Origin of the sequence: Bradyrhizobium centrolobii (assembly GCF_001641635.1) — a bacterium.
In the GTDB taxonomy this organism is placed as follows: Bacteria; Pseudomonadota; Alphaproteobacteria; order Rhizobiales; family Xanthobacteraceae; genus Bradyrhizobium; species Bradyrhizobium centrolobii.
On the sequence record NZ_LUUB01000030.1, the window covers coordinates 9010 to 62870 of the forward strand.

Annotated in this window: 59 protein-coding genes, 1 tRNA gene and 3 pseudogenes (1 of these 63 running past the window's edge); 39 read left to right on the top strand and 24 right to left on the bottom strand. The window is 64.2% G+C overall.

The features are described 5' to 3' along the window. A partial coding sequence (locus AYJ54_RS46750) for a twin-arginine translocation (Tat) (RefSeq protein WP_245328906.1) occupies window positions 1-240 on the top strand: 240 nt, incomplete at its 5' end. A 135-nt stretch (window positions 241-375) separates the two neighbouring features. Here the strand turns inward: AYJ54_RS46750 and AYJ54_RS05895 are convergent. The 3 genes from AYJ54_RS05895 to AYJ54_RS05905 all read right to left on the bottom strand — a co-directional run bounded on the left by AYJ54_RS05895 (window position 376) and on the right by AYJ54_RS05905 (window position 2731). Beyond that, the gene (locus tag AYJ54_RS05895; RefSeq protein WP_063697556.1) at window positions 376-621 is read right to left on the bottom strand and encodes a GCG_CRPN prefix-to-repeats domain-containing protein; all 246 of its coding nucleotides are present in this window, start codon (window positions 619-621) and stop codon (window positions 376-378) included. Window positions 622-799: 178 nt separating this feature from the next. Beyond that, window positions 800-1807 carry an alpha/beta fold hydrolase gene (locus AYJ54_RS05900; protein ID WP_063697325.1) on the bottom strand — a complete coding sequence of 336 codons (1008 nt, stop codon included), beginning with the start codon at window positions 1805-1807 and terminating at the stop codon, window positions 800-802. A 225-nt stretch (window positions 1808-2032) separates the two neighbouring features. After that, complete coding sequence (locus tag AYJ54_RS05905) at window positions 2033-2731, bottom strand: ArsR family transcriptional regulator (protein WP_063697327.1); 699 nt, start codon at window positions 2729-2731, stop codon at window positions 2033-2035. Window positions 2732-2883: 152 nt separating this feature from the next. Between AYJ54_RS05905 and AYJ54_RS05910 the strand changes: the two genes are divergently transcribed. From AYJ54_RS05910 to AYJ54_RS05920, 3 genes are all read left to right on the top strand, one after another. Further along, complete coding sequence (locus AYJ54_RS05910) at window positions 2884-3192, top strand: NIPSNAP family protein (RefSeq protein WP_063697559.1); 309 nt, start codon at window positions 2884-2886, stop codon at window positions 3190-3192. Between the two features lie 28 nt (window positions 3193-3220). Next, window positions 3221-3571 carry an antibiotic biosynthesis monooxygenase family protein gene (locus tag AYJ54_RS05915; RefSeq protein ID WP_063697328.1) on the top strand — a complete coding sequence of 117 codons (351 nt, stop codon included), beginning with the start codon at window positions 3221-3223 and terminating at the stop codon, window positions 3569-3571. A 74-nt stretch (window positions 3572-3645) separates the two neighbouring features. Continuing rightward, entirely contained in the window at window positions 3646-4455 is an 810-nt protein-coding gene (locus AYJ54_RS05920) for an isocitrate lyase/PEP mutase family protein (RefSeq protein ID WP_063697561.1), read from the top strand. A 165-nt stretch (window positions 4456-4620) separates the two neighbouring features. Here AYJ54_RS05920 and AYJ54_RS05925 read toward each other — a convergent pair whose 3' ends face one another. Continuing rightward, a complete protein-coding gene (locus AYJ54_RS05925) occupies window positions 4621-5010 on the bottom strand; it encodes a hypothetical protein (RefSeq protein WP_063697330.1) in 390 nt (129 codons plus the stop codon). Between the two features lie 185 nt (window positions 5011-5195). On the opposite strand from AYJ54_RS05925, the gene AYJ54_RS05930 reads away from it, so the two are divergent. Then, entirely contained in the window at window positions 5196-5837 is a 642-nt protein-coding gene (locus AYJ54_RS05930) for a trimeric intracellular cation channel family protein (RefSeq protein WP_063697332.1), read from the top strand. Between the two features lie 152 nt (window positions 5838-5989). On the opposite strand, the gene AYJ54_RS05935 is transcribed toward AYJ54_RS05930, so the two are convergent. Next, window positions 5990-7201, bottom strand: a complete 1212-nt coding sequence (locus tag AYJ54_RS05935; protein ID WP_082905504.1) for a cytochrome c — start codon at window positions 7199-7201, stop codon at window positions 5990-5992. Between the two features lie 289 nt (window positions 7202-7490). On the opposite strand from AYJ54_RS05935, the gene AYJ54_RS05940 reads away from it, so the two are divergent. From AYJ54_RS05940 to AYJ54_RS05980, 9 genes are all read left to right on the top strand, one after another. Next, window positions 7491-10982 carry an indolepyruvate ferredoxin oxidoreductase family protein gene (locus tag AYJ54_RS05940; protein WP_063697336.1) on the top strand — a complete coding sequence of 1164 codons (3492 nt, stop codon included), beginning with the start codon at window positions 7491-7493 and terminating at the stop codon, window positions 10980-10982. 348 nt (window positions 10983-11330) lie between these two features. Beyond that, window positions 11331-12488 carry a thiolase domain-containing protein gene (locus AYJ54_RS05945; RefSeq protein WP_063697338.1) on the top strand — a complete coding sequence of 386 codons (1158 nt, stop codon included), beginning with the start codon at window positions 11331-11333 and terminating at the stop codon, window positions 12486-12488. Continuing rightward, window positions 12488-12877: a Zn-ribbon domain-containing OB-fold protein gene (locus AYJ54_RS05950; protein WP_063697340.1), complete on the top strand. Its 390-nt coding sequence runs from the start codon at window positions 12488-12490 to the stop codon at window positions 12875-12877. Before AYJ54_RS05945 ends, AYJ54_RS05950 begins: the two co-directional genes overlap by 1 nt. Before the next feature lie 211 nt (window positions 12878-13088). Then, window positions 13089-13949 (top strand): MaoC/PaaZ C-terminal domain-containing protein, encoded by an 861-nt coding sequence (locus AYJ54_RS05955; RefSeq protein WP_063697341.1) that lies wholly within the window; start codon window positions 13089-13091, stop codon window positions 13947-13949. Window positions 13950-14023: 74 nt separating this feature from the next. Then, window positions 14024-14902 carry an SDR family oxidoreductase gene (locus AYJ54_RS05960; protein WP_063697564.1) on the top strand — a complete coding sequence of 293 codons (879 nt, stop codon included), beginning with the start codon at window positions 14024-14026 and terminating at the stop codon, window positions 14900-14902. Window positions 14903-15034: 132 nt separating this feature from the next. Further along, entirely contained in the window at window positions 15035-15988 is a 954-nt protein-coding gene (locus tag AYJ54_RS05965; protein ID WP_063697343.1) for a dihydrodipicolinate synthase family protein, read from the top strand. A 4-nt stretch (window positions 15989-15992) separates the two neighbouring features. Then, window positions 15993-16787: an NUDIX hydrolase gene (locus tag AYJ54_RS05970; RefSeq protein WP_063697345.1), complete on the top strand. Its 795-nt coding sequence runs from the start codon at window positions 15993-15995 to the stop codon at window positions 16785-16787. Between the two features lie 81 nt (window positions 16788-16868). Next, the gene (locus tag AYJ54_RS05975; protein ID WP_063697347.1) at window positions 16869-17783 is read left to right on the top strand and encodes a DMT family transporter; all 915 of its coding nucleotides are present in this window, start codon (window positions 16869-16871) and stop codon (window positions 17781-17783) included. Window positions 17784-17916: 133 nt separating this feature from the next. Beyond that, window positions 17917-20604: a PAS domain S-box protein gene (locus tag AYJ54_RS05980; RefSeq protein ID WP_063697349.1), complete on the top strand. Its 2688-nt coding sequence runs from the start codon at window positions 17917-17919 to the stop codon at window positions 20602-20604. A 128-nt stretch (window positions 20605-20732) separates the two neighbouring features. Here AYJ54_RS05980 and AYJ54_RS05985 read toward each other — a convergent pair whose 3' ends face one another. After that, window positions 20733-21083, bottom strand: a complete 351-nt coding sequence (locus AYJ54_RS05985; RefSeq protein WP_063697351.1) for a GrlR family regulatory protein — start codon at window positions 21081-21083, stop codon at window positions 20733-20735. Window positions 21084-21342: 259 nt separating this feature from the next. On the opposite strand from AYJ54_RS05985, the gene AYJ54_RS05990 reads away from it, so the two are divergent. After that, the gene (locus AYJ54_RS05990; RefSeq protein WP_063697353.1) at window positions 21343-21840 is read left to right on the top strand and encodes a hypothetical protein; all 498 of its coding nucleotides are present in this window, start codon (window positions 21343-21345) and stop codon (window positions 21838-21840) included. Between the two features lie 51 nt (window positions 21841-21891). Here AYJ54_RS05990 and AYJ54_RS05995 read toward each other — a convergent pair whose 3' ends face one another. After that, the gene (locus AYJ54_RS05995; protein WP_063697566.1) at window positions 21892-22275 is read right to left on the bottom strand and encodes a VOC family protein; all 384 of its coding nucleotides are present in this window, start codon (window positions 22273-22275) and stop codon (window positions 21892-21894) included. Between the two features lie 220 nt (window positions 22276-22495). On the opposite strand from AYJ54_RS05995, the gene AYJ54_RS06000 reads away from it, so the two are divergent. The 6 genes from AYJ54_RS06000 (at window position 22496) to AYJ54_RS06025 (ending at window position 26735) form a co-directional block, all read left to right on the top strand. Further along, complete coding sequence (locus tag AYJ54_RS06000; protein ID WP_063697355.1) at window positions 22496-23086, top strand: hypothetical protein; 591 nt, start codon at window positions 22496-22498, stop codon at window positions 23084-23086. A 163-nt stretch (window positions 23087-23249) separates the two neighbouring features. After that, on the top strand, window positions 23250-23717 hold the full coding sequence (locus tag AYJ54_RS06005) for a hypothetical protein (protein ID WP_063697569.1): 468 nt from the start codon (window positions 23250-23252) through the stop codon (window positions 23715-23717). A gap of 148 nt (window positions 23718-23865) precedes the next feature. Further along, a tRNA-Arg gene (locus AYJ54_RS06010) sits at window positions 23866-23942 on the top strand. Window positions 23943-24128: 186 nt separating this feature from the next. Further along, complete coding sequence (locus tag AYJ54_RS06015) at window positions 24129-24662, top strand: hypothetical protein (RefSeq protein ID WP_063697357.1); 534 nt, start codon at window positions 24129-24131, stop codon at window positions 24660-24662. A gap of 554 nt (window positions 24663-25216) precedes the next feature. After that, the gene (locus AYJ54_RS06020) at window positions 25217-25849 is read left to right on the top strand and encodes a DUF1326 domain-containing protein (RefSeq protein WP_063697359.1); all 633 of its coding nucleotides are present in this window, start codon (window positions 25217-25219) and stop codon (window positions 25847-25849) included. A gap of 61 nt (window positions 25850-25910) precedes the next feature. Continuing rightward, window positions 25911-26735, top strand: coding sequence for a DUF2182 domain-containing protein (locus AYJ54_RS06025; RefSeq protein WP_063697361.1), 825 nt, complete (start codon window positions 25911-25913; stop codon window positions 26733-26735). A 534-nt stretch (window positions 26736-27269) separates the two neighbouring features. On the opposite strand, the gene AYJ54_RS06030 is transcribed toward AYJ54_RS06025, so the two are convergent. Beyond that, window positions 27270-27551 (bottom strand): hypothetical protein, encoded by a 282-nt coding sequence (locus AYJ54_RS06030; RefSeq protein WP_063697363.1) that lies wholly within the window; start codon window positions 27549-27551, stop codon window positions 27270-27272. Between the two features lie 325 nt (window positions 27552-27876). Between AYJ54_RS06030 and AYJ54_RS06035 the strand changes: the two genes are divergently transcribed. Beyond that, on the top strand, window positions 27877-28335 hold the full coding sequence (locus AYJ54_RS06035) for a host attachment protein (protein ID WP_063697365.1): 459 nt from the start codon (window positions 27877-27879) through the stop codon (window positions 28333-28335). 27 nt (window positions 28336-28362) lie between these two features. Here the strand turns inward: AYJ54_RS06035 and AYJ54_RS06040 are convergent, their stop codons facing one another. Then, complete coding sequence (locus tag AYJ54_RS06040; protein ID WP_063697367.1) at window positions 28363-28626, bottom strand: hypothetical protein; 264 nt, start codon at window positions 28624-28626, stop codon at window positions 28363-28365. Window positions 28627-28920: 294 nt separating this feature from the next. On the opposite strand from AYJ54_RS06040, the gene AYJ54_RS06045 reads away from it, so the two are divergent. The 3 genes from AYJ54_RS06045 to AYJ54_RS06055 all read left to right on the top strand — a co-directional run bounded on the left by AYJ54_RS06045 (window position 28921) and on the right by AYJ54_RS06055 (window position 31202). Further along, on the top strand, window positions 28921-29364 hold the full coding sequence (locus tag AYJ54_RS06045) for a hypothetical protein (protein ID WP_063697369.1): 444 nt from the start codon (window positions 28921-28923) through the stop codon (window positions 29362-29364). A 107-nt stretch (window positions 29365-29471) separates the two neighbouring features. Next, the gene (locus tag AYJ54_RS06050) at window positions 29472-30344 is read left to right on the top strand and encodes a DMT family transporter (RefSeq protein ID WP_063697370.1); all 873 of its coding nucleotides are present in this window, start codon (window positions 29472-29474) and stop codon (window positions 30342-30344) included. A 114-nt stretch (window positions 30345-30458) separates the two neighbouring features. Beyond that, window positions 30459-31202: a hypothetical protein gene (locus tag AYJ54_RS06055; protein ID WP_063697372.1), complete on the top strand. Its 744-nt coding sequence runs from the start codon at window positions 30459-30461 to the stop codon at window positions 31200-31202. 54 nt (window positions 31203-31256) lie between these two features. On the opposite strand, the gene AYJ54_RS06060 is transcribed toward AYJ54_RS06055, so the two are convergent. From AYJ54_RS06060 to AYJ54_RS06070, 3 genes and pseudogenes are all read right to left on the bottom strand, one after another. Next, window positions 31257-31526, bottom strand: a complete 270-nt coding sequence (locus AYJ54_RS06060) for a hypothetical protein (protein WP_063697373.1) — start codon at window positions 31524-31526, stop codon at window positions 31257-31259. Window positions 31527-31592: 66 nt separating this feature from the next. Then, window positions 31593-31856 (bottom strand): annotated as a pseudogene (locus tag AYJ54_RS06065) (FAD-binding domain-containing protein); the annotation flags it as partial. A 119-nt stretch (window positions 31857-31975) separates the two neighbouring features. Beyond that, window positions 31976-32635: a peroxiredoxin gene (locus AYJ54_RS06070; protein WP_063697377.1), complete on the bottom strand. Its 660-nt coding sequence runs from the start codon at window positions 32633-32635 to the stop codon at window positions 31976-31978. 379 nt (window positions 32636-33014) lie between these two features. Here AYJ54_RS06070 and AYJ54_RS52020 point away from each other — a divergent pair, with 379 nt between their 5' ends. Continuing rightward, window positions 33015-33587, top strand: a complete 573-nt coding sequence (locus tag AYJ54_RS52020; RefSeq protein WP_063697379.1) for a hypothetical protein — start codon at window positions 33015-33017, stop codon at window positions 33585-33587. A 55-nt stretch (window positions 33588-33642) separates the two neighbouring features. Here the strand turns inward: AYJ54_RS52020 and AYJ54_RS06080 are convergent. From AYJ54_RS06080 to AYJ54_RS06100, 5 genes and pseudogenes are all read right to left on the bottom strand, one after another. Continuing rightward, window positions 33643-35490 (bottom strand): annotated as a pseudogene (locus AYJ54_RS06080) (alkaline phosphatase family protein); the annotation flags it as partial. Between the two features lie 474 nt (window positions 35491-35964). Next, window positions 35965-36282, bottom strand: coding sequence for a response regulator transcription factor (locus AYJ54_RS06085; protein WP_063697381.1), 318 nt, complete (start codon window positions 36280-36282; stop codon window positions 35965-35967). A gap of 50 nt (window positions 36283-36332) precedes the next feature. After that, on the bottom strand, window positions 36333-37556 hold the full coding sequence (locus AYJ54_RS06090; protein WP_063697383.1) for an ABC transporter permease: 1224 nt from the start codon (window positions 37554-37556) through the stop codon (window positions 36333-36335). Further along, on the bottom strand, window positions 37553-38278 hold the full coding sequence (locus tag AYJ54_RS06095; protein ID WP_063697384.1) for an ABC transporter ATP-binding protein: 726 nt from the start codon (window positions 38276-38278) through the stop codon (window positions 37553-37555). Before AYJ54_RS06095 ends, AYJ54_RS06090 begins: the two co-directional genes overlap by 4 nt. Next, window positions 38275-39705, bottom strand: coding sequence for an efflux RND transporter periplasmic adaptor subunit (locus tag AYJ54_RS06100; RefSeq protein WP_063697386.1), 1431 nt, complete (start codon window positions 39703-39705; stop codon window positions 38275-38277). The genes AYJ54_RS06095 and AYJ54_RS06100 overlap by 4 nt, the downstream gene beginning before the upstream one ends. Window positions 39706-40306: 601 nt before the next feature. Here AYJ54_RS06100 and AYJ54_RS06105 point away from each other — a divergent pair. From AYJ54_RS06105 to AYJ54_RS06130, 6 genes are all read left to right on the top strand, one after another. Next, on the top strand, window positions 40307-40966 hold the full coding sequence (locus AYJ54_RS06105; protein ID WP_063697388.1) for a response regulator transcription factor: 660 nt from the start codon (window positions 40307-40309) through the stop codon (window positions 40964-40966). A 167-nt stretch (window positions 40967-41133) separates the two neighbouring features. Further along, window positions 41134-41532 carry a hypothetical protein gene (locus AYJ54_RS06110; RefSeq protein WP_063697390.1) on the top strand — a complete coding sequence of 133 codons (399 nt, stop codon included), beginning with the start codon at window positions 41134-41136 and terminating at the stop codon, window positions 41530-41532. A 121-nt stretch (window positions 41533-41653) separates the two neighbouring features. Next, window positions 41654-42052 (top strand): curlin repeat-containing protein, encoded by a 399-nt coding sequence (locus tag AYJ54_RS06115; protein ID WP_063697392.1) that lies wholly within the window; start codon window positions 41654-41656, stop codon window positions 42050-42052. Between the two features lie 44 nt (window positions 42053-42096). Further along, window positions 42097-42510, top strand: coding sequence for a curlin (locus AYJ54_RS06120; RefSeq protein WP_063697394.1), 414 nt, complete (start codon window positions 42097-42099; stop codon window positions 42508-42510). A gap of 128 nt (window positions 42511-42638) precedes the next feature. Further along, entirely contained in the window at window positions 42639-43052 is a 414-nt protein-coding gene (locus tag AYJ54_RS06125; protein ID WP_245328908.1) for a curlin, read from the top strand. Window positions 43053-43073: 21 nt separating this feature from the next. Further along, window positions 43074-43364, top strand: a complete 291-nt coding sequence (locus AYJ54_RS06130) for a hypothetical protein (RefSeq protein WP_063697397.1) — start codon at window positions 43074-43076, stop codon at window positions 43362-43364. A gap of 53 nt (window positions 43365-43417) precedes the next feature. On the opposite strand, the gene AYJ54_RS06135 is transcribed toward AYJ54_RS06130, so the two are convergent. Continuing rightward, window positions 43418-43705: a hypothetical protein gene (locus AYJ54_RS06135; protein WP_063697575.1), complete on the bottom strand. Its 288-nt coding sequence runs from the start codon at window positions 43703-43705 to the stop codon at window positions 43418-43420. 286 nt (window positions 43706-43991) lie between these two features. Between AYJ54_RS06135 and AYJ54_RS06140 the strand changes: the two genes are divergently transcribed. After that, complete coding sequence (locus tag AYJ54_RS06140; protein WP_063697399.1) at window positions 43992-44429, top strand: hypothetical protein; 438 nt, start codon at window positions 43992-43994, stop codon at window positions 44427-44429. A 12-nt stretch (window positions 44430-44441) separates the two neighbouring features. On the opposite strand, the gene AYJ54_RS06145 is transcribed toward AYJ54_RS06140, so the two are convergent. Together AYJ54_RS06145 and AYJ54_RS52025 are read right to left on the bottom strand one after the other, a co-directional pair. Continuing rightward, the coding region (locus AYJ54_RS06145; protein WP_245328909.1) for a GNAT family N-acetyltransferase at window positions 44442-45131 on the bottom strand (690 nt) is incomplete at its 5' end. A gap of 3 nt (window positions 45132-45134) precedes the next feature. Further along, window positions 45135-45283: pseudogene (locus AYJ54_RS52025) on the bottom strand (GNAT family N-acetyltransferase); the annotation flags it as partial. A 106-nt stretch (window positions 45284-45389) separates the two neighbouring features. On the opposite strand from AYJ54_RS52025, the gene AYJ54_RS06150 reads away from it, so the two are divergent. Together AYJ54_RS06150 and AYJ54_RS06155 are read left to right on the top strand one after the other, a co-directional pair. Continuing rightward, entirely contained in the window at window positions 45390-46094 is a 705-nt protein-coding gene (locus tag AYJ54_RS06150) for an SDR family oxidoreductase (RefSeq protein WP_063697577.1), read from the top strand. 288 nt (window positions 46095-46382) lie between these two features. Then, window positions 46383-47213: an outer membrane protein gene (locus AYJ54_RS06155; protein ID WP_063697401.1), complete on the top strand. Its 831-nt coding sequence runs from the start codon at window positions 46383-46385 to the stop codon at window positions 47211-47213. Window positions 47214-47282: 69 nt separating this feature from the next. Here the strand turns inward: AYJ54_RS06155 and AYJ54_RS06160 are convergent, their stop codons facing one another. Further along, window positions 47283-48338, bottom strand: a complete 1056-nt coding sequence (locus AYJ54_RS06160) for a serine hydrolase (RefSeq protein WP_063697403.1) — start codon at window positions 48336-48338, stop codon at window positions 47283-47285. A 279-nt stretch (window positions 48339-48617) separates the two neighbouring features. Here AYJ54_RS06160 and AYJ54_RS06165 point away from each other — a divergent pair, with 279 nt between their 5' ends. Both AYJ54_RS06165 and AYJ54_RS06170 read left to right on the top strand, forming a co-directional pair. Beyond that, complete coding sequence (locus tag AYJ54_RS06165) at window positions 48618-49001, top strand: ArsR/SmtB family transcription factor (RefSeq protein WP_063697405.1); 384 nt, start codon at window positions 48618-48620, stop codon at window positions 48999-49001. Beyond that, complete coding sequence (locus AYJ54_RS06170; RefSeq protein ID WP_063697407.1) at window positions 49001-49492, top strand: SRPBCC family protein; 492 nt, start codon at window positions 49001-49003, stop codon at window positions 49490-49492. The genes AYJ54_RS06165 and AYJ54_RS06170 overlap by 1 nt, the downstream gene beginning before the upstream one ends. 126 nt (window positions 49493-49618) lie before the next feature. Here AYJ54_RS06170 and AYJ54_RS06175 read toward each other — a convergent pair whose 3' ends face one another. Beyond that, window positions 49619-50593: a Bug family tripartite tricarboxylate transporter substrate binding protein gene (locus tag AYJ54_RS06175; RefSeq protein WP_063697409.1), complete on the bottom strand. Its 975-nt coding sequence runs from the start codon at window positions 50591-50593 to the stop codon at window positions 49619-49621. A gap of 36 nt (window positions 50594-50629) precedes the next feature. After that, entirely contained in the window at window positions 50630-51508 is an 879-nt protein-coding gene (locus tag AYJ54_RS06180) for an IclR family transcriptional regulator (RefSeq protein WP_063697411.1), read from the bottom strand. A 125-nt stretch (window positions 51509-51633) separates the two neighbouring features. Between AYJ54_RS06180 and AYJ54_RS06185 the strand changes: the two genes are divergently transcribed. Both AYJ54_RS06185 and AYJ54_RS06190 read left to right on the top strand, forming a co-directional pair. Continuing rightward, on the top strand, window positions 51634-52509 hold the full coding sequence (locus tag AYJ54_RS06185) for an arylamine N-acetyltransferase family protein (RefSeq protein ID WP_136623475.1): 876 nt from the start codon (window positions 51634-51636) through the stop codon (window positions 52507-52509). Window positions 52510-52637: 128 nt separating this feature from the next. Next, on the top strand, window positions 52638-53480 hold the full coding sequence (locus AYJ54_RS06190) for a hypothetical protein (protein ID WP_063697580.1): 843 nt from the start codon (window positions 52638-52640) through the stop codon (window positions 53478-53480). Window positions 53481-53492: 12 nt separating this feature from the next. On the opposite strand, the gene AYJ54_RS06195 is transcribed toward AYJ54_RS06190, so the two are convergent. Then, on the bottom strand, window positions 53493-53861 hold the 3' portion of the coding sequence (locus tag AYJ54_RS06195; RefSeq protein ID WP_063697415.1) for a response regulator. The gene runs 294 nt beyond the window's last position; only the last 369 of its 663 coding nucleotides appear in the window; its start codon lies off the right edge, out of view; its stop codon occupies window positions 53493-53495.

Here is a 53861-nt window from a genome sequence, read left to right on the forward strand (position 1 = left end):
GCCGCGCCGTTGTCGCCGCAGTCGATCGGTGACGCAGGCCGCATGCCGCAAGGCAATCCGGACGCTCATCCCGCAGTCACCACCAGCGAGGAAGCCGCTCATCTGAGGCCCGAGCAGGTTCGCTGGCACGGCCACTGGCATCACCGCCACTGGGGCTGGCGTCACCGGCATTGGGGCTGGCGTCATCGGCACTGGGGTTGGCGCCGTCGCTGGCATCGCCGCCACTGGAGGCATTGGTAGGTCGGGGCCGGCAACTCGGCCTGCCGATGACAAACGGGGACCGCTTTGCGGTCCCCGTTTTTGTTCAGAGATCACCGGACAAAAAGAAAGTGGCCGCGCCAGCCGATGGCGCGGCCACTTCGCGAGGCGAAAAGATCAGATCGGACGGCAGCGGCCGCCCCACCAGCGGAAGCCATAGGGGCAAACGCGTGCGCGCGGCACCACGACGACCGGCGCCGGGGCGACCACGACCGGGCCCGGGCGCACAACGACCGCAGCGCGGCGGCAACCGCCATAGGGGCCGCGGTACCAGCCGGGACCGCAGCCGCCGGCGGCGCTGGCCACCTCGCTGAAACCGACGACCGTGCTGGCGAGCACGACAGCTGCGAGCAGATATTTCATTTGATCTTCCTTCTCGTCCTTGGGGCAGGCGCTTGCGGCGCACAATGAATCAAAAGACACGATTCGACACATTAAATTTCGGAGATGTGTCGACACGGCGCGATCCAACTTGGCAACCAAGACCTGAATACGACGTGAAGGTGCGCCCCAGTGTCGCTCCAGGCGAGGGCGAATGGCGCTAGCGGCCGAGGAAGCCGAGCACCAGCTCCCGGTACTTGTCGGGCGCTTCCAGGAAGACGAGGTGACCGGTGTCCGGAATCACCTCCGCCCGCGCGTTCGGCATCTTCGCGGCCAGCGCTTTTGCGAGATCGGCGTTGTGTCCCATCTTCGGCCGCAGCGCTTCCGGTGCGTTCGGCCGGCCCGGCGCGTTGTGGTCGTCGGCGCCCATGATGAACAGCGTCGGCTCGGTGATCAGCGGAATCTCGTGCGCCACCGGCTCGCGATAGATCATCTGGCCAGAGCTGACGAAGGCGCGCAGCCAGCGCGGATAATCCGGGCTGCCCTTGATGTTGAAGCGGGCGTCGATGAACGGCGTGATCTGATCCGGCGGAAGCTTGATTGCGTAGTTGGTCTCGAGCTGCTTGCGGTAGCCGTCCGCCGTCAGTCTGTCCTCATTCTCGATGATCTTCTCGGTCGGCACCGGCGGCACGTAGAGGCGGTAATCTTCCAGCCCGATCGGCGCGGTGAGCACCAGATGCGCAACCCGATCCGGATAGGCGCGCGCGATGCGCACCCCTAGCATGCCGCCCATGGAGTGGGCGACGATGTCGGCCTTGTCGATCTTGAGATGATCGAGCAGGGCGATGGTGTTGCGCGCCAGCGTGTCGAAATGCAATTCGCCTTGCGGCTTGGAGGATTTGCCGAAACCGATCTGGTCCGGCACCACGACGCGATAGCCGGCGTCATTCAGCATCTTGATCACCGGCGCCCAGTAGCTCGACGGAAAATTGCGCCCGTGCAGCAGCACGACGGTGCGGCCGTTCGGTTGCGCCGGCGCCACGTCCATATAGGCCATGCGGACGTTCTCGCCGTCATTGACGAGCGGCAGCAGATTGACGGGGTAGGGGTAGGCAAAGCCTTCGAGCGCGATGCCATAGGGCTCGCGGGGGGCGTCGGCGGCGCGGGATGGGAGAGGGGCGGAAGCGAGAAGGGCCGCGGTGACTGTGGCCAAAGCGAAGCGATTCATTGAGGGGCTCTGCGCGTTATGGGACGTCATTCCGGGGCGATGCGACGGGATCGCGCGACGCGCGACGCCGGAGCATCGAACCCGGAATCTCGAGGTTCCGGGTCTGGCCCTTCGGACCGTCCCGGAACGACAGTGCGCATAAAGCGACGGATGGCCGGGTCAAGCCCGGCCATCCCAAGATCGTTCGATCACACGCAAACGTGTGATTACGTTGCGGCCGCGTGACTAGTCGTGCCCGTTACCGAACAGCGCGGCGAACTGCTTCTCGCCGGTGCGGGTGAAGTTCACCACGCGGCTGCCGGGCGTCGCATCGCGCGCGGCCCATTTCAGTTCGGTGAAGCGCTTCATCATGGCCGCGCCCAGGGTGCCGGCGAGATGATGGCGCCGCTCGCTCCAGTCGAGGCAGGCCTTGCAGACGGGGCGGCGCGGATGGGTGAGCATGTCGGGCGAGATCTGCAGATGCTTGGCCAGGAAGCGCTCGCCCTCCGGCGTCAGCTCGATCTCCTGCTTCTTCTGCTTCACCAGGCGCCGCTCGCGCAGGCTGTCGAGCATCTGCACGCCGAGATCGCCGGCAAGATGGTCGTAGCAGATCCGCGCCCGCCGCAGCGCCGGATCCTTCGGCCCGGTGCGCACGCGCATGTGGCCGGCGCGCGCGGCCAGTCCCGCGAGCCCTTCGAGCACGCCGGCGACGTCGGGATCGGTGAGGCGGTAGTAGCGGTGCCGGCCCTGCTTCTCCGGCTCGACCAGTCCGCCGGCCTCGAGCTTGGCAAGATGGGAGCTTGCGGTCTGTGGCGTGATGCCGGCCTCCTGCGCGAGCTCGCTCGCGGTGAGCGCGCGGCCGTTCATCAGCGCGGTGAGCATGTTGGCGCGGGCAGGGTCGCCGACGAGCGAGGCGACCATGGCGATGTCGGGTCCTGATTTCATGCTTCGATGATAGCCGAAGCATTGTAGCCGGGCAAGCGCGTAGGGTGTCACTACATCGTCATTGCGAGCGAAGCGAAGCAATCCAGACTGCTTCAGCGGCGACGGGATCGCCTGCGCTTCTCGCAAGGCTGGCTTTGAAAAAGGAGCCCATCATGTCCGTCACCGTCTTCATCCGCTACCAGCTCGATCCGTTCAAGCGCGCGCAGTTCGAGGAGTATTCCAAACGCTGGCTCACCATCATCCCGAAATGCGGCGGCGACCTGATCGGCTATTTCATGCCGCATGAGGGCACCAACAACATCGCGTTTGCGCTGATCACCTTCGAGAGCCTCGCCGCCTACGAGGCGTATCGCGCGCGGCTGCGCCAGGACGCGGAAGGCATGGCCAATTTCCATTTCGCGGAGGAGAACAAGTTTATTCTTGGCGAGGAGCGGACCTTCCTCCGCAAGGTGGTATTGTAGGGCAAGACGTCATCAGCAGGAGATGCCCATGATCGCCGTGATCTTCGAGGTCTGGCCGAAGCCGGAACACCGCCAGGACTATTTCGATCTCGCGGCTGACCTAAAACCGCTCCTGCAGACCATCGACGGCTTCATCTCGGTCGAACGGTTCGAAAGCCTGACCGAGAAGGGCAAGATCCTGTCGCTGTCGTTCTGGCGCGACGAGGCGGCCGTCGAGGCCTGGCGCAACACGATGGAGCACCGCCGCACTCAAGCCAAAGGCAGGGCAAAGATATTTGCCGATTATCACCTGCGCATCGCCAGCGTCATCCGTGACTATGGCATGACAGATCGCGAGCAGGCGCCGAAGGACAGCCGCGCAGTGCACGACGCGAACTAGCGGTGCCGGGGCGCGCACTGGCGCTGCCCCGGATGCGTGCCTATGTCTGCGCGGCCAACAACGGAGAGAGACACATGCCAGTCACCACTGCGGACAAGCGCGCGACGTTCAGGAAGATGCACGAGGCCGGCTGCTTCATCCTGCCCAATCCGTTCGACGTCGGCAGCGCGAAAGCGTTGCAACATCTCGGCTTCAAGGCGATCGCCTCAAGCAGCGCGGGTTTTGCCTGGACCATCGGCCGCGCCGACAATCGCGTCAGCGTCGACGACGTCTGTCAGCATCTGGCAGCATTGTGCTCGGCCGTCGACATCCCCGTGAACGCGGACTTCGAGGGTGGCTTCGCGATCGAGCCCGAGAAGGTCGCCGAAAATGTCGAGCGCGGGGTGCGGACCGGCGTGGCCGGACTGTCGATCGAGGATTCCACCGGCGACAAGGACAAGCCGATCTACGAGCGCGCGCTCGCGGTCGAGCGCATCAAGGCGGCGCGCAAAGCGATCGGTGACAGCGGCACGCTGCTGGTTGGCCGCTGCGAGGCGTATCTCTGGGGTGTGACCGATCTCAAGCTCGTCATCGACCGGCTCACGGCTTACGCGGAAGCCGGCGCCGATTGCCTCTATGCGCCGGGCCTGAAGACGCGCGAGGATATCGCCGCGGTGGTGAAGGCGGTGCATCCAAAACCGTTCAACCTGCTGATCGGCGGCGCCGGGCTATCCTTGCAGGAAGCCGCCGATCTCGGCGTGCGCCGGATCAGCGTCGGCGGTTCGCTCGCGCGTGCCGCCTGGGGTGGCTTCATGCGCGCGGCGAAGGAAATGGCGGAGAAGGGGACCTTTACGGAGTTCGCGAGCGGATATCCCGGCGGCGAGCTCAACAAGATGTTTGGCTGACGCAAACGAAAAGCGGGCGGGACATTCGTCCCGCCGCTTCATTTTCTCTTGTCGTCATGCCCCGCGCCGGCGGGGCATCCAGTACGCGGCGGCCTCTCCACTCGAACTCTGCCGTTTCTGGAATACTGGATCGCCCGGTCAAGCCGGGCGATGACAGTCGTGTTTTTACTTGGCGCCGTCAGACGGAGCCTGCGTATCCGGGGCCGGCTTGTTCGGCGCCGCACCCGTGGTCATGCCCGGCGAGGTGTTGTTCTTCGGCGTTGCGTCACGCATGCCGGGAGGCGAGGCCGGATTGGCCGGCTGCGTCTGTGCGGTCTGCGGGGCCGGGGTGTTGCTGGCCTGGTTGGTCGTGCTCGTGTTGTTCAGGCCGTAGAACACGGCGCCGAGCACCAGCGCGATCGCCACGGCGAATAACGCAATCTTGCCGCTGGAGGCGGGGCCCTCGCCAAGCTCGGGATCGGCCTGCAGGTCGGCATCCCGGCGCGCCGCGCGAAGATGCTCATCCTCGGCGAGATTCGGGCGGTACGGATCGTTCGGAAAACGGTCGTCAGCCATCGATTGGTCTCCTCGGTTATTGCCCCGAGACAACCCGTGGCCGAGAGCTTCTGTTCCGTGCTCCTCATGCTTTCGTCGCATGTTGCCCACGCCCCGGGAATCGGGAACCTGTTCATCGGGGATGAACCCTTGTTCATCCCCGAACTCCGAGGCGTTAAGTTCCACCGCAGGGAAGGGAACAATCGATGTGGAGCCTGCCACCGAGCGATAGCGTGTTGCACTTCCTGTCGCTGGTCGCGTTGACTGCGCAGGGCATGACGGCCGCGCTTGCGGCCGGCCGGCGCAGCATGGACTGGCTCGGGGTCTGCTTCCTCGGCTGCATCACCGCGCTCGGCGGCGGCACGCTGCGCGATCTCTTTCTCGGGCATTATCCGCTGGTCTGGGTCGCTCACCCGATCTATCTCGCGATGAGCGGCGGCGCTGCCTTCATCACCATCCTGGTCGCGCGCCTCGTGCACCGGCTCAAGGTCGCCTTCATCGTGCTCGATGCCATCGGCCTTGTCGTCTTCACCATGGCCGGCTGCGACGTCGCCTGGCAGATGGATGCCTCGCTGCCGATCGTCATCGTCTCAGGCATGGTGACGGGCTGCGCCGGCGGCGTTTTGCGCGACGTGCTCTGCAACGATGTGCCACTGCTCTTCCGCTCCGAGCTCTATGCGAGCGTCTCGGTCGTGACCGGCCTGTTCTATGCCACCGCGTTCGGCCTCAATCTCAACGCCGAGCTCTGGACCATTTTGACATTTGTGCTCGGCATCAGCTTCCGCCTGCTCGCGGTGCGCTACAAACGGGAGATGCCGAAATTCGTCTTCACGGAAGATGAGCGGTAGGTCTTCACCTCGCCCCGCTTGCGGGGAGAGGTTGGATTGCATCGTCAGATGCAATCCGGGTGAGGGGAAGTCTCCGCGTGTCCTTCTGGTACCGTGATTGCGGAAGCGGCCCCTCACCCCACCCCCCGTAAAAACGGGGAGAGGGGGTTAACCTACGGCTGCTCCTTGCGCGCCCTCGCCACCTGCGCCGGCGTCACCAGCGGCGCTGCGTTGCCCCAGGAATTGCGCATGTAGTTCGTCACCGCCGCGATCTGCTCGTCGGACAATTGCTTCGCATAGGCCGGCATCTCGCCCGCGTTGGGCGCGCGGGGCGTCGTCACGGTGTGCGCGCCGTCGAGGATGATGCGGAGCGTGGAGGACGGATTGATCGATTGCAGCAGCGCGTTGCCCGGCAGCGGCGGATAGATGCGCGGCGCGCCGGAGCCATCGGCCTCATGGCAGGCGATGCAGAGCCGCGCGTAGACGGTCTGGCCGGCCTTCATCTCGGCATCGTCCGGTGGTGTCGCCGTCGGCTCGCGCCGCGCCGCCGGCAGGCCCTTCAGATACACCGCGATGGCCCGCACGTCGGCATCGCTCATCTTCGAGGTCGAGTTGACGACGACCTGCGCCATTGGCCCGTCGGCGTGGCTCCTGGCGTTCCGTCCGCTCTGCAGATATTCGGTGGCGTCCTCAACGCTCCACGACTTCAACCCGCTGCGCGCAGCGCCATCGAGCCTTGGTGCGAACCAGCCGCCGATCTCGTTGCCGGAAAGCGCCAGCGCGTCCCTGTCCGCGCCAAAATAGTTCTTGGGCGTGTGGCAGGCGCCGCAATGGCTGAGCCCGGTGACGAGGTAGGCGCCGCGATTCCACTCGGCGCTCTGGCCCTGGTCCGGCTCGAACAGGCCGGGCTTGAAGAAGAAGTAGATCCAGGCCCGCATCAGGCCGCGATAGCTGAACGGCCAGCGCAGCTCCGGCGGCTTGTTGCGGTTAGTTACAGGGCTAAGCGTCGCAAGGTAGGCGCGGATCGCCAGCGTGTCGTTCTTGGTCATCCTCGTGAAGTAGGGATAGGGGAAGGCCGGGTAGTAAAGTGAGCCGTCCGGCGCGGTGCCGTAGCGCAGGGCGCGCGTGAAGTCGGCGTCGGTCCAGGCGCCGATCCCGGTGTCGCGGTCCGGTGTCAGGTTCGGCCCGAAGATCGCGCCGAATGGCGTGTCGATGCGCTTTCCGCCGGCGAAGGGCTTTGCCGGATCGGCGGTGTGGCAGCCCGCACAGTCCCCGGCCACGACCAACGCCTCGCCGCGGGCGATCATCTCCGGCGACGGCTCGCTGGCTGCGGCTGCGCTCGCAACTGCACTGCACAAAACCAGACCCGCCAGAATCATCCGCATCGTCAGCGTCCTCCGACCAATCGCCGTCATCCCGCATTATAGGAGCGTCACGTCATTTCGCGAGGGCGGGGCATGGTGACACAAATTGAAAATGGCTGCGCCTTCCCAGCCACGAAATTGCGATTTTTGCTCCTCACCGCGGAAGCCCCAGATTTGTGATGCGAAGCGTTAAATATCCGACATAGAGTGGTATGGGTGGTCGGCGCGCCCTAGCTAAAAACAACGGGCAGGCAACGGCTTAAGCGACCTTAAGTGAGCAAGACCTGAACAGGGCGGCAAAGAGGACAGCATGGGAATCAACCAGGGTCCGATCAGTCTCGATCAAAAATACACGCAGGAAACCGGACACGTCTTCACCACGGGCATCCAGGCGCTGGTTCGCCTGCCCATGGCCCAGATCCGGCGCGACCGCGCCAGCGGCCTCAACACCGCGGGCTTCATTTCCGGCTACCGCGGCTCGCCGCTCGGCGGCTACGACCAGCAGCTCTTTGCCGCGCGAAAGCATCTCGAGCAGTACAACATCAAATTCCAGCCCGGCGTGAACGAGGACCTGGCTGCCACCGCGATCTGGGGCTCGCAGCAGCTCAACCTCTCGCCCGGCGCCAAATATGACGGCGTGGTCGGCATCTGGTACGGCAAGGGCCCCGGTGTCGACCGCTGCGGCGACGTCTTCCGCCACGGCAATGCCGCCGGCTCGGCCAAGAACGGCGGCGTGCTCTGCCTTGCCGGTGACGACCACGGCGCAAAATCCTCGACCGTCCCGCATCAGTCCGACCACGCCTTCATCTCGGCGCTGATGCCTTATCTCTACCCCTCCAGCATTCACGAGATGATCGAGATGGGCCTGCTCGGCATCGCGATGTCGCGCTACTCGGGCTGCTGGGTCGGCATGAAGGTGATCACGGAAACGGTGGAGACCACCGCCGAGATCGACCTCACCGACGAGATGAAGCCCTTCATCATCCCGCCCGATTTCGAGCTGCCGCCCGGCGGCCTCAATCTGCGCTGGCCGGATGACCGCTTCGAACAGGACCGGCGCCTGCAGGACTACAAGGGCTTTGCCGCCATCGCCTTTGCGCGCGCCAACAAGGTCAACCGCGTCACCATGGATTCCCCGAACGCCCGCTTCGGCATCATGGCGTCGGGCAAGAGCTACGAGGACGTCCGCCAGGCGCTGCGCGAGCTCGGCATCACCGAGGAGGTCGCGGCCAAGATCGGGCTTCGTCTCTACAAGATCGGCATGCCCTGGCCGCTGGAGCCGGAAGGCGTGCGCCAGTTCGCGGTCGGTCTCGAAGAGATATTCATTGTCGAGGAACGGCGTGAGATCGTCGAGAACCAGGTCAAGCAGGAGCTGTTCAACTGGCGTGACGACGTCCGCCCCCGCATCGTCGGCAAGATGGACGAACACGACAAGCGCTTCCTGACCTTTGCCGCCGAGCTCAGCGTCGCCTCGCTCGCGACATCGCTCACCGAGCGCCTGCTTCGACTTGATCTCAACCCCGAGATCGCGGAGATGCTCCGCGCCAAGGCGGACTGGTTCAACGGCCGCCAGGCGACCCAAATGCAGGCGGTGGCGCCTGTCTCCCGCACCCCGTATTTCTGCTCCGGCTGCCCCCACAACACATCGACAAAAGTCCCCGAAGGCAGCCGCGCCATGGCCGGTATCGGCTGTCACTTCATGGCGCTGTGGATGGACCGCTCGACCGAGACCTTCACGCATATGGGCGGCGAGGGCGTGCCGTGGGTCGGCATCGCACCCTTCACCAACGAGAACCACATTTTTGCGAACCTCGGCGACGGCACTTACTTCCACTCGGGAATTCTCGCCATCCGCCAGGCGATCGCCTCCAAGGCCAACATCACCTACAAGATCCTCTACAATGACGCGGTCGCCATGACCGGCGGCCAGCGCCATGACGGTGATCTCTCGCCGCAGAAGATCATGGCCCAGCTTCACGCCGAGGGCATCAGCGAGATCTATCTGGTCTCGGAAAACCCGGACGCCTATCCGGCCGACACCATCGCGCCGGGCGTGAAGAAATATCATCGCGACGAATTGCAAGACGTCATGAAGATGTGCCGGGAGTACAAGGGCACCTCGGCGATCGTCTTCGTGCAGACCTGCGCCGCCGAGAAGCGGCGCCGCCGCAAGCGCGGCCTGATGGAGGATCCGCCGCGCCGCGTTATGATCAACCCGGCCGTCTGCGAGGGCTGTGGCGACTGTTCGGTGCAGTCGAACTGCATCTCGGTCGAGCCGCTGGAGACCGAGTTCGGCCGCAAGCGCGCCATCAACCAGTCGTCCTGCAACAAGGACTATTCCTGCCTGAAAGGTTTCTGCCCGTCCTTCGTCACCATCGACGGCGGCGCGCCGCGCCACCGCGCGCCGACCGAGCTAGCTGACATCGGCACGCTGCCTGAGCCGGCCTCGCGCCCGACGCTGGACAAGCCCTACAACATCGCGGTCGGCGGCGTCGGCGGCACCGGCGTTCTGACCATCGGTGCGCTGCTCGGCATGGCCGCGCATATCGAGGGCAAGGCCTCGATGATCCTCGACATGTCGGGCCTTGCGCAGAAGGGCGGGGCGGTGCTCAGCCACGTCCGCCTGTCGGATCATCCGGCGGAGGTGACCTGCTCGCGCATCGTCACCGGCACGGCCGATCTCGTGCTCGCGGCCGACGAGGTCGTCGCGGTCGCCAAGGATACGATCACGCTCTGCGACACCACCCGCACCCGCGGCGTGATCAACAGCCACGTCATCCCAACCGCCGACTTCATCCTCAACCGCGACTTCAACTTCCAGACCCGCAAGCTGAACGCGGTGCTGGAAACCGCGTTGCACAAGGACTCGGTCTTCTTCGACTTCACCAAGCCGGCCGAGCAGCTCCTCGGCGACAGCATCGCCACCAACATGATGATGATGGGCTACGCCTATCAGAAGGGGTTGCTGCCGCTGTCGGCAGAGGCGATCGAGCAGGCGATCGAGGTCAACGGCGTCTCGATCAAGATGAACAAGGAGGCCTTCCGCCTCGGCCGCCTCGCGGTCGCCGATCCCGCGCGCCTTGCGGACATGCTGAAGGGAACGGACGAGGTCGTTGCGCCTAAGACCTTGGACGCAATGACGCTCGACGAGGTCATCGAGCATCGCGCCAAGCACCTGACCGCCTATCAGAACGGCCGTCTGGCGAAGCGTTATCGCAAGCTGATCGACCAGGTTCGCGACGCCGCGGTGAAGGGCGGCTATGGTGACGCGCTGCCGCGCGCAGTCGCGGTCAACTACTCCAAGCTGCTGGCCTACAAGGATGAATACGAAGTCGCGCGCCTCTTCACAGACGGCGCCTTCGAGCAGCAGCTCCGCGACCAGTTCGAGGGCGACTTCAAGTTCAACTTCAATCTCGCGCCGCCGATCCTGGCGAGCGGCGTCGATGCCCTCGGACGCCCGAAGAAGCGTGCCTTCGGCCCGTGGATGCTGAGCGTTTTCCGCGTGCTGGCGAAGTTCAAGTTCTTGCGCGGCACGCCGTTCGACATCTTTGGCCGCAGCGCCGACCGCAAGCTCGAGCGTGATCTGATCGCGGGTTATGAGAAGGACGTCGCCACCGTGCTCGGCCTGTTGTCGCCGGTCACGATCGACACCGCGGTGGAGCTTTTGTCGCTGCCCGACCGCATCCGCGGCTACGGCCCCGTGAAGGAGAAGGAGGTCGCAGACGCCAAGGCCCGCTACGCCCAGCTCGCCGTCGACCTCGCGAACCCACCGCCGGCGCCACGGCAGATCGCGGCAGAGTAGGGCGGTCTCGTCTCGGACGCAATTCGTAGGGTGGGTTAGCGCAGCTAACCCACCACTTCTCCCTCCGCGAGGAAAGTAAGAGGTGGGGTACGCCTTCGGCCTAACCCACCCAGCGATTTCTGTTCGAAATCAACCTGCATTCTACTTTGCATGGGGTCGTTTTCGAAAAATAGAAAACCGCTTGTACCGTCGGGCAAAACACCTTTACGACTTTGCCCGTCGCGCCCGATGGCGATTTGAGTCTAGCCGCTGCCCTCTCGCCCGACGGAATATTTCCGCGCTTGCCAACAGGGCCTTCGCGGTTCAGAAAAACGGAGCAAGAAGAAACGCCAGCGGAGACCTAAAGTTTTGACCATCAAGGGCAAGGCCTACATTGCCGGGATTTTTGAACACCCGACCCGGCATGCGCCGGACAAATCCACCGCGCAGCTCCACGCCGAGGTCGCCAAGGGCGCGATCGAGGATGCCGGGCTCACCAAGGACGATGTCGACGGCTATTTCTGCGCCGGCGACGCCCCCGGCGGCGCCTGGCCGATGGTCGATTATCTCGGCCTGAACACCAAGAAGCTCCGCCACGTCGATTCCACCGAAACCGGCGGCTGTTCCTACATCATCCATCTCGGCCATGCCGCCGAAGCGATCGCTGCGGGCAAGTGCTCGATCGCGCTGATCACGCTCGCGGGCAAGCCGCGCACCGGGGTGATGCCACCGCGCGCGGCCGGTGCCGAGGTGGATTTCGAGTCCGCTTACGGCGCGACCACGCACAATGCCTACGGCATGTGTGCCATGCGCCACATGCACGACTATGGCACCACGAGCGAGCAACTCGCCTGGATCAAGGTCGCGGCCTCGCATCACGCGCAATACAATCCGCATGCGATGCTCAAGGACGTCGTCACCGTCGAGGACGTCCTGAACTCGCCGATGATCTCCGATCCGCTGCATCGCATGGATTGCTGCGTCGTCTCCGACGGCGGCGGCGCGCTGATCGTGACGACGCCCGAGATCGCCAAGAGCCTGAAGAAGCCGCAGGTCAGACTGATCGGCCACGGCGAGGCGATGAAGGGCCCGCGCGGCGGCAAGGATCTCGACCTGACTTATTCCGCCGGCGTCTGGTCCGGCCCGCGCGCGTTCGAGGAAGCCGGCATCACGCCGAAGGATATCAAGTACGCCTCGATCTATGACAGCTTCACCATCACCGTGCTGATGCAGCTCGAGGACCTCGGCTTCTGCAAGAAGGGCGAGGGCGGCAAGTTCGTCGCCGACGGCAACCTGATATCGGGCGTCGGCAAGCTGCCGTTCAACACCGACGGCGGCGGCCTCTGCAGCAACCATCCCGTCAACCGCGGCGGCATGACCAAGATCATCGAGGCCGTCAGGCAGTTGCGCGGCGAGGCGCATCCGAAGGTGCAGGTCAAGAACTGCGATCTCGCCATCGCCCACGGCACCGGCGGCCTGCTCGGCGTCCGCCACGCCGCCTCGACCGCCATTCTGGAGCGCGTGTGATGAGCGAAGCAAAAAAGTATCTGGCCCCGGTGACCAATCCGGAGACCGCACCGTTCTGGGAAGCTGCCAGGCAGGGAAAGTTCATGATCAAGCGCTGCACGGCGTGCGGCGAAGCGCATTACTTCCCGCGTTCGATCTGCCCGTTCTGCTATTCGGACAAGACGGTGTGGGAGGAGTCCTCGGGCGAGGGCACGATCTACACCTACAGCCTGATGCGGAAGTCGCCGACCGGCCCCTATGCGATCGGCTACGTCACGCTGAAGGAAGGCCCGTCGCTGCAGACCAATTTCGTCGATTGCGATCTCACGACGCTGAAGATCGGCCAGAAGGTGAAGGTGGTGTTCAAGCCCACCGACGGCGCCCCGCTGCCGTTCTTCACGCCGGTGTAGATCTTTACCCTCTCCGCCTGTGGGAGAGGGTGCCGGCGCGCAAGCGACGGCGGGTGAGGGGTCTCTATCCCAAGGAAGATTCTCTCTGCGGCGCCAACCCCTCACCCAAACGAGTTTGCTGCACGGCTCTCGCTGCCCTCTCCCACAAGGGGAGAGGGCACATTAACGGGGGCCGCTGCTCGCGGAGAGACATCCGGGGAGGAAGAAGAAAATGTCCGCCAGATACGAAGAACTCAAAGCCCTCAAAAACCTCGGCCAGAAATACGCCTACACCGACCGCGAGGTGATGCTCTACGCCTACGGCATCGGGCTCGGCGCCGATCCCATGGACGAAAACGAGCTCGCCTTCGTCAATGAAGGCACGCTGACGCCGCGGCCGCTCAAGGTGGTGCCGACGTTTGCCTCCGTCGCAGCGTGGGGCTCGGGCCCCGGCGAGATGAATCTCAACCGCGTGATGGTGGTCGACGGCGAGCGCGACATCACCTTCCATCAGCCGCTGCCGACGGCTGCGCGCATCACCGCGGACTCCTCAGTGCTCGAGGTCTACGACAAGGGCAAGGACAAGGGCGTCGTGATCAGCCACCAGACCGTGCTGAAGAACGAGAAGGGCGAGAAGCTCGCAACGCTCGTCGCCTCGCGCTTCGCCCGCGGCGACGGCGGCTTTGGCGGCCCGAACCTGACCCAGCCCGATGCGCACAAGATCCCTTCGCGCGCGCCCGACAGGACGATCGACATCACCACGCGCCCCGACCAGGCGCTGGTCTATCGCCTCTGCGGCGATCGCAACCCGCTGCACTCCGATCCCGAATTCGCCAAGAAGGCCGGCTTCCCGCGCCCGATCCTGCACGGCATGTGCACCTACGGCATCACCTGCCGCGGCGTGCTCCAGACCTTTGCCGACTACGACCCATCCGCCTTCCGCCAGCACGTCGCGCGCTTTTCCTCGCCGGTCTATCCCGGCGAGATCGTGACCATGGACCTCTGGAAGGACGGCAACGTGATCTCGTTCGAAGCCAAGGTGAAGTCGCGCGGCGTCACGGTGATCAAGAACGGCAAGACGGTGCTGGGTTAGGAAGGCACCTGCGGCGCACTCCCTCGCCCCGCAAGCGGGGAGAGGTGAACAAAAACAAACAGGGAGAAGCCACCATGGGACTACTCGACGGCAAGGTTGCGCTGATCACCGGCGCGGGCGGCGGGCTCGGTGAGGCCTACGCAAAGCTGTTCGCGCGGGAAGGGGCATCGGTGGTCGTCAACGACCTCGGCGGCCCCCGTGACGGCTCCGGCGCCGACAAATCGATGGCGCAGCAGGTGGTCGACGCGATCAAGGCCGAGGGTGGCAAGGCGGTCGCCAACGGCGCCGACATCTCCACCATGGAGGGCGGGCAGTCGGTGTTTGACGACGCCATCAAGCATTTCGGCCGCGCCGACATCCTCGTCAACAACGCCGGCATTTTGCGCGACCAGACCTTCGCCAAGGCCTCCGAGGCTGATTGGGACAAGGTGATCAAGGTCCACCTGAAGGGTACCTTTTGTTGCACCATGCCGGTGTTTCGCTGGATGCGGGAAAACGGTGGCGGCGTCATCGTCAACACCTCCTCGACCTCGGGCCTGATTGGCAATTTCGGCCAGACCAATTACGGCGCGGCCAAGGGCGGCATCTGGGGCCTGTCCAACGTGCTGGCGATCGAGGGCCGCAAGTACAACATCCGGATCTGGACCTTGGCCCCGGGGGCGCTGACCCGCATGACCGCAGACCTGCCCCGCTATAAGGAGAACCCCGGTGCGGCGCTGGGGCCGGACGGCATCGCGCCGGCCGTGCTATACATGGTCAGCGATTTGTCGGGCGACCAGACCGGCAAGGTGCTGGGCGTGTCCGGGCCACGTGGCGTGCGCGAAATGCGGATGATGGAGATGGAAGGCTGGAAACCGCCGCATACGGGCTGGAAGGCCCAGGACATCGTCGATCACGCCAAGGAGATCTTCTTCTCCGAGGAGCAGATCAAGATGGGCGCGCGGCGGTTTTAGCCACACTGTCATTCCGGGGCGTGACGAAGTCGCGAGCCCGGAATCCATAACCACCAGTCGGGGTTATGGATTCCGGGCCTGGCCCTTCGGGCCATCCCGGAATGACGAAAGAGAGATAGACAAGGACAGAAGATGAAACTCACCGCCGACGCCAAGGGCACCTTCGCAATCGCGCCGACGCCGTTCCACGATGACGGCCGGATCGACGAGCGCTCGATCGACCGCCTGACCGATTTCTACGAGGAGGTCGGCTGCGACGGCGTCACGGTGCTCGGCATTCTCGGCGAGGCGCCGAAGCTCGATGCGGCCGAAGCCGAGCAGGTCGCGGTGCGCTTCGTCAAGCGCGCCAAGAAGATGCAGGTGATCGTCGGCGTCTCCGCACCGGGCTTTGCCTCGATGCGCTCGCTGGCGCGGGCCTCGATGGATGCCGGTGCTGCCGGCGTGATGATCGCGCCGCCGCCCTCGTTGCGCACCGACGACCAGATCACCGCCTATTTCAAGCAGGCGGCCGACGCCATCGGCCCCGACGTGCCCTGGGTGCTCCAGGACTATCCGCTGACGCTGTCGGTGGTGTTCACGCCCGCGGTGATCCGCAAGATTGTCACGGACAATGCGAACTGCGTGATGCTCAAGCACGAGGACTGGCCGGGACTCGAAAAGATCTCGACTTTGCGTAACTTCCAGAAGGACGGCTCGCTGCGGCCGCTCTCGATCCTCTGCGGCAATGGCGGCCTGTTCCTCGACTTCGAGATGGAGCGCGGCGCGGACGGTGCCATGACCGGCTACGCCTTCCCCGAGCTTCTGATCGATGTCGTACGGCTGTCGAAGGAGAGCAAGCGCGACGCCGCGCATGATCTGTTCGACGCGCATCTGCCGCTGATCCGTTATGAGCAGCAGCCCGGCGCCGGCCTTGCCGTGCGCAAATATGTGCTCCAGAAGCGCGGCATCATTGCCTCCAGCGCCCAGCGCAAGCCCGGCGCGACCATCACGCCGGCGGCGAAGGCCGAGGTCGACTATCTCCTGTCGCGCGTGGCCCGCGTCGACAAGCGCGCCAATCTCCAGCCGCAATCGAGCGCCGCAGGTTAGTTGCATGCCCGAGACCGCCGCATCACGCCCCGCCTCGACGATCCTCCTGCTGCGCGACGGCGCGAAGGAGGTAGAGGTCTTCATGATGGTTCGCCATCATCAGATCGAGTTCAATTCGGGCGCGCTGGTGTTTCCTGGCGGCAGTGTCGATGCCGGCGACAACGAGATTGTCGCCCGGTCCGACCTGTATTCGGGCGGCGAGGGCCTCAGCGAGGCCGATCGCGGCTTCCGCATCGCCGCGATCCGCGAGACGTTTGAGGAGAGCGGCATTCTGCTGGCGCGGCTGAAAGGCTCGAGCGCGCCGGTCGATGCCAAACGCGCCGGCGAGATCGCGGAGGCGCATCGCGTCGCGCTCAACGAGCACAAGATCAGCTTCCTCAGCATTTTGGCCGACAACGGCCTTCAGCTCGCGCTCGATACGCTCGTGCCTTACGCGCACTGGATCACGCCGGAGGGCATGCCCAAGCGTTTCGATACCTGGTTCTTTCTCGCCGCCGCGCCGCCCGACCAGCTCGGTGCGCATGACGGGCGGGAGTCGACGGATTCGATCTGGGTGTCGCCGCGCGAGGCGGTCGAGGGCGGCGAGAGTGGCCGCTTCAAGCTGCCATTCCCGACCACGCGCAACCTGATCCGGCTCGCGAAGCAGGGGAGTGTCAATGCGGCGCTCGACCATGCCCGCGACATGTCCATCGTCACGGTGATGCCGGTGATGACCAAGACCGAAAGCGGCCGTCAGCTCCGCATTCCGCGCGAGGCCGGCTATGACGGCGAAGTGTTCGAGGTCGGCGCCGTCGGCTGACACACTTCGATACGCAGCGAATTATCGACGAGCACAGCCGCGGTAAGTTCCGTCCCTCGGGAGCAGGACGGAACGCGTGACATGGACAGCCGGCAGGATACCAACATCACCGTCGAGCTGGCACTGCTGGTCGCGCTCGCAACGCTCTGGGGCGGCTCCTACACCTTCATCAAGCTCGGCGTCGCCACCATTCCGCCGATCACCCTGATCGCGGCGCGCACCGCGATCGCCGGCCTGCTGGTGCTCGCAGCGATGCAGGCGCGCGGCATCAAGATGCCGACGGACGCCGCGACGTGGCAGCGCTTCGCCTTCCAGGCCGTGCTCAACAGCGTGATCCCCTGGACGCTGATCGCCTGGGGTGAGCGTCATGTCGATGCCGCGCTCGCCACCATCCTCAATTCGGCCGCGCCGATTTTCACCTTCGTGTTCACGGCCATCGTGACCAGGCACGAGGCGACGACGCCGCGCAAGCTGGTGGGCGTGGTCGCCGGCATGGCCGGCATCTGCCTGATCGTCGGCGTCGATGCGTTCCATGACGTCGGCCGCGGCATCGTGGCGGAAGCAGCCATCGTCGCCGCCACCATCTGCTACGCCTGCGCCGCGATCTTCAGCCGCGGCTTCAAGGGCCTCGATCCGATGGCGCCCGCCGCCGGCTCGCTGCTTGCAGGGACGGCGGCCCTGATCCCGGCCTCGCTCGTGGTCGAGCAGCCCTGGACGCTGTCACCGTCGCTGAGCTCGGTGCTGGCGCTGCTTGCGCTCGCCGTCTTTTCGACCGCGGCGGCGTTCGCGATCTACTTCCGCCTGATCCAGACCCTCGGCTCGGTCGGCACCACCGCGCAGGCCTATCTCCGCGTGCCGATCGGGGTCGCCATCAGCGTCGCCTTCCTCGGCGAAACCTTGAGCCAAACCGTCTGGATCGGGCTTGCCTGCGTCGTCATCGGCGTCGCCGCCATGACGATCCCGGCCTGGGGCCCGGCGAGCGTCAAAACGTCCTGATATCGAGTGGTTAATCAGGGGGGAGGGGAAGGCGGCGGACTGCAATATTAAGGATATTCCGAGGGCCAAGGCATGTTTCCCCGGGGCCGCAATACGTCGTATATTGGGCCGCCAGGAGCCCGGTCCAGCACAAATGTCCGCCGAATTGACGCCGAACCCCGAGAAGAAGCGCATATTTTCGCTTTCCATCGGCCAGCTCACGTTCGGCAGCTTCATCCTGGTGCTGGCGGTGATCATCGTCACCTCGACCGCGAGCGTGATCGCGATCCGGCATATCGATTCCACCTTCGCCGAGTTGCAGCGTCTACAGAGTGTCGGTGACCTCGCCGAGGACATCGACCGGCGCATGAACGAATTGCGGCTTGCCGCGCGCGACTTCGTCACCGATCCCGGCGCAGGCATCCAGTTCAAGCAGGTCGGCGAAGCGGCCGCGACGCTCAGCGACATCCTGAAGAAGACCCGCATCGAGCTTGCGCCCGAGCAGCAGGACATGATCGACGGGGTCACCGAGCGGCTCGCGACCTATCGCAGCGGGCTGGAGCGGATATCGACCCTGATCGACCGGCGCGCCCAGCTGCTCGCCGGCCTGCCGCCGCTGCGTGACCAGTTCGACGCGGCCGTCGCCGCAATTGCGGATCGCGAGCTCGCATCCCGCCTGTCGGAGGCGCAGAGCCGGATCGCGCTGGGGCTGCTCGCGCGCAATCCGTCCGCGGCCGAGCAGGCCGCGCAGAGCATGCGGACGATGGACATCACCGACGCCAAACTGAAGTCGGCCGTGAACGACTACGCCGAAGCCATCATCGCCGTCGCCGTCCGGGAACGGCAGATCGCGGATATCGATCGCGAGGTGCTGGGCACCGAGGGACGGCTGATCGGGCGCGTCACCGAGCTGCTGCGCGAGGTCAGCGCGCGGCGCGGCCATGTGCTGTCGCGCGACTTCGCCCGCACGCTGACGGAGGCGCGGTGGCAGAGCATCGTGCTCGGCACGATCGGCGTCCTGATCGGCATCGGCGCGGCGTTGTTCGTCGTGCGGCGGACCGTCCGTCCGCTCGCCCAGATCGCAAGGTCGATCCGTGCGCTCGCGGCCGGAGAGAAGCAGACCTCGATTCCGTCGGCCGACCTCGACAACGAGATCGGCGACATCGCGCGCGCGGCCGAGGTATTCCGCCGCGCGCTGGAGGAAGCTGACATGGCGCGCGAGGCGGCGGTGCGCGCGCTGACCGAGCAGCGTCTCGCCGAGGAGAGCTACCGCAAGCTGTTCGAGGGCTCGGTCGACGGCATCTACGTCACGACCCCGGCCGGAGACCTCCTCAACGCCAATCCGGCACTGGCGCGGATGATGGGCTACGACAGCCCGCAGCATCTCATCGACAGCATCAACGACATCGCCCACACGATCTACGTCCATCCCGAGGCCCGCGAAGAATATCAGCGGCTGATGGAGCGCGACGGCATGGTGCGCGAGTTCGAGTACCAGGTGCGCCAGCGCAGCGGCAACATCCTGTGGCTCTCCGACAGCGCGACCGGCGTGCGGGACGAGCAGGGCAGGATCGTTCGCTACGAGGGCACGCTGCGCGACATCACGGACCAGAAGCGCGCGGAAGACGCCATCGCCGAAGGCCGGCGCCTGTTGCAGCAGGTCATCGACACCGTGCCGGCCGTCATCAACGTCAAGGACCGCGATCTGCGCTACGTGCTGATGAACCGCTACATGGCCGGCATCTTCGGCATCGAGCCCGGCGACGCGCTCGGTCGCACCACCGCCGACCTGATGTCGCGTTACGGTGCCGCCAAGACCGACGAGAACGACAAGAGGGTGCTCAAGTTCCGCAAGGGGCTCGGCTTCTACGAGGAGGAGTACAAGGACTCCTCCGGCAACATGCGGCAATGGCTCGTCAACAAGCTGCCGCTGCTCGATACCGAAGGCGAGATCGAGCGCATCGTCACCGTGGCGCTCGACATCGGCGAACGCAAGCGCGGCGAGCAGGAGATGCGCAAGGCAAAGGAGGCCGCCGAGACCGCGCTGCGCAATCTGCGCGAGACCCAGGCTTCGCTGATCGAAGCGGAGAAGCTCGCGGCGCTCGGGCGGCTGGTCGCCGGCGTCGCGCATGAGGTCAACAATCCCGTCGGCATCAGCCTCACGGTCGCCTCCGCGCTCGAGCGCAAGACCGCGATGTTCAGCGCCGACGTCGAGCGAGGCGAACTGCGCCGCTCGACGCTCAACGATTATCTCAACACCAGCCGCGATGCGTCCTCGCAGCTCGTCGCCAATCTCAACCGTGCCGCCGAGCTGATCCAGTCGTTCAAGCAGGTCGCGGCCGACCGCAACTATTCGGATCAGCGCACCTTCGACCTTGCCGACCTCACCGAGCAGGTAGTGTTGAGCCTGCGGCCGGGCCTTCGCAAGCACAATCTGACGCTCAATGTCGAGTGTCAGCCCGATCTGACCATGAACAGCTATCCCGGCCCGTACGGCCAGGTGCTGACCAACCTGTTCCTCAATGCTGTGGCGCACGCCTTCCCGGACGGGCGGCCGGGGATCATCGACATCCAGGTGCGCGAGTCCGGCAAGGACAATGTCGAGATCATCTTCTCCGACAATGGCTGCGGAATGAGCCTCGACGTGCGCCGCCGTGCCTTCGATCCGTTTTTCACGACGCGGCGCGACCAGGGCGGTACGGGCCTCGGGCTGCACATCGTCTACAGCATCGTCACCAACAGGCTCGGCGGGCGGCTCGATCTGGATTCCGAGCAGGGCGGCGGTACGCGTATCCAGATGATCCTGCCGCGCACGGCGCCGATCGAGCAGGCGGCGGAGTAGCTAGTGCATGATCCGGAAAAGTGTGCAGCGGCTTTCCCTCGCGACAAATGCGGGACGCGTTTGCGCGGAGATCATGCTCAAACAATAACCCAAAGCGCGATGAGGATACGTCCCAACGTCATCGCGCTTTAGTCCACGTCTGCAAGCTTGTGCAGTGTCGCGCCGAAAATCTGGCTGGCCTTGCCGACGAGCGCGGTTCCCGTCATTTCCGCACGCGTATTCGTGAAGGTGCCGCTGACGCCGATACCGACCGGGGCAGGGCCGCCGAACAGCGGATTGTCGTCGTTCCGCGGAGAGGTGTGCCGCTGCACCAGCACCTCGCCCTTGAAGGTGTTGTCCCTCACCTTGTAGCTGCCGGTGTAATAGAGATAGGCATCGCCGCCGAGGATCTTGCCGTCGCGGAAAAGAATCACGCCGCTGCCCTTGCCGACTCGACCATCGAGCAGCGTCACGTGAATCGAATAAAGGCCATTTTTCATTACGTCCCGCAGCCGGCCCACCTTCGCCCCTTGGCGTACCGGTCCAGCTTTTATGCCAAAGCACGTTCGCCCGCGCAACGCGGCAGTTTTCTGGCCGGCAGCTTCGGTCGATGCCGCGAGCCGTAGTTGTCCCGGCTTGTGTGTGACGCGAATATGACGGTCTCATACTGAAGCGGGACCAGTCGTTGCGAATCAGAGTTGGCCCGCGAAATGCATAACCATCATTGCACTGGCCGCGGGGTGCTGGAGCAAGACGAACGTGACCAACTGGATCAATTCCGGCGGTGATGAGCCGCGTCTGTACGGTACGCGTCCCACGAATTGCGAAGCAGAACGGCGGAGAGTTGGCCGCGCGACACGCTGGCGTAGCGCGCGCGGGCTGGGCTGCGTGTTCCTCCTGCTTGCGCTCGCCGCGCCCTTCGGACACGCGCGCGATCGCGGCCAGTTCGTCAACACCAATGCCGACCTGAAGGCCTGGTTCGACGGACTACGAAGCGGCAAGGGACCATGTTGCTCCGATGCTGACGGTTCGGCGATCTCGGACTCCGACTGGGAGAGCAAGGACGGGCACTATCGTGTCCGCGTCCCGCGCTATGACTATGTGACCGGCGGCCAGCAGCAGGAACTCGTCTGGGTTGATGTGCCCGAGGAAGCCGTGATCTCGGAGCCCAACCGGGTTGGACGTACCATGGTATGGCCGATCTACGGCTACATGGGCGTCACCATCCGCTGCTTCATGCCGGGCAGCATGACGTAGTCTCGATGCGTAGAGCTCGGGCTTGGCCGAGCCTGATGCGGCCTTGCCGCGTCAGGTATACTTCTTGTCGCGCTCGAGCAGTTCGATGGAGATGCCTTCCGGACCGCGGATGAAGCAGATTCGGACGCCGGGCCGGATCGTCGTCGGCTCGCGCGTGAACTCGACGCCCTTGGCCTTGATCTCGGCGGCGACGGCGTCGATGTCCTTCACCGTGAGGCCGAAGTGATCGAGGCCCTGATGGGGGTGCGGCGGCGGCGGGCTGACGGCGCTTTCACCCTCCAGCGGCGCAATGAAGATCTTGGCACCGCCAAGGTTCACGTCGATCCGTCCCGGAGCGCGCACGATCTCGCCACCGAGGATATCCCGCAGCCAGGCCGCCGTGGCCTCCGGATTGGGGCTGCGCAGATGGACGTGATCCCAAGTGACGACTGGCATTTCATTTCCTCCCGACGGGGGCTTGCGATGTTGCAGTGCATGATAGCGATCCCGGTCGGCGATCGCCACCGTCCTTGCCGGATTCGCATGAGCGCGGGAACCATAATTCGTCCGCTGGATTAAGGTCAGCAGTGGCCGAATCCATCATCGAAAAGCCGTCTCGGCCTGAGATGAAGCGCGACACTAGAGACATGCTTCGGCCGCTATCGGTGACGCACCCATGAACGCAGGGTTTGACCGGATCGGGTTGCGACGCTTCGCTGGGATCGGCGACCGTCTGGCGCGGGCCGCGACGATCGCAAGCGTTTCACTTGGCCGAAGCCTCCTGTGGCTCCTGGCAGCACTTGTTGTCGGATGCGGCGTTTGGATGCTGATGCCTTCCTCCAAAGGCAACAGCGCTCAAGGCGAGTCGGGGAAATCCGAGTTGGCGGCCGTTGATCCCGCTCCGGCCACATCTCCTTCTACTAACCAGGCCGGAACGGCTTCGGCACCCTCGGTGGCCCAAACCCTGGAGGCAGCGGGGCTCGATCGTCTTCGGATTTCCTCCCAGACCTGGCGGCGCGGCGGGCTTGGCTCAAAAGCTTTGGTGACCTTCACCTTACGCAACGACAATGATTATGCCGTGAAGGACCTCGAGATCGTCTGTGCCTTTACCCGGCGCGACGGCAGCCACCTGACCGATCGCAGCCGCGTGCTTCCCGAAACCGTGAGCATGAGGAGCCGCAAGACGTTTGCGCACGTCGCTGTCGGCTTCATCAACGTTAATGCCGATCAGGCCAAATGTTCCCTGGTAGCAGCGCGGCGCGCGTGAAGTGCCGCATGTCCCGGTAGCGGAAAAGTTACTGTCATTGCGGGCATAGATCGAAAAACTTGGCGGCGCCGTTGAACCGAACGGCCGGCGAAGGAACCAATTAAAGGATCGCCGGTTGAGGCGGAGTGCTCACGCATGGATGCGCGCGAGCGGAGCGATGCCAATGCCCATCTTTCGGTATTTCATGTTCGTCGGTGGAGCGTTGCTCGCACTGTTATTGGCGGCGAATTTCGTCCTGCCGGCGCCACCTGCTGTGCAGGGTATTGCGACCGCAAGCAACGACCCGCCGCCGATCCGGATCCGGTCGGATCGCCATCTGCCGGAACGAGTCGTGCTCGACACCAGCCAGCCGACGATTGCTGCGCCTGCCGTGCAGACGGCCGCTGTCGCCGCACCGCAGCCGGTGCAGGCGAGCGCGTCACCCGCCCTGAATGAAATGTCGGCGAAGGCGCGGGTGCGCGAGACCTTCGCGCAGTTCATCCCGAGCGAGCCGAAGTCAGCGGCAACCGCCGTCAAGAAGGTGCAGCCCAAGCGCAAGATCGCGAGGGCCCGGCCGGCGCAGCCGACCGGCAGGCCGATGATGCTGGTGGCCCAGCAGCCGCATTTCGGCTTCTTCAACATGACCTGGTGAGTGCCGCGATCCGCCCTTAGCGGGGCGGGCAGGGCTTTCTATTGTCAAGTCTCTCTGCTAATTCGAACACATCCGAACGGTACGCTTGGCGATGGCTCACCCGCCGCCGATCAGGCTATCTCGGTGACCGGCCCGGCGTTGGGCCGAAGCGCTCGTAGCTCAGCTGGATAGAGCATCGGATTTCGATTCCGAGGGCCGGGAGTTCGAATCTCTCCGAGCGCGCCAGTTTGGAATCCGCTATCGCCGCCCAAATCCCTCGATTCTTCGATTAAGCCGTCACGTTGTCCGAATTGAGCGCACTGTCTATGGTCCTCACCACGACCGGGAGGCTAAAATGTCGAAAAGGTACGCTCCTCGTCTTTCCCTGAGGAGCAAAATGGTAGTTTCAATCTACCGTGGGGCCGCGTCGTCATGTTGCGCATTCCGGTTTGCCTCCTGTTTCTAGGTCTCGGCGCGATCTCCGCGGCGGCTGACGACAACGGCCTCGCGCTATTGGACTTTTTCGAGAAAACCTGCGCTCGGCGGCCGGCTCTGCCAACGACGCTCCAGCGTCTGGCGAAGGCGGCCGGTTTCGAGAGTGAGCACGGCGATCTCACTCCGGATATGGAGAGCGGCGACGAGCTTGACCTAATTTACTTTGCGAAGCTTGTGCGAGGCGCGGCGACCTTCAAGCTGGACGCTTATTTCTCGGGAAGCCGTGGCGCGCCTTCGGTCAGTTGTACGATGACCACGAGTGGCGTGAATGGGCAAGACCTCGCCCCGGCGATCGAGGCGGCCGAGGAGGTTACCTCGCCCGGCACCGAATTCTCGAAAGATGGCGTGATCGGCAAGCTGAACTGGACATTCGGAGCCGCCGGCGGGAATGACCGGCTGGAAATGACCTTCCGACGCGACGAGCCGCGCCGTACGTACCTGAATTTGACCTACCAAATCCGGAAGCCGTGAAAAGCAGATTATCGCCGCCAGCACGGGGCTGCCGATCAAGACATTCTGGCAGGCCCTTCGTGTTGGATGCCGTCAGTGCGGCATTTCCCCCTGAAATCATCAGTCAGCTCGTCGGACCTGGATTGAAAACGAAGCTCATCACGTCAATCCTCGGGATTGATCGGCACAGCCACTATCAATGGGTGGCGGACCCCGTTGCGATATTGGGACGACACCCGCCAACGAGGCGTAGTGCAAGATCGCAGGCCGTCGCAGTATCGCCGGTTGTAGCGCGTGGCTAGCCGCGGCATCATAGCGCCACGGCGAAGCAATGGTGCCCATCTTCATCGGCCGTGGCGCGCCACAATACGCCGGGGGCGCAATTCGGCCTCTCCGCACGCCGCAGCTCAAAATACCAAGTGGACCCTCGGGTGAGCGATGCCGCCACCGCTTCGTCCGGCACGCGCCAGCTTGTTTGGCCAACCAGAGAATGGTAACCTCTGGTTGACTGGCGCCGTCCAAACGACTTCGTCCGCATGCATCAGCGGGGGGTACGGGCCGGCGGGAGGAAAGCGATGGCGGACCAGGTCCCCTGGCACCTTTCCGGTGACTATTTCGAGAACTGCAGTTGCAGCATCGTGTGTCCGTGTCTCGTGTCAGCGGCCGCCCCGTTGACCTCGCGACCGACCGAGGGCTTTTGTAACGTCCCACTGATCTTTCACGTCGAGAGTGGCCGCTATGGCGACATCGCGCTCGATGGACTCAATGTTCTGGTTGTCCTCCACGCGCCTGGGGTCATGGCAGACGGAGATTGGTCGGTGGCCGCCTATATCGATCAGCGCGCCGACGATGGGCAGACCGAGGCCCTAGCTGCGATCTTCACCGGCGCTGCCGGTGGTCCCATGGCCGCCTTCACACCGCTGATCAGCAAGAACCTGGGGGTGCGCAAGGTCCCGATCACATTCCGGATCGACGGCAAGACGCGGTCGGCTGAAATCCCGGGTATTCTGCACATGTCCGTCGATCCGCTGCCGACCATGCATCCGAGCGGGGAAATGTGGGCGAACATCGGCCATCCGGTTAGCCCCGACAACATGGTGATGGCGGTCGGCGCCCCCGGCAATACGTTCAGCGATCATGGCATGCGCTGGGATAATTCCGGCAAGAACGGCCTCTATGCGCCGATCCGCTGGTCGAACCAGGCGTGATGCGGCTCGCAATGCGGCTCGCAATGCGGCCCTGTGACAAGGCCAGCAACATCGATCGCAAATGACTGACAGCCCCCTGGAAACCGTGCTGCGGCGCGATCGCTGGGTCGTCGGCGGCGCGATCGGGATCATTGTCGCGCTGGCGTGGGGCTATGTGCTCTGGCTCGCCAACGACATGGACATGGGCGGCATGGACATGACCGGGTTTCGCATGATCCCGGCGGGGATCGGAATCATGCTGCCGGCAAGCGAGCCATGGCGAGCGATCGAGTTCGCGTATGTGTTCCTGATGTGGGCGGTGATGATGGTCGGAATGATGGCGCCCTCGGCCGCGCCCATGATCCTCATGTACGCCCGCGTGGGTCGACACGGGAAAGCGCAGGGCAAGCCGTTCGCTGCGACCGGCTGGTTTGCGGCCGGTTATCTCCTCGCCTGGACCGGCTTTTCGCTGGCAGCAACCTTTATCCAATGGGTCATCGAGCGGGCGGCCCTGCTGGATTCCCGCATGACGATCGCCAGCAACCTGCTCGGCGCAACCGTGCTGATCGCGGCGGGAGTCTATCAATGGACACCGCTCAAGGACGTCTGTCTCGCCCAATGCCACTCACCGTTTCTGTTCCTGATGCGCCACGGCGGCTTTCGCGACGACATACGAGGCTGCCTGCTGCTGGGGCTTCGGCACGGAGGCTATTGTGTCGGCTGCTGCTGGGTTTTGATGGCGCTTTTGTTCGTAGGCGGGGTGATGAACGTGCTCTGGATTGCGCTTTTGGCGCTGCTTATCCTTTTGGAGAAACTTGCGCCGGTCGGACGCTGGATCGCGCGTGCTGCCGGCATTGCGTGCGTGGCCTGGGGCGCCTGGCTGCTGATGTCCTTGCCGCAGCGCTGAGCAACCTGCTTGATGTTCAGTTCGATTTGCCGTCAGCAACACCGCAAGTGCAACTCGATCTTGCCGTCCCTCCATTGCTTCCTGAAACCGCAAGACGCAGAGCGGACCGTACCGTTGCGGTCATCATGCGAAGCGGGCAGGTGTTGAGGTTCTTCGAATCCCGTCCAACCAAAGGGACCGATAGTCGATAGGAAGCGCCCGATGGATGCTTCCCCGCATCAACGCTCCCGGGTCATCGGCCGACCGGAGGCGAGATCGATGAGATGGACTCGCGTGCAGGCGGGACAGCTGAACGCCTCGACGCTCCGCCCCTGGAGCTTCGGCTGTCTCTCCAGGTGAGTTTGCACATTCATGCCCGTCTGGGGGCACTGGAAAACGATGAAATCCGCCATCGGCGCATGGTGGCGCGGCGGCATTTTTTCTCCTTGATCTAGATCAGTTTTGGAATCGGTCTATGTGCGCATGGCGCTCCCGATAGGTGGCCGAGATACGCCGCCCGGCAAAGGCGAAGGGGCCCGAAGGCCCCTTCAAATTTCACCAGCCGCGATAATAGCCGTAATAGCGCGGACCATAATATCTTGGGCCATAATATCTCGGGCCGCCGTAGCCGTAGTACCGTGGCGCGTAATATCTCGGGCCATAGTATCCATAATAGTCCGGGCGCTCCCAGCAGCGCCCCCAGGGATTGCAGACCAGGCGGACCTGCTCGGCGTCAGAGACCTGCGGCGCAGGTGCAATGGGCATGGCGGACGCCGCCGGCGATGCCGCAATGGCACCAAACAAGGACGCGGCAACGAGGCCAATGTTAAGCTTCATGTGATTTCTTCCTCCGCATACGCGACCTATATCGAAAGAGGTTCTGATCAAATTGTGGCGGAGCCGAAATGTAATGCTGATGAATAAATCTTCAGCCAGTCCGCCGCAGGCCTGATCTAACTCCGCCTGATTACTTCAGCTTTGGACTTGCCCCGCGGGCAGTAGCGAGAGCACCGGCATGTTTGATCTCGCGCAATTCGCATGGCGGGCTTCACCGTAAGCTTGTCGCGCTAGGCAGTCTTTCGAGCAATTCGAAGGCGTCTCGGACTGATCGCCCTGCGTCAGTCAGGAGAGGCGGGCCAGCAAATTTGTTTGGAGCAGTTCAATGAGCAAGATGAGAATCGACAAAGGCGACTGGCTCGTCGTGTGCGACGGGCGCAAGGCGCTCATCCTGGAGAATCTCGGCGACGAGATGTTTCCGAACCTTCATACCCGGGAGGTCCACGAGCAGACCAACCCGCCGACCAGCGCGCAAGGGACCGACGCGCCGGGCAGATTCGATGCGGCAGCTGGTGCACGCAGTTCGGTCGAGCAGACCGATTGGCATGACGAGGCCGAACGCGCCTTCGTGCGGACCCTGGCCGGCCGACTCGATACAGCTGTCAGTTCAGGCGAGACCTCGGCGCTGACCATGGTAGCCTCACCGCGCGCGCTCGGCATGATCCGCGCCGATTACTCCGACGCCGTGCGCAAGGCGCTCCAGGGCGAGGTCGGCAAGGACCTCGTCAAGCTCCCGGTCTACGAGATCGAAAAGCAGCTGCTGCTGTCGGGAGCCGCCAAATAAAGCTCGCGGGCGGGAGGTGGGCGCCCCTCAGAAGCAGGGGTGCCGGCGCCCGTCCTGGCCGATATAGGCGGCCGAGCTCTGATAGCAGTGGATGTTCGACGGGCCGTCGTAATAGGCGAAGGTGCCTGGGGTGATCCCGGGGCCGTAATTATGCAGATAGCTGATCGGATAGGGAAGCGGATGGGCATAGTGGCGGTGGTGCCGGTGATGCACGCGTGCCTCCGAGAGGCTGGAGGCAAGCGTTGCCGCCGACAGGACAGCAACCGCGGCAATCAGCTTCAACTTGCTCATCTCGATTCTCCGGAAGCGGCGCTAACAGACCCGTCTCTTATAGCCATTTCGGGCGGGCTGGGCACCCGTCCCAGGGCCGAAAATCGCCTTCGATCCCGGCGATTCCCGGCTGGGTGTGGCCGAAATACCCGGGGGCCGGCGCGACCTGCCCATTTTTGGCCTTTTCGGAATGCTTAACGAAATCCCCACACAAGTGTGACCAAAGAGAATTCGATCAAGATTCCGTCTGCCGGCCCCTTGGGGTGTTCTTCGAGGCCGGCTCATTCCTGCAGGGGCTTCCGCCGCCACTTTGCTATGCGCATCACGCTCTTAAGCCTGCTGTTGCTCTCCGTCGCCGCCACGCCGGCGCGCGCCGATCTGCACATCACTCGTGACCATGGCGGCTATGTCGAGGAGTACAAGGCGAAGTACCAGCGCGTCCGCGAAAAGGGCGAGCGGGTCATCATCGACGGCATCTGCAATTCGGCCTGCACGCTGGTGCTGGGCATCGTGCCGATGAACAAGATCTGTGTGACGCCCCGCGCGAGCCTCGGCTTCCACCAGGCCTATTACGACAAGGCCTTCACCTTCGGCATCAAGGTCACCAGCGCCGCAGGGACGTCCGATCTGATGTCCTACTATCCCGACACGGTGAAGGACTGGATTCGCCGCAATGGCGGGCTGACCACCGACATGAAGAAGATCAAGAACGGGGTCGATCTCTGGAAGATCGTCGATCCCTGTCCGACCGAATGGTGAGGGGCTGAACTGGACCGCCGTTCGAGCGGTCGGCCCTGCAGCGCAGCATCCGCCAAGGCAGAAATTCGCATTGCTGCACAGTCCCTGCTCGGGCAAGGAGGGCGGCAATGAATCATAATCAACACTCCCTGGCCGCGCGCGCGGCGCCGATACTGTTCGTCGTGCTCTGGAGCACCGGATTCATCGGCACCAAATACGTCATCAACAACGCCGACCCGCTGACCTATCTCGCCATCCGCATGGCGGTGGTCGTCTGCCTGATGGCTATCATCGCAGCGATCGCGCGACCGAAATGGCCTGACCGTATCGGCATCGCGCATAGCGCGGTCGCCGGCATCCTCGTCCATGGCTTCTATCTCGGCGGCACCGCGATCGCGATTGCGCATTCGATTCCGGCGGGATTGTCGGCGTTGATCCCGGGACTGCAACCGATCCTGACCTCGACCATCGCGAACCGCTGGCTCGGCGAGCGGGTGACGCCGGTGCAATGGGGCGGCCTGTTGCTCGGTCTCGGCGGCGTTGTCCTGATCCTGCACAATCGTCCCATGACGGGCGAGGCCGGCCTCGGCTGGCTCGCCTCGGTGGTCTCGCTGATCAGCATCACGCTCGGCACGCTCTATCAGCGACGCTACTGCAATCACATCGACTGGCGCGCCGGCAATCTCGTGCAATACGCCGCCGTGACGGTCTTCTTTGCGGCGGGTGCCTTCCTGTTCGAGGACCGCGTGGTGCACTGGACGCGGGAATTCGTGCTCGCGCTCGCCTGGCTTGCCGTCGTGCTCTCGATCGGATCGATCGGGCTGTTGTACTGGCTGATCCGCAATGCCGCGGCGACCTCGGTTGCGAGCCTGTTCTACCTGGTGCCAGCCGTCACGGCGCTGATGGCCTATGTGCTGTTCGGGGAAAGGCTCGACGCACTCGCGATCGCCGGCGTCGCGATCTGCGCGGCAGCGGTGTTCCTGGTCAACCGGCGCTTCTAGGACGGTCGGGCTGGAGCGACAGAATACACCCCTGACGTGTGTCGCCGTTCATGCTAGGCTGGGGCAACTTATTTCAGTTTCCCTTTTTCTTTCCCTTTCCAGTCGGTGATTTCCATGAAAAAGGCCAGACGTGCATTGCTCGGCAGGTCTATGAAGCCGGTTCGGATTGCCTGCATCAACTATGCCGAAAACACGATCAACGATCGGATGATGGAGAAGCTCACCGCCGCGCTCCAGAAGTGCTACGATAAGCATTTCCTGCCGGTGTGGGGCTATCCGGTCGATCTCCGCGTTGCCCAGGAACCGGAGCCGGTGGACTGGCAGCTGATCTATTTCGACGACGCTTCCCACAAGGGCATGCTAGGGCGCCACGAGCTGACGCATCGCGGTCAGCCGATCTCAAAGATATTCGTCAAGGCACTCGGCGATGAGCCGGTCAGCATGGCGGCCTCGCACGAGCTGTTCGAGATGGTGCTCGATCCCATGGCCAATCTGTGGGCCGAAAAGAACAGGAATACGCAATACGCCTATGAGGTCTGCGATGCCGTGGAGGAGGAGTCCTTCGTCGTCGACGGCTTTCCGATGTCGAACTTCGTCTATCCGTCCTGGTTCGAGCCGTTCGATCATCCCCGCGGCACCAAGTTCGATCACAAGGGATCACTGAAGGCGCCGTTCACGATGACCGAGGGCGGCTATGTCATCAAGAAGGTCAACGGCAGGAAGGTGATCAAAGCCTTCGGATCGCCTGAGAAGCGGCGTCGCTTCGCCAAGGAAGACCGGCGCGGTCATCGCAGCGAATTTCGCGATCCGAAAGGGGGGCATCACCCCGGCAGGCGCGCGTCCAAGCGGCGGGGCTAGGGCGGGCGAAGCCTCCGGGCGCTTGCACCCGGAGACCTGCTCTCGAGCCTGCGATCAGCGCTTGGTCTTCTTCGCCTTCTTTTTCTTCTTGGCGGTTTTCTTTACCGCTTTCTTCGCGGTCTTCTTGGCCGTTTTCTTCGAAGACTTCTTCGCGGTCTTCTTGGCCTTCTTCTTGGCGGCCTTCTTGGGCCCTGCCTTCTTCGCGACCGTCTTGGCGGCTTTCCTGACTTTCTTGACGGCGGTGACCGCGGCGTCCTTGGTCGCTTCCACGGCGGTGGTGATCGTCTCCATCGCCTGTTCGGTTACAGGCTTCTCATCGTCCATATCGTCCCCCAGGGTTTGAACGGAGCGATGACGATAGCGGAATTCGAAATTGTGTCAAAGCAACGCTCAACCTTTGCGGATATTTGCGTACGCAGCTAACGCGCGCTCGCGGCCCGCGCTGTGATCGATCATCGGCTGCGGATAGGTTGTGCCGAGCGTGATGCCGGTGCTCGCAAGCCCGATCGGCGTTGCCCGCCAGGGCTGATGGATCAGCTTCGTCGGCAGCGCCTTCAGCTCCGGCACCCAGCGCCGGACATAGGCTCCGTCAGGATCGAACCTGTCACCCTGGAGCACCGGTTTGAACACGCAGAAATAGGCTGCGGCGTCGGCGACTCTGGTCATTCCGGGGCGGTCCAAAGAACCGAACCCGGAATCTCGAGATTCCGGGTTCGATGCTCCGGCGTCGCGCTTCGCGCTATCCCGTCGCATCGCCCCGGAATGACGGTTGGTTATTTCGGCTGCGGCACGATCCGGATGTAGGGCTTCGGCTCCTTCCAGCCCTGCGGATAGATCGTCTTGGCCTCTTCGTTGGAGACCGAGCCAGCGATGATGACATCCTCGCCCTGCTTCCAGTCCGCCGGGGTCGCGACGCGGTGCTTGGCGGTCATCTGGAGCGAGTCGATGGCGCGCAGGATCTCCTGGAAGTTACGTCCCGTCGTCATCGGATAGACCAGCACCAGCTTGATCTTCTTGTCCGGGCCGATGACGAACACGTTGCGGACGGTCTGGTTGTCCGCCGGCGTCCGGGTGAGGGGATCGCCCGAGGTCGAGGCCGGCAGCATCTCGTAGAGCTTCGAGACGTTGAAGTCGGTGTCGCCGATCATCGGGTAGTTCGGCGCGGCGCCTTGCGTCTCCTTGATGTCTTCCGACCACTTGGTGTGGCGGTCGACCGGATCGACCGAGAGGCCCATCAGCTTGACGCCGCGCTGGTCGAATTCGGGCTTGAGCTTGGCCAGTGCGCCGAGTTCGGTCGTACAAACCGGCGTGAAGTCCTTCGGGTGGGAGAACAGCAGAGCCCAGCTGTTGCCGATCCAGTCGTGGAACTTGATCTTCCCTTCAGTGGTCTCGGCTTCGAAGTCGGGGGCGGTGGCGCCGATCGGAAGTGGCATGGTTCTACCTCATCGCATTGAATTTACTGGGAAATTCGCTCTTGCCGTCGAGCTCATTATAAGAGCTGGAACGGCCCAAGTGAACCGGTTCAAGTAAAATGTGAATTCCTTCTTTGAAGAGCCGATTTAATAGCATCTTTCTGTTACAGCGGCGCCTGCGGCGAAACAGCTCCACCGGAGGGACACGGGCTCGATTGCCCCGATAATGCCTTTTATCACTCCCATCACGCTCGCCCAACGTTCGATGGAACCGAAATGATCCTGACTGCGACTAATCGGCAACCATTGAGAAAAGTCGCGATCACCGTATCGAATCATTAACCACCCGTTTACGCCCGCATGAAAATGCTGGCCATCAGAAGAACTCTGGAAGTGAACTATGTCTGCCGCTGCGCCTAAGTCCGTTGAGTCTCCGTCCCTCGAACCGTCCTGCCGCGATACCGCGGCCCATGCGCTGACCATCGTGCGCGATGGTGTGATCACGGGCGAGGGCCCGACCACCAAGGGCCGGGTACATTTCTCCCGCTCCCTCGACGCCGATGACACCGCCTGGTGCTCGCGCATCCTGACCGCCGCCGCCGTCAATGACAAGCCGGTCAGCCGCGCCGAAGCCGAAGTTCTGTTCGAGATCAACGAGGCCGCAACCGAGCGCACCGATGGCGGCCGGTTCGACGACCTGCTTGCCAAGGCCGTCGCCCACTACGCCGCGAGCGCTTCGGGTCTGCCGGTGCCGCCGCGCAGCGTCGCGCTGTCGCAGGACACCGACATCGAGAGCTGGGCGCCGTCCTATGCGTCCAAGGTCAACAGCGAGATGCTGGAATGGATCGCCGGCCAGATGCGCGGCAAGCGCCAGAACAACCGCCGCCTGATGGCGATGGTGGCGACCTTCCTGGGCGCCACCGCGCTGCCTCTGGCGGGCCAACTGCCGAACGTGTTCGACATCGGCATGTAAGATTTGGGCATGTAGGATTTCCGCGCCTCTCATGAGCGCGACGATGCGGCGGGGNCCCCGCCGTTTTTTGTTTGCCGGCGTCCGGCTCCAGGCCAAGCGTGCGGCCCTGGAAGCCCGCAGCGTCGAAATAGCGCTGGCTGCCGACGCGCTGGACGTTGAGGACGGTCTGGAGCCCGTTCTCGGACATCTTCGACTTCTCGACGGTCTTGAATGCCTTCGGCACGATGCCGTTGGGCAGGGCCTCCGATATCACCCGGCCGACCAGGCCGCCGTTCTGCGAGCCGCGTAGCCCCATGAGCTGGGCGGCAGTCATTCCGACGTCGGCGTTGCTGACCGGCAGCTCGTCGACGAAGCCGGCTTTGAAGTCCGGTCCGATCGCGGCCATGAAGTTCATCGTGTCACCGCGGCTGAAGCTGCCATGCATGCCCTGGCCCTGGCGCAGCACAGTGTCAGCGACCTGCACCGAGCAGTTGGTCGGCGCCTCGCCGCAATCGCTGGCATAGGAGCGGAAGTTGACGACGATCGCCGGCGTCGGCGTCGCCGACTTGCCGCGCAGGTTGATGCTCGACAGCGGCAGGGTGCCGGGGAAGCGGCCGAGCGAGTCGTCGACGAACAGGCCGGAGACGTAGTCCTGTTCGAGCAGCGCCTTGATCGTCTTGGCCGCCAGCTTCTTGTCCTTGTTCGGCAGATAGATCAGGTCGGAGCCGCCATTGGTGGCGATGACGAGGTCGGGCTTGGTGGGATCCTTGCCGAGGACGCCGTTGCCGGCCTTCGGATGGGCGTTGCCGGTGACGGCGGCGTTCTTGTCGTTGGGGTCGAACAGCGGCAGGTCGAGCGCTTTCGCAAGGTCGAGCGCCAAAAAGCCCATCGGCAAGAAGTCCTTTGGCGTGTCGTCATAGCTGAGCTTGGCCGAGGGGCTGGTCTTGCTCTCCTTGGAGATGGTGGAAAATCCGTGGTCGGCCTGGATCATGATGTTGGTGTTGGCGGCGAGCCCAAGCTCGTCCAGCGCCTTGCGGATCTGGGCGAGGTTGTTGTCGGCGTTCTTGATGCTCGCCATCGTGCTCGGACCGTTGATGCCGGGCATGATCTGGTTGAGGCTGTCGCCCTGGTTATGCTGGGTGCCGTCCGGGTCGCGCGACCAGAACACCAGCACGAACGGCTTGTTGCGCGCCTTGAACATCGGCAGCACGACCTTGGTGGCAACGTCGGCGAAATAGGCCTGCTGCGCGACGTTGGCGACCGTGGTGCCGGGCGTCTTGGCATCGCCTGCCTTGCCGTTATCGCCGCGGCTGGGGGCGGCAAGGGCGAGGCCGGCCTTGGTCAGGGCCTCCTTCATCTCGTCCGACAGCGCCACGCCGTTCTTGCCGCCGGTGGAATCATCGATGACGATCGAATGTTTGCCGGCCTTCTCCGGATGATCGGTGTGGTCGAACTGGTAGGTCGGGCCGACCTTGCCGATCGCCGCCGTGCTCAGGCCCTTGTCGCGGGCCATCTTCAGGATGGTCTCTTCGTTGAGATAGTCGCCCTTGAAATGCTCATCGATGTCGCCGAGCACGGCGTCGTTCTCGATGAAGGGGACCACGGTGTCGCCGGCGGGGCCGGAGGTGTAGTTGGTCCAGATCGTGTTGGAGAACACGCCGGTGTCGCCGAGATAGTGGCCGGTCGAGATCGCCGAGCCGTTGGCCATGGTGAAGGTCGGGAACAGCGAATGCGAGTTCTTGAAACTGACGCCCTTGTCGCGGACCTCGGCCATCGCCGGCGCCGTCTCGGGCGTGACCTTCAGCGCGCGCAGTCCGTCAGGGATGAACAGGATCAGGTTACGGGGCGTGTTGTTCTGGGCGGAGGCAAGTCCGGTGGACAGCACTGTCAGTCCGGCGGACAGCAACACCAGTGAACGGCGCATAAATCTCTCCCTGCGGTGAGGCGGCTTGGCGGCCGACCGCGGCCGCTGCCTTCGTTTAGTTTTGCTGTATGACAGTTTTGTTACAAGGACTGTTACCCATGCAAGAGGGATGTGGGAGAGCGCTGCGCGACATGTCTGGCGGCGTAGTGAGGGTGCTGGCTGGGCGAGGGGGTGCTCTGACCCATAACCACAGGAGCCAGTTGTTGCGGGCTCTTGGGCCACAGCATGCTCCAACAACGCTGACCGGGGTAATGGGTCCTGGCTTCCGCCAGGACGACGGTGGGGCAACAGTGTACGCAACCGGCCCCGCGTGACGTGACGATCGCGATACGCCCCTCTTCCTTGGAGTGAGTGATCTATAATAAATTTCAGAATTCGAATAAAGAGAATTATTTGAGCGTCAATGTCTTGACCCCGGACTTGTGTGTTTTGCCTGTCGGGCAACGCAGGGGTCGTGGCCGGGATGGCCTGCCGTCATTCCGGCGCCGTCTGCACCCGTGGATTTTGCGCCAGCGCCTGCGCGGGCTTCGCCGCGGCCGGATAGCCTCTGGCATTGGCCAGAGCGCGGCGCAGAGACGGTGGCGCTGCGTGCAGCGCGAAGATGATCGCGATCTGGGTTCTGTTCTGGAGATGGTATTTGCGCATGATATTGCCGATATGCGCCCGCACCGTGTTCTCCGAGATCTTCAGCTCGTAGGCGATGTTCTTGTTCTGCATTCCGCGCGCGATGAGCAACATCAGCTCGCGCTCACGCGGCGTCGGTGTAATCGAATCTTTCGGATCCGGGCTCATGACTAGCTCCTCCCTGGTCTTTGGGTTGATGCCAACACCCCAGCATGTTCTCACTCCGTCTTGAGCGCCTCGATCGGACTGAGCTTGGACGCTTTGTGTGCAGGATAGAAACCAAAGATGAGGCCGGTCACGATCGAGAAGGCGAGGGCAAGGGCGATTGCTTCGCCATCGATCGACGTGATCCACCCGGCCATGCGGGCGACGGTCATCGAGAGCGTGACGCCGCCGACAACGCCGATGGCGCCACCGAGCAGGCAGAGCACGAGTGCTTCGCAGAGAAACTGGAGACGGATGTCCCGCATCCGCCCGCCAAGCGCGCGGCGGATTCCGATCTCCCGTGTGCGCTCGGTGACCGACACGATCATGACATTCATGATGCTGATGCCGCCGACGAGCAGCGAGACCGAGGCGATGGCCACGAGCAGGAGCGCCACGGTGCGGATCGCTCCCTGCTGCGCTTCCATGGCGGCGGCCGGATCCTGGACCTTGAAGTCATCCTCCTGTCCGCCAGGGATCCGGTGGCGCTGCCGCAGCAGGCTTTCGATCTCCGATCGCGCTCCGGCCATCTGACCGTCGGCGGCCACCTTGGCGATGATGTAGGCAACCGAATCCCGGTTGATGCCGCTCGCGCTGCCGAGGAAGCGCAGCTTGGCCGTGGTGAGCGGGACGAAGGCGACGTCATCCTGCGAAGGTCCCTTGCGGTCGAGAACGCCGACCACTTCGAGCGGCACCTTCATGATCCTGATCTGCGCACCGATCGGATCGTCGCCGGGCGCGAACAGCTCGTGCGCGACCGTACTTCCGAGGATCACCACCTTGCCCGCGCCGGCCTCCTCAGCGCCGGAAAAATAGCGCCCGGACGCGAGCTGCCAGTCCCGCACCATGAAGTGCCCGGTCGTCGTGCCGTTGATGGTCGTGTTCCAGTTCTTGCTCTCGTGGATGACCTGCGCCGTTCCGGCGATCGAGCCGGCCGCGGCCTGGATCTCCGGGATCTGCTCGAGGATGGCCTGCACGTCGCTCTCGGTCATCGTCAGCTTGGTGCCTTCCTTGAGACGGACGCCGCCCTGATAGACTGCGCCGGGCGTGATCATCAGCACGTTGGCGCCGATCGAGCGGATCTGCTCCTGGAGGCGAAGCTGCGCGCCGGCGCCGATCGCGAACACCGTGACGATCGATGCGACGCCGATGACGATGCCGAGCATGGTGAGGAAGCTGCGCAACGGGTTGAGGCGCAAGGCGTGCAGAGCGATTCGGAAACCCTGGAGCATCGTCATGACGCCATGCTCCGTTTCGGCAGTAACGGAACCTGCGTCTCGTCGCTGACGAGTTCACCGTCATGCAGCCGGATCGTGCGACGGCACTGCGTCGCGATGCTGGGATCATGCGTGATCATCACGATGGTCTGGCCGGTCTGGTTGAGTGCGGCGAACAGCGCGAGGATCTCGGCCCCGGTGCGGCTGTCGAGCGCGCCGGTCGGTTCGTCGGCGAGCACGATCAACGGAGACGCGATCAGCGCGCGCGCAATTGCGACGCGCTGCTGCTCGCCTCCCGAGAGCTGGCGCGGAAAGTGATGTGCCCGGTGCAGCATGCCGACAGCCTCCAGGCTCCGCTCGGCGCGCTCCATGCGTTCCTTGCGGCCGACCCCGCAATAGACCAGAGGCAGGGCGACGTTCTCGATCGCGTTGTGGCGTGCGAGCAGGTTGTAGGATTGAAAGACGAAGCCGATGCTGCGGGCGCGCAAGACTGACCTGCGGTCCTCCGAGAGGGCAGCTACATTGGCTCCCTCGAGATAGATCGCCCCCTCGCTCGGCAGGTCGAGTAGCCCAATCATGTTCATCAGCGTGGACTTGCCGGAGCCGGACGGTCCCATTACGGCGAGGATCTCGCCCTGACCGATGTCGAAGCTGACATTCCGCACCGCGGCCACCGCCACCCCATCCGTGCGGTACGTCCTGCATACGGATCGGAGGCTTATGAGGGGCAGGGGTGCGGTCATGATCCGAACCTGATTCCAAGAAATTCCATGCCGGCGGGCCGGATCGCCTGTCCGACTGCGACCTGGCTGCCCTCGACGAGGTCTCCGCTCTTGAGCGCGACCTGCTCGGTGCCCGCCGCGCCGACCGTCACGGGGATGCGCTGAAGCGAGCCGCTGGCGGTACGCAGCCAGACGCCGTTGCGTCCAGGCGTTCTATCCGCTCGCGTGCCCGAGGGCTGGAAGCGCAATGCGGCCAGCGGCACTTTCAGCACGTCATCCTGCCGCTCGATCACGATCTTCACCAGGGCGGTCATTCCGGGCAGCAGCGCGCCATCGAGGTTTGAGGTCGACAGCACGACGGTATAGGTGACCACATGCTGCTGGTTCTGCGGGGCCTTGCGCACCTGCCGCACCACCGCCTCGAAGCGGCGGTCGGGATAGGCGTCCACCGTGAAATGCGCGCGTTGGCCGCGGGCGATGCGCCCGATATCCGCTTCGTCGACCTGCGCGTGAATCTCCATGTCTTCCAGGCGGTGGGCGACCACGAAGGTGGTGCGCGACTCCAGGCCGACAGCCAGCGTCTGGCCCTCGTTGACGAACCTGCCGACCACGACGCCGTCGATCGGCGAGCGGATCACCGTGCGGTCGAGATCGGCCTGCGCCGCTGCAAGCACGGCTGCTTTCTCCGGCACCGCCATTCTGGCCTGCTGCAGCTCGGCCTCGATCCGGCGGACGTCGGCCTGCGCGCCGTCCACGGCATAGGTATTGAGGGACATGAGGACCTGGGCCTCGCGTTCCTGGGCCATGCGCGCGGTAAACTCCGTCTGCGCGTCGTCGACCGTCGTCGTCGCAACGACGTTCTGCGACTGGAGTGCGAGCTTCCGCTGCAGGGTCTTCTGCGCCGACACCTTCACCGCCTGGGCGCTCTCGAGCTTGGCGGCGAGCACGTCCCTGCTGCCCTTGGCGTTTTGCAGGTCGATCCTGGCGCGATCGAGCTTGGCCCGTCCGATATCGACGAGCGAATTGGCGACTGCCAGTGCCGCCTTGGCTTCATCGACCTTGGCCGCGAAGCTGCGGGGATCGATCAGGGCGAGCGGCTGGTCCTTGCTGACGGTATCGTTGAAGTCGACATAGACCCGTGCGAGCTGTCCGGACAGTTGGGACCCCACCTCGATCGTCTTGACGGGTTGCAGGGCGCCCGTGACCGTCACGGACTGCTCAATGCTGCCGCGCTGAATCGAGGCGAATCGGAATACTGGCGTATCCGATCCGAAGGTGGGGGCTTCGCGCGCGCCGGGTGAGAGAAACTGCTTCGTCGCTTGGTAGGCGCGAGTGGCTCCGTCTGTCGCTCTCCCGGCAGCGCTCGCGACGAAGGCCGGCGCTGCGCCGTAGACCACGGCGAAGCCGCATGCAGTTCCAAGCAAGGCAATGACTGGCACAAATCGCATATCGAAAACCCGCCTTCTTGAAATGATAATTAGTTGGCGGAATAGCCGGGTATCGCGCTATGGTTGTATTCCTCCCGAGGCAATACCGACGTCTCGGCAGTATGTCGCCGTTCTTAGGGCGACGGACGGGCCCGCTCCATGATCTAAAAGTAAAATCCGTCGGTGCGACGTTTCGTGATTTGCGCATCGCGCATACCGAGCGTATTCGAAAAGATGCACGCGGTACCGAATTCGATAGCTGACTGAACGTCTCGTCTGGTTCGGGCGAACCAGCTGACCACCGGCGTTCAAGTCGGCGCGTGGGTGGCGACGCCATGACGCAGTTGCCGATACCATGGTTGCGGCGCCGGATTGCCGCATTCCCGATACGGCGTTTCTTTGTGACGCCGCCAATCGCGGCGTCGAGTCCCTTCGATCATGAACCCCGATATGTGAACGCCTTCATTCGTCTCGACCGGGCGTTGGTTAAGACTTCGACCGGAGAGGACGATGCGACTCGTTCGGTGGTCGCCGACGCATTCAAGCACCTTGTAGTCGCTTGCAAGAACAATGGATGGCTCGTTGCTGGAACATCGAGCGCCAAGTCCGGGAGTCTGTTGCAATGAGTTCAAATCAAGCCACAGTTTATGTCGTTGATGATGAAATCCAGATACGAAACGCGATCGGAAGTCTCTGCGAGGAGACGGGGCACCAGGTGAAATTGTTTGCGTCGACGGACGAATTCCTCGCGGAGAGCCTTGGCAAAGGACCATCCTGCCTGGTGCTCGACGTCCGCTTTCCCGGCACGTCGCCGACCGGGCTCGAGCTTCAGCGCAAGCTCGCGGAATCGGGGGTGCCCATACCGATCGTTTTCATCAGCGGCTATTCGGACGTCCGTGTCTCGGTCGAGGCCATGAAGCGCGGTGCGGTCGAGTTTCTGCCCAAGCCCTTTCGCGAGCAGGAGATCCTCGATGCCATCAGGCACGGCATCGAGCGCGATCGCAGGCGGCTCGCGCGCGAAGACGCGATCCGCGAGGCCCGGCGGCGCGTCGAAGCGCTGACGACGCGGGAGCGGGAGATCATGCTGCTGATGGCGGAAGGGCTCGTCGCCAAGCAGATCGCGGCAAAGCTTGGGGTCAGCGACGTGACGGTGAAGGTCCATCGCGCCAGGATGATGCGAAAGCTCGAGCTGCGCTCGCCGGTCGAGGTGGTGCGATTGATCGACAGCATGGGGCGCGAGGCGGAGACTGCGCGGATCTGCGCGGGGCAGCCGCTGCTCTAGGCCTGCGGGCGCGACGCATCGCGCGAGATCTAGTCGGTCTGGACTAGCATGAACTGCAGTCTGTCGCATGGAGGGCAATCGGTTCAGTGTGATCCCATGATGTCGGCGTCCTCAACCAGCGGCATCACAACTCCTGGTCAGATACTTTGGCAGAAAAGGGATTACCCATGCGCAAATTGCTCCTCGCTTCCGCCGCCGTGTTCGCTCTGTCGTCCGCTGCTAACGCGGCCAACACCGCCACCACGGTTCAAGTCGGCGGCGCAAACAGCTCCTCCGTGACGCAGAACGGCGTGACGAATGACACCTCCCACACGACCCAGGTCGGCTTCTTCAATTCCGCGACCACCTCGCAGGGGCTCGGCATTCCTTCGCTCAACAATGTCAGCACGGTGAGCCAGACTGGTGGTGTCGTGAACACGGCCACCACCATGCAGAACGCGTTCTTCAACAACAGCAGCTCGATCTCGCAGAGCTCGTTCCCCCTGCTGCCGCCGAACAACAGCGCGACCGTGGGGCAGAACTCGATCCTGCTCTTCGGCAACACCAGCACCATCAATCAGCACTAAGCCAGCCCCGAACCGTCCCGGGCGCGTCGCCGCGCGGCGCGTCCGACGGTCTTTGAAAGCACCGCACGCCGGCCGCTCGACCAGCGGCGGATCGACGGCCGAAACTCGCGGAGGAAATCATATGCGTATCAATTTGATCATTGCGACGGTCATCACCCTCGGCGCGTTGAGCGCTGTCGAAGCTCATGCCGGCAATGCGGCGAGCGTGCTGCAATTCGGTGGAGGGAATAGCTCCTCCATCTCCCAGAGCGGCGGGACCAGCAACACCGCCACGACCCTGCAATTCGGCACGACCAACTGGGCAATGACCCTGCAGGCGGGAGCACCGTCTTCGGTCAACTCGCTGACGATCGGGCAGGGCGGCTCGTCGACGGGCCCCGCGATCAATAATACGGCGCTGGCCGGTCAGAGCGGCGGCTCGAACACGAGCCTGATCGGGCAAATCGGCGCCAACAACACGGCTTTGCTGTCTCAATTCGGCCTTTTGAACGGATCGACGATTCTTCAGCAGACCCCGTGACCACGGGTTCATCCCTGATTTCCGCAACAGTGGAGAGGCCTGCCATGAAATATCGTCTTCCCGCCGCCGCCGGTATCGCAGCTCTGATTGCCTGTTGCGTGCAAGGTACCTCAGCGCAGGCGCAGACCTTCGACTTCAAGAACATCGTGTCGGTCGGCGGCCCTCCCGTTGTTGTGAACCAGAGCAGCCAGTTCAACATGACCGGCCTGTTCATGGTCGGCGGCAACACGAGCGGGACCGTCGTCCAGACCGGAACCACCAACGCCGTCGGTATCCTGCAGTTCGGCGGAACGACCTCGGCATCGATCAGCCAGACAGGGACTTTCAATTCCGCTTCGGTCGGCCAGACCGGCCAGTCGGCGACGAGCCTGTTGTCCCAGCTCGGCACCATGAACTCGGGGTCGATCGCGCAGTTCAGCGCGGTCAACTCATCGACGGTGATCCAGAAAAGCCCGTGAGACGCGCGCAAGCGCGTCGGCGACGGGATGTGAGTGGGGGAATCGCGATGAGAGGCGGCAGGCAAGTCTTGGTCAGGCAAGTCTTGGTCACGCAAGTCTTGGCCAGACAGGTCTTGGCGATGATGGCGATGCTCGCTGCCATCAGCGCGGCGACGGCAGCATCCGCCGGATCCGTGCAGCGCGGCATGACGAACAGGAACGTGAGCATCGAGACGATTGTGGAGTTCGGCAACAATGTGCAGCCGGTCACGATCGAGGAGAACAGCCGCATCAATATCGCGCGGGTGATCGAGATCGGCGGAACAGGGACCGTCGACGCGACCATTGTCCAGAACGGGACGCGCAACTATGTCGATGTGATCCAGGTGGGCGGCACCACCAATGCGCTGATCGGCCAGTCCGGCGTGAGCAACATCGCCAATCTCACCCAGGCCGGCAATTCCACGAACGCTCTCCTGCTTCAGGTCGGCGACATGAATACGGGAGCGGTGCGGCAGTTCGGGCGTTTCAACTGGCTGGCGATATTCCAGTTCGGTCGATGATCCCAGACGAAGAGGTGTGACATGAAATTCCTCCTGCTCGCATCCGGAATGAGCATCATGACAGCGATTGTGGCGGCGCCGGCCGGCGCCGGCGAGACCGGTGACGGCCACACCACCGTGGTCCAGGACGAGAACGGGACTTCGGTGATCACGCAGAGCGGAGATCCCGCGCAGGCCGAGGTCCGGATCGAGAAGGAGCCCGGCCGCACCACGGTCTATCGTCGCAGCGGCGGAAACACCGCGATCGTGTCGCAGGGCACCGGAAATGCGCAGGACATGCTCGATTGGCTGCGCAAGCAGCAAGACCGCTGACGCGCGAAGGCCCACCGTCCGCGGGGACGATGGGTCTCGCAGCGAGCCAGGGCTTACCAGTTGCGATAAACGCCGGTCAGCGTGCCGTTGTTGTTGCCCTCAGGACCGACGTCACCATGCGTCGAGCTCGGCGTTGGATGGTTGGCGCCGTTGAACGCGCCATATGGCCCCATCGGGCTGGGATAGTACGTCGCGCGCGGCTGCACCGCTCCATAGGCGGGGCCGGTGCGATCCCACCCCACGGGGTTGCCGAACCGGTCGTAGCCCTGCGCTGATGCTGCGGCCGTGCCCGCGATGAGCGATGCGGCGATCAGGCACAGAAGTTTTGTTTTGTTCTGCATTTCGAGATGCTCCTTGGTGGTGTGAGGAGCGAACGACTGCAATGCGGCAGCGTTCCGGCCCGGCGATCAACTCCCGATCAACTGGCGATCAACTGGTGATGAGACCGCATTCCGCCGGACGAAGCGCTTGCAAAGCCTTGCGAGGCGGGACGACGGCACCTTGGCGCAGGGCGCGCTTTGTTAATCCTGTGTCTTAACCAATAATTAATTATGCGTTTGCGGGGGGCCGACAGCCCGGCCTAGCGTGCAGTGGGGAGCTGCCGTAGCCAACGAGTTGGTGCGTATCATGACGTATAGAATGCATGGGGCGTTGCTCGCCTCGCTCAGCGCAGCCGCGCTGCTCCATAGCCCGAACGAGAGCGTTGCCAGGCCTGCGGTTGCCACCGCCGCACCGCCGCCAGCGGTCGGACGTCCGGCGATCGCGCGCCCCGCCGCCCGGTTCCATCGGCGGAACAATGCGTGGGTCTACTGGCCGGGCGGGGGCGGATTCTTCTATGACCCCACGACGAGCAGCCAGCCCTTCGTCGATGCGGCGCAGCCGGCGGTCTCGAACGACGTGCGCTACACCTACACCTATGACGTGCCCTGGGACTGGGCGCATCGCTTCCCGCCCAACGTCGCGCCGTCCGACCGGCCCTATGTGCCGAGCTGCCCGTCGGAGACGGTAACGGTGCCCGGCCGTGGCGGCGGCGAGCACACCGTCAACATCATGCGCTGCTACTGAGCGGCGCACGCTCTAGCCCAGCTCGAAGCTGGTCACGCCGAAGACGCGATCGAGCCGCAGCGGGCGGATCGGTCCGGTATACATCCGCGCCGTCTCGAACGCGGGCTTGAGGCCGAAAGACTCGGCAAGCGCAACCGCGTCGCGGTTGACGGCGGGGACATCGAGAAACACCTCACCGCTGCCGCCGCTTGCAAGCAGGGCCTGCATGGTCGCTTCCGCGCCGGCGCGGTCGTCGGCGACGAGCGGGCCGATCTTGCGGCCCATCCGGCACGGGCGGATCACGCCCCACGCCGCGAGCCGGCCGTCGCGCATCAGCGCGCGGCCGATGTGGCCGGGCGCATCGATCCAGGCGCGCAGGAATGTGCCGCGCGGCGCGGGGAAGACGGTGGCGTCGTCGGTGTCCACCATCGCGAACGGGATGGTCTTGAGCGCGACGACATCCGCGGGTGGCGGAGGCGGAGCCACGACGATGCCGCCATAGCGGACGTTGGCATAGGCCAGCTCGAAGCCGGATTTCCTGTAATTGTCCTGCTGCGCGACGACGCCGTCGAGCCCGATCACGCGGGATCCCGCATGGGCGATCGCCGCGTTCCAGATGCGCAGGCCGTGGCCCGCTCCGCGAAAGGGCGCGCGCACGATGTAGAAGCCGAGAAAGGCGAAGGTCTCGTCATAATTGACGCAGGAGACGGTCGCGACCGGCTCNNNCCGATCTCGCCGATGAAGAAGCCTTGCGCATCGGGGATGGCGAAGCAGGCGGCGTCGACGAGCCCCGGATTCCAGCCCTCCGCTGCGGCCCAGTCGACAGCGATGGAAATCTCCTCGGGGCGCATGTTGCGGATCTGCAAATCGCTCATGACGGAAGCCTGTTGCGATGGACCTGGCGGCAAGTGTGCCTGTAGAACAGCCGATGATAGGCCGAGCCTCCGGCTCGCCTCAACGGGTTCGCAAGGGATGATCGTCATGGCAGCAGAAAAGGTGGCACTCGTCACCGCGGGCGGCAGCGGCATGGGGGCGGGGGCTGCGCGGCGGCTCGCAGCCGACGGCTTTCGCGTCGCGATCCTGTCGTCCTCCGGCAAGGGCGAGGCGCTGGCGGCCGAGCTCGGCGGCTTCGGCGTCACCGGCTCGAACAAGTCGAATGAGGATCTGAAGCGGCTGGTCGACGGCACGATGGCCAAGTGGGGGCGGATCGACGTGCTCGTCAACAGCGCCGGCCATGGGCCGCGCGCGCCGATCACGGAGATCACTGACGAGCAGTGGCACACCGGCCTCGATACGTATCTCCTCAACGTGGTCCGTCCGACGCGGCTGGTCACGCCGATCATGCAAGCGCAGAAGGGCGGCGCCATCATCAACATCTCGACCGCCTGGGCGTTCGAGCCGAGCGCGATGTTTCCGACCTCGGCGGTGTTTCGCGCGGGCCTTGCCGCCTTCACCAAGATCTTCACCGACACCCATGCGAGTGACAACATCCGCATGAACAACGTGCTGCCGGGCTGGATCGACAGCCTGCCGCAGACGGAGGCGCGCCGCGACAGCGTGCCGCTGCAGCGCTACGGCAAGGTCGAGGAGATTGCGGCGACGATCTCGTTCCTCGCCTCCGATGGTGCGGCCTACATCACCGGGCAGAACATCCGCGTCGACGGCGGACTGACGCGGTCGGTCTGACGCACCGAGTCTGGCCGACGCAGATTCGCATCGCCGCTCTCGCGTTCCTGTCGTGACGCGACATGAGCCTGCGTTGCGCGCCGCTGCAGCGAAGGGGGGCGTGACACTTCGGTCACACCCGTTGCACAACATGCGCGACGAGCCGCCGATTGCGCGCCAGTCCCTATGAACTTCGCGCGAGCCCAAGACGACGGGCGGCGCTGAGCCTATCCCCGATCTGCGCCGGATCCTCCCAACCGCGCGCATTGGAAGACGCGAGCTTCAATCGCGTGGGGCAAGGAGACTGCAATGAAGAAGTTTTTGCTGGCGCTCACATCGGTCGCTTTGGGCGCCGCGTCCGCGCAGGCGGCCGATCTCGCGGCGCACTACACCAAGGCGCCTGTGATGGCGCCCGCCTACAACTGGACCGGCTTCTACGTCGGCGGCAATGTCGGCGGACAATGGGGCAGCGCCGATCCGAGGACCTCGACTGTCTTTTCGCCGACAGGTTATTTCACCGGCTCTAGCGTCCCCGCCATCGGGACGGTCGGCGCCCAGCACGTCAACAGCTCCAGTGTGACCGGCGGCTTCACCGCCGGTTACAACTGGCAGGTCAACAGCGCCGTGCTCGGTCTCGAAGGCGACATCAACTATTTCGGCTTCAAGGGCAGTGCGACCGGCTCAGCGCTCTATCCCTGCTGCGCGCCGACGGCCTTCACCGTCAGCTCCCAGGTCTCGGCCGACTGGCTCGCCACGATCCGCGGCCGCCTCGGCTTCCTCGCGACCCCGAACTGGCTGATCTACGCCACCGGCGGCGCGGCAATTGCTGACGTGAAGGCCAATTTCAACTTCACCGACACGTTCGATGCTGCAACCGAATCAGGGTCGATGCGCGACACCCGTGTCGGTTGGACCGCAGGCGTCGGCGGCGAGTATGCGGTCGGCAATGGCTGGTCGCTGAAAGCGGAATATCTTTACGTCGATCTCGGCCGCGCCACGACGACCAGCACGAATCTCACGGGCGCATTCACTGGCCCGTCCCCCTCCAACGTCTACACCCACTCGGCCGATCTCAAGTCGAACATCGTCCGCGTCGGCGTGAACTACAAGTTCGGCGGACCGGTCGTCGCCAGGTACTGACCACCATCCCGTTCCGTCCTGGCGTGGAAAGTCCCGGCTCAGCCGGGGCTTTCTTTTTGGAATGCGGCGTCATCGCGCGGCGACGAGCCGCGCCAGCGCGGGCAGGATCTTGTAGCGTGCGATCTCGTGCGGATATTCGCCGCGATTGGCCAGCAGCACGATGCCCAGCCGTCGCGCTGGGACGAGGCCGATATAGCCCGAGGCGTTGTTGAGGCCGCCCGGCTTGTCCACGATCGTGACATCGGGAAGACGCACGGTCTCCCAGGCCATGCCTTGCCCGAACTTCTCGTCGACACGGAAAGTTTCGTGCTCCGTCATCTGGAAGGCCTCGCGCAGACCCGGATCGACCGACCGTCCGTCGACGCAGGCCGCGATGAGGCTCGCGAGATCCCGCGCCGAGGAAAACATCTGGCCGGTGCCGGGGACATCGAAATAGCTCTGCTGGTTGCCGGGCGGGCCGATCGCCGTGCCCTGGTCTGAATAGCCCTGAACGACGCGTTGCATCCACGCCGCATCCATGACGGCGCGATTGTCCGCGCCGCGCTCCGGGATGGAGGTCGCGGTCATGCCGAGGGGGCTGAGGACGCGATGTTGGATGAGCTCGCGGATCGGCTTGCCGTAGCAGTGCTCGAGCACGAGCTGGAGCAGCACGTAACCGGCATGACTGTAGATGCGCTGCTTCCCGGGCGCCACGCCCGCAGGCGGCGCGAAGGCATTGAGCATGTCGATGAACTGCTCGCGCGTGTACGAGTCGTTCGGCCAGGGCGGATGGTCGGTGGGCAGCAACAGGCCGGAGGTGTGGGTGACGAGCTCGTCGACGGTGACGCGCCGAATGGTGTCGCCGTTGAGCTCGGGCATATACTTCGATACGCGGTCATCGAGCCGCAACTCGCCCAGCAGCGTGCCGAGCGCCACCAGCGTCGCCTCGAACGGCTTTCGCAAGGAGGCGAGGTTGAACAGCGTGTCCGAGGTCACCGGTCGTCGGCTCGCGTCGTCGGCAAAGCCATAGTTAAAGAACTCGACATGGCGGCCGGCATAGAGTGCGGCGGCGAGGCCGCCCGGATGGTCCGGCGTCGCGGTCGGGGCGAGCTCGGCCGCAACGATGTCGCGCATCTGCGCGATCATGTCGGAATCTGCGGCTGCGCGGCGCGGCCGGGCAAGGGCGATCGCGAAGGGAACGAGCGCAGCCCGGGCGAGAGTTCGCCGGGTGAGACGTGTTGATGTGACAAAAGACGGCACGTGTCCGAATGAACGATGCGATGCGCCCCCGATTCCTCTTACAGGGAAGGACCACGCATCCCAATTCACGTTTGCGCGTTGTGGGTTCCGCGTGCCGCGTCTTTCACTTAGCCATTCGGCTAACAATTGTTGACTCCGCCCGGCCCATCGCCTATAGTTAGCTATATGGCTAACCAATCAACCCGACTGGATCAGATCTTTGCAGCGCTCGCCGACCCGACCCGGCGGGCGATCGTGATGCGGCTGTGCGCGGGCGAGGCGTCGGTCGGCGAGCTCGCCGATCCCTTCGACATGGCGCTGCCGAGCTTCATGAAACACATCCATGTGCTGGAGAGGAGCGGCCTCGTCTTGTCGGAGAAGGCGGGCCGCGTCCGCACCTGCCGTCTCAGTCCGGACGCGCTTCTCGGCGCGGAAGACTGGTTTCAGCAGCAGCGCGCGATCTGGGAGGCGCGGCTCGATCGGTTCGAGGCCTATGTGATGAAGTTGAAGAAGGAGAGGGCGGCCGCGAAGCGGCCGTCCCGAACAACCAAACGGAAAGGTGCCGAGTGATGACGAATTCTGCCAACCCCGCCTTGTCGCAATGGTCGCTCGACCGCGAGATCGTGATGTCGCGCGTGATCGACGCGCCGCGCGCGCTGGTGTTCGAGGCGTGGTCCGACCCGAAGCATCTGCCGCAATGGTTCGGGCCGAAGGGGTTCAAGATCGAGACCCATGAGATCGATGTGCGCGTCGGAGGCGTCTGGCGCTTCAACATGATCGGCCCCGATGGCACCGTCTATCCGAACCGCATGCGCTTCCGTCGCATCGAGCGGCCGCATCTGATGGAGATGGACCACGGCGTGGACCAGGACGATGATCCCGGACTGTTTCGCTTCACCATCACCTTTGCCGAACAGAGCAACGGAAAGACGGTGCTGACGCTGCGGCAACTGGCTTCGAGCACCGAGCAGCGCGACGCCATGATCGGCTTTGGTGCCGTCGAATACGGCTACCAGACGCTGGACAAGCTTGCAGCCTATGTGGCTGGTATGAAGGGTTGATCGCCAGGTTTTCATTCCGGGGCGATGCGAAGCATCGAACCCGGAATCTCGAGATACCCCAATGCGCAATTGCGCATTGGGGTTCGCCTCTTCGAGGCGCCCCGGAATGACGGTGCGCTTCAACCGTCATTCGCCCTTGAGGCCGGCCTCGCGGATCAGCGCGCTCCATTTGTGCGTCTCGGCGTCGATGAACCGGCCGAACTCGGCGGCGGGCGTCGCGTGCGCCTCGAGGCCCTGGGCCGAGAGCTTTTGCTTGATGTCGGCATTGTCGAGCGCGCGCAGGACCGCGGCTTGAATGCGCTCGACGATCGGCTGCGGTGTCGTGGACGGCGCCATGAAGCCGAACCAGCCGGCGGCGATCACGTTGGGAAAGCCCTGTTCGCGCAGGGTCGGTGCCTCCGGGTAGAGCGGGCTGCGCTCGGCGGAGGCGACGCCGAGCACGGTGAACTTGCCGCTCTGGATATAGGGCAGCGCAGTCGGCAACGCCGTCAGCGTGGCATCGACGCGGCCGGCGAGTAGCTCGGTGTAGGATGCCGCGTCGCCGCGGAAAGGAATGTTCAGACCCTTGACGCCGCCATCCCTGAACAGGAGCTCGCCGGCAAGATGCGGCTGCGACCCGGCGCCGGGCGAGGCGAAGGTCAGTCCGTCCGACTTCGATTTGCCGTAGGCGATGAGCTCCGGCAGCGTCTTGAAGGGCGCATGCGCGCTGATGGTCAAAAACAGCGGCGCGATCACGGCCATGGCGACCGGCTGGAGATCCCTGCGGTCGTAGGTCAGCTTGCCGAACAGCGCTTCGGCGGTGGCGTAGGGGGCTGCGACGTAGAGAAGCGTGTAGCCGTCGCCAGGGGCATGCGCGACGAGATCGTTGGCGATGCGCGTGCCAGCGCCCGGCTTGTTCTCGACGATGAACTGCTGGTGCAGGTTGCGGCCGAGTTCATCGGCGAAGAGCCGTAGCGAGATATCGTTGGAGCCGCCGGGCCCGTAGGGCGAGATCAGCCGCACCATTCGCGCCGGCCAGGCGTCCTCAGCGCGTGCGGAGAATGAAATGGTGGGCAGCGAGGCGGCGAGGGTGCCCAGCAATGTTCGGCGCGTGATGGTCATGGTGGCCTCCCGGACGTGGAGTGCCAGATATTCGGTTCATGGCCTGGCCCTCTTCTTGTTTTGCTTGCGTCGTTCGATCGCGGGCTCCGCCGCGTTGACGATGGCACGGATGCTGTCGGCGAGGGCTGCGATCCGCGGACCGATCTCGCCCTCCAGCTGGCCCGGCTGGAGCCGGAACGCGGGGATGCCGCAATTGATGGAGAAGGACTGCTTCAGCTCGCGCGCGTGAAACAGCGGCGCAGCGACGGCGTGGATCGAGGCGATGTACTCGCCCCAGCAGGTGCAGAAGCCGCGGTTTGCGCATTGCGTCAGTCCCGCGTGGTAGGTCTCGCGGAAGGCCGACCACAGCTCGGCGTCCTCGCTCCTCATACGCTCTTCCAGGAGTGCGGCGTCCGCCGGCGGCAAGGTTGCCGCCGCGGCGCGTCCCATCGCGGTCATCACCACGGGAATGGGCATGCCGATGTCGGGCACGTGCGGTCCGACATCGCCGGCGCGCGCGGTCTCGACATAGATCATGGAGGTGCCGTCGAGCAGACCGATCGAGACGGTGCCGCGGACGCTTTGCGCCAGCTCCTGCATCATGGGACGCGCGACCTGGCGGAATTGCATGTCGGCGAGCAGCGGGTGCGCCATCCGCAAAGCGCGCGCGCCGACGCGGTATTTCGCGCGCTCGGCGTCGTAGCGGAGATAGCCGAGCTCGGCGAGCGTGTGGGTCAGGCGCGCCACGGTCGGCCGGGGAATACCCGTCAGCGTCGACAGCTCCATGTTGCCGAGCAGGGGCGCTCCGGCCTTGAAAGCCTCGAGCACCACGAGGCCCTTTGCGAGAGTCGTGGCGAACGCGGCGTCGTCACCGCTCTCCGCCAGCACCGCGGCGGCGGAAGAGGACGTTGGTTTGGGCCTGACAGTTCCAGCCATACCGGATTAATGGACCTGCGAAACAAGATTGTCTAATAAATTCGAATATTGTCGAATATCTGTCCAATATATGGACGCAAGGCTAACCGCTCTCGGTCGGGCAGGGTTCCGCGCTAGGATCAATCGTGATCGAACGCGCGGGGCAGGCAATGACCGGCGATTTTGACCAACGGCAATGGCTCGACCGCATCGGCTATGCCGGCTCGACCACGCCCGATCTTGCGACCCTCAAGGCGCCGGTCACCGCACATGCGACCGCCATTGCCTATGAGAGCATCGACGTGCTGCTGGACCGGCCGCCGTCGCTCGCGCTTGGTCCGCTGCAAGCCAAGATGATCGGCCACAAGCGCGGCGGCTACTGCTTCGAGCAGAACATGCTGTTCCGCGCGGGCCTGCGTTCTGTCGGCTTCGACGTCACCAGCCTCCAAGCGCGCGTGGTTCGCGGGCTCGCGATCGACGCGCCGCGGCCGATGCTGCACATGGTGTTGCGGGTGGACTTGCCCGAGGGCGCCTATCTCGCTGATGTCGGCTTCGGCAATCTGGCGCCGACGACGGCGCTGAGGCTGGTCGCCGAGGAGGAGCAGGAGACGCCGCATGAGACCATGCGCTTCATCCACATGGGCGACGAGCTCGTGCTCCAATCGAAGCTTGGCACAAACTGGGCGCACATCTATCGCGTCGTCATGCTGCCTCGGGTGGATGCCGAATATGAGATCTGCAACTGGTTCGCCGCAACGCATCCGGAGAGCCCGTATCTCAAGAACATGATCGCGGCGCGGCCAGGTCCGAACCGCACCAGGCTGACGCTGTTCAACGGCCGCTTCAGCATCAGGCACGCCTCCGGCGACACGGAGCGGCGCATGCTGACGACTCGGGAGGAGTTCGGGGAGGTCTTCGCCAGGGAGTTCGAACTGGTCTTCGCGGATGATGAGCTGCGGACCGCGTTCGAGAATATGACAGCGCGCGCCAGCCCGGGCGGACCGCATCCGTTCTTCGCCTGATTCGCAAAAAATGCCCGGCAATGAGCGCCGAAAAGGGCGCCGTCACGCAGATTTTTGTCGCGACCAGCCGTCAGAATGTGACAGAATTGCTACCGTTGGATGTCATATCGATAACGGCGGAGCGGTTCATGTTGCAGTGGCAGGCGCGGTCAAATCCCCTCGCGTGGTGGTGGGGGTCCCTGACGCTGGTCAGCACCGCCAACATCCTCGTCTGGTTCATGCTGTACCGCGAGTTCTACCCGACGCCCGCGGCAAGCGTGGGTGGCGGCTCCGACATCGGGCTGATGTTCCTGCTGTGCGCCGGCTATGTGTTCGGCTGCGCCTTCCGCTCGGTGCTGCCGCGCGCCGACGTGCAGCGCATCTGCCTGTTCGACACCTGGCTGTCGAGCGTCTTCGTCGGCCGCTCGGTCGCAACCGTGGCCGAGGTCTGCTTTGCCGCGCAATGGGCCATCATCCTGCACCAGCTCGGCGGTATGGCGGGCGCACAGACCGCGGTGAACATCGCCCTCGTGATCGTGCCCGTGATCATCATTGCGGAGTGCTTCTCCTGGTATGCGGTGCTGACCACCAACTATCTCTTCAACGCGATCGAGAACTCGCTGTGGGCGGTGACCTTCTTCCTCGCGGGAATTGCGCTGTGCCGCTTGATGCCCGAATTCCAGGGGCCGGTGCGCTGGGCGCTGATTGCCGGCATCGTCGGCATCGCCTGCTTCCTCGCGTTCCTCGTCACCGTCGACGTGCCGATGTATCTCAGCCGCTGGCGGGCAGGGTACGCCGAGGGCAACAAGTTCCTCGGCTTCCTCGAAGGCCTGCATGACGTCAGCACGCGCTGGGTGGTGACCCACGACATCGCGCACTGGAAGGGCGAACTCGCCTGGATGGCGCTGTATTTCAGCGCCGCGGTGTGGTCGAGCCTCGCGCTCTGCGCGCTGTACGCAATGGAAGGCTATCTCACGCGCTATCTGGCCTGAAGCCCGCGCGCGTCAGGCCTCGCCCAGATCGGCCTGCGTCAGCAACCCCTGGCGCAGCGCGAGCCGGACCAGCTCGATGTCCGAGCCGACGCCGAGCTTGTCCTTGATCAGGGAGTGCAGGTTCGCGACCGTCTTCGGACTGACGTGGAGCGTTTCGGCGATCTCCTCGGTGCTCCGTTCGGCGAGCAGCAGCCGCAGCACCTCGAACTCGCGCGCGGTGAGCACGTCGGCGGCGGAGCTTTCGCCGGCGAGCCGGCTCAGTGCTAGCTCATGGTCGATGTCAGGGCTGATCGCGATCTTGCCGGCGAGAACGTCGGTCACGGCGCGCACCAGCGTCTCGGGCGGGCTGGTCTTGGTGACGTAGCCCCTGGCGCCGGCGCG

Bases quoted from the DNA above. Each gene is read 5' to 3' on its own strand.
- AYJ54_RS05895 (WP_063697556.1), bottom strand. From the start codon at position 621: ATGAAATATCTGCTCGCAGCTGTCGTGCTCGCCAGCACGGTCGTCGGT.
- AYJ54_RS05900 (WP_063697325.1), bottom strand. From the start codon at position 1,807: ATGAATCGCTTCGCTTTGGCCACAGTCACCGCGGCCCTTCTCGCTTCC.
- AYJ54_RS05905 (WP_063697327.1), bottom strand. From the start codon at position 2,731: ATGAAATCAGGACCCGACATCGCCATGGTCGCCTCGCTCGTCGGCGAC.
- AYJ54_RS05910 (WP_063697559.1), top strand. From the start codon at position 2,884: ATGTCCGTCACCGTCTTCATCCGCTACCAGCTCGATCCGTTCAAGCGC.
- AYJ54_RS05915 (WP_063697328.1), top strand. From the start codon at position 3,221: ATGATCGCCGTGATCTTCGAGGTCTGGCCGAAGCCGGAACACCGCCAG.
- AYJ54_RS05920 (WP_063697561.1), top strand. From the start codon at position 3,646: ATGCCAGTCACCACTGCGGACAAGCGCGCGACGTTCAGGAAGATGCAC.
- AYJ54_RS05925 (WP_063697330.1), bottom strand. From the start codon at position 5,010: ATGGCTGACGACCGTTTTCCGAACGATCCGTACCGCCCGAATCTCGCC.
- AYJ54_RS05930 (WP_063697332.1), top strand. From the start codon at position 5,196: ATGTGGAGCCTGCCACCGAGCGATAGCGTGTTGCACTTCCTGTCGCTG.
- AYJ54_RS05935 (WP_082905504.1), bottom strand. From the start codon at position 7,201: ATGCGGATGATTCTGGCGGGTCTGGTTTTGTGCAGTGCAGTTGCGAGC.
- AYJ54_RS05940 (WP_063697336.1), top strand. From the start codon at position 7,491: ATGGGAATCAACCAGGGTCCGATCAGTCTCGATCAAAAATACACGCAG.
- AYJ54_RS05950 (WP_063697340.1), top strand. From the start codon at position 12,488: ATGAGCGAAGCAAAAAAGTATCTGGCCCCGGTGACCAATCCGGAGACC.
- AYJ54_RS05955 (WP_063697341.1), top strand. From the start codon at position 13,089: ATGTCCGCCAGATACGAAGAACTCAAAGCCCTCAAAAACCTCGGCCAG.
- AYJ54_RS05960 (WP_063697564.1), top strand. From the start codon at position 14,024: ATGGGACTACTCGACGGCAAGGTTGCGCTGATCACCGGCGCGGGCGGC.
- AYJ54_RS05965 (WP_063697343.1), top strand. From the start codon at position 15,035: ATGAAACTCACCGCCGACGCCAAGGGCACCTTCGCAATCGCGCCGACG.
- AYJ54_RS05970 (WP_063697345.1), top strand. From the start codon at position 15,993: ATGCCCGAGACCGCCGCATCACGCCCCGCCTCGACGATCCTCCTGCTG.
- AYJ54_RS05975 (WP_063697347.1), top strand. From the start codon at position 16,869: ATGGACAGCCGGCAGGATACCAACATCACCGTCGAGCTGGCACTGCTG.
- AYJ54_RS05980 (WP_063697349.1), top strand. From the start codon at position 17,917: ATGTCCGCCGAATTGACGCCGAACCCCGAGAAGAAGCGCATATTTTCG.
- AYJ54_RS05985 (WP_063697351.1), bottom strand. From the start codon at position 21,083: ATGAAAAATGGCCTTTATTCGATTCACGTGACGCTGCTCGATGGTCGA.
- AYJ54_RS05995 (WP_063697566.1), bottom strand. From the start codon at position 22,275: ATGCCAGTCGTCACTTGGGATCACGTCCATCTGCGCAGCCCCAATCCG.
- AYJ54_RS06000 (WP_063697355.1), top strand. From the start codon at position 22,496: ATGAACGCAGGGTTTGACCGGATCGGGTTGCGACGCTTCGCTGGGATC.
- AYJ54_RS06005 (WP_063697569.1), top strand. From the start codon at position 23,250: ATGCCCATCTTTCGGTATTTCATGTTCGTCGGTGGAGCGTTGCTCGCA.
- AYJ54_RS06015 (WP_063697357.1), top strand. From the start codon at position 24,129: ATGTTGCGCATTCCGGTTTGCCTCCTGTTTCTAGGTCTCGGCGCGATC.
- AYJ54_RS06020 (WP_063697359.1), top strand. From the start codon at position 25,217: ATGGCGGACCAGGTCCCCTGGCACCTTTCCGGTGACTATTTCGAGAAC.
- AYJ54_RS06025 (WP_063697361.1), top strand. From the start codon at position 25,911: ATGACTGACAGCCCCCTGGAAACCGTGCTGCGGCGCGATCGCTGGGTC.
- AYJ54_RS06030 (WP_063697363.1), bottom strand. From the start codon at position 27,551: ATGAAGCTTAACATTGGCCTCGTTGCCGCGTCCTTGTTTGGTGCCATT.
- AYJ54_RS06035 (WP_063697365.1), top strand. From the start codon at position 27,877: ATGAGCAAGATGAGAATCGACAAAGGCGACTGGCTCGTCGTGTGCGAC.
- AYJ54_RS06040 (WP_063697367.1), bottom strand. From the start codon at position 28,626: ATGAGCAAGTTGAAGCTGATTGCCGCGGTTGCTGTCCTGTCGGCGGCA.
- AYJ54_RS06045 (WP_063697369.1), top strand. From the start codon at position 28,921: ATGCGCATCACGCTCTTAAGCCTGCTGTTGCTCTCCGTCGCCGCCACG.
- AYJ54_RS06050 (WP_063697370.1), top strand. From the start codon at position 29,472: ATGAATCATAATCAACACTCCCTGGCCGCGCGCGCGGCGCCGATACTG.
- AYJ54_RS06055 (WP_063697372.1), top strand. From the start codon at position 30,459: ATGAAAAAGGCCAGACGTGCATTGCTCGGCAGGTCTATGAAGCCGGTT.
- AYJ54_RS06060 (WP_063697373.1), bottom strand. From the start codon at position 31,526: ATGGACGATGAGAAGCCTGTAACCGAACAGGCGATGGAGACGATCACC.
- AYJ54_RS06070 (WP_063697377.1), bottom strand. From the start codon at position 32,635: ATGCCACTTCCGATCGGCGCCACCGCCCCCGACTTCGAAGCCGAGACC.
- AYJ54_RS52020 (WP_063697379.1), top strand. From the start codon at position 33,015: ATGTCTGCCGCTGCGCCTAAGTCCGTTGAGTCTCCGTCCCTCGAACCG.
- AYJ54_RS06085 (WP_063697381.1), bottom strand. From the start codon at position 36,282: ATGAGCCCGGATCCGAAAGATTCGATTACACCGACGCCGCGTGAGCGC.
- AYJ54_RS06090 (WP_063697383.1), bottom strand. From the start codon at position 37,556: ATGACGATGCTCCAGGGTTTCCGAATCGCTCTGCACGCCTTGCGCCTC.
- AYJ54_RS06095 (WP_063697384.1), bottom strand. From the start codon at position 38,278: ATGACCGCACCCCTGCCCCTCATAAGCCTCCGATCCGTATGCAGGACG.
- AYJ54_RS06100 (WP_063697386.1), bottom strand. From the start codon at position 39,705: ATGCGATTTGTGCCAGTCATTGCCTTGCTTGGAACTGCATGCGGCTTC.
- AYJ54_RS06105 (WP_063697388.1), top strand. From the start codon at position 40,307: ATGAGTTCAAATCAAGCCACAGTTTATGTCGTTGATGATGAAATCCAG.
- AYJ54_RS06110 (WP_063697390.1), top strand. From the start codon at position 41,134: ATGCGCAAATTGCTCCTCGCTTCCGCCGCCGTGTTCGCTCTGTCGTCC.
- AYJ54_RS06115 (WP_063697392.1), top strand. From the start codon at position 41,654: ATGCGTATCAATTTGATCATTGCGACGGTCATCACCCTCGGCGCGTTG.
- AYJ54_RS06120 (WP_063697394.1), top strand. From the start codon at position 42,097: ATGAAATATCGTCTTCCCGCCGCCGCCGGTATCGCAGCTCTGATTGCC.
- AYJ54_RS06125 (WP_245328908.1), top strand. From the start codon at position 42,639: ATGCTCGCTGCCATCAGCGCGGCGACGGCAGCATCCGCCGGATCCGTG.
- AYJ54_RS06130 (WP_063697397.1), top strand. From the start codon at position 43,074: ATGAAATTCCTCCTGCTCGCATCCGGAATGAGCATCATGACAGCGATT.
- AYJ54_RS06135 (WP_063697575.1), bottom strand. From the start codon at position 43,705: ATGCAGAACAAAACAAAACTTCTGTGCCTGATCGCCGCATCGCTCATC.
- AYJ54_RS06140 (WP_063697399.1), top strand. From the start codon at position 43,992: ATGACGTATAGAATGCATGGGGCGTTGCTCGCCTCGCTCAGCGCAGCC.
- AYJ54_RS06150 (WP_063697577.1), top strand. From the start codon at position 45,390: ATGGCAGCAGAAAAGGTGGCACTCGTCACCGCGGGCGGCAGCGGCATG.
- AYJ54_RS06155 (WP_063697401.1), top strand. From the start codon at position 46,383: ATGAAGAAGTTTTTGCTGGCGCTCACATCGGTCGCTTTGGGCGCCGCG.
- AYJ54_RS06160 (WP_063697403.1), bottom strand. From the start codon at position 48,338: ATGATCGCGCAGATGCGCGACATCGTTGCGGCCGAGCTCGCCCCGACC.
- AYJ54_RS06165 (WP_063697405.1), top strand. From the start codon at position 48,618: ATGGCTAACCAATCAACCCGACTGGATCAGATCTTTGCAGCGCTCGCC.
- AYJ54_RS06170 (WP_063697407.1), top strand. From the start codon at position 49,001: ATGACGAATTCTGCCAACCCCGCCTTGTCGCAATGGTCGCTCGACCGC.
- AYJ54_RS06175 (WP_063697409.1), bottom strand. From the start codon at position 50,593: ATGACCATCACGCGCCGAACATTGCTGGGCACCCTCGCCGCCTCGCTG.
- AYJ54_RS06180 (WP_063697411.1), bottom strand. From the start codon at position 51,508: ATGGCTGGAACTGTCAGGCCCAAACCAACGTCCTCTTCCGCCGCCGCG.
- AYJ54_RS06190 (WP_063697580.1), top strand. From the start codon at position 52,638: ATGTTGCAGTGGCAGGCGCGGTCAAATCCCCTCGCGTGGTGGTGGGGG.